General features: G+C 54.5%; 45 protein-coding genes, 4 tRNA genes, 3 rRNA genes and 1 riboswitch (2 of these 53 running past the window's edge). Of the genes, 38 read left to right on the top strand and 14 right to left on the bottom strand.

Translation table 11 applies throughout. From position 1 onward, the window contains the following. Positions 1-400, bottom strand: partial view of a primosomal protein N' gene (priA, locus tag EBC_RS02180; RefSeq protein WP_013200197.1) — the beginning only. The gene continues 1,799 nt to the left of window position 1, outside the view; the window shows 400 of its 2,199 coding nt (coding positions 1-400); the start codon lies at positions 398-400; its stop codon lies off the left edge, out of view. A gap of 217 nt (positions 401-617) precedes the next feature. On the opposite strand from priA, the gene rpmE reads away from it, so the two are divergent. Continuing rightward, positions 618-833, top strand: coding sequence for a 50S ribosomal protein L31 (rpmE, locus tag EBC_RS02185; protein WP_013200198.1), 216 nt, complete (start codon positions 618-620; stop codon positions 831-833). A gap of 81 nt (positions 834-914) precedes the next feature. On the opposite strand, the gene EBC_RS02190 is transcribed toward rpmE, so the two are convergent. After that, on the bottom strand, positions 915-1,817 hold the full coding sequence (locus EBC_RS02190; protein ID WP_013200199.1) for a LysR family transcriptional regulator: 903 nt from the start codon (positions 1,815-1,817) through the stop codon (positions 915-917). A 99-nt stretch (positions 1,818-1,916) separates the two neighbouring features. Here EBC_RS02190 and EBC_RS02195 point away from each other — a divergent pair, with 99 nt between their 5' ends. Next, the gene (locus EBC_RS02195; protein WP_013200200.1) at positions 1,917-2,918 is read left to right on the top strand and encodes an aldo/keto reductase; all 1,002 of its coding nucleotides are present in this window, start codon (positions 1,917-1,919) and stop codon (positions 2,916-2,918) included. A gap of 104 nt (positions 2,919-3,022) precedes the next feature. Here the strand turns inward: EBC_RS02195 and metJ are convergent, their stop codons facing one another. Continuing rightward, positions 3,023-3,340, bottom strand: coding sequence for a met regulon transcriptional regulator MetJ (metJ, locus tag EBC_RS02200; protein WP_013200201.1), 318 nt, complete (start codon positions 3,338-3,340; stop codon positions 3,023-3,025). Between the two features lie 286 nt (positions 3,341-3,626). Between metJ and metB the strand changes: the two genes are divergently transcribed. The 3 genes from metB (at position 3,627) to metF (ending at position 8,342) form a co-directional block, all read left to right on the top strand. Further along, complete coding sequence (gene metB / locus EBC_RS02205) at positions 3,627-4,787, top strand: cystathionine gamma-synthase (protein WP_013200202.1); 1,161 nt, start codon at positions 3,627-3,629, stop codon at positions 4,785-4,787. A 2-nt stretch (positions 4,788-4,789) separates the two neighbouring features. Continuing rightward, entirely contained in the window at positions 4,790-7,219 is a 2,430-nt protein-coding gene (locus EBC_RS02210) for a bifunctional aspartate kinase/homoserine dehydrogenase II (RefSeq protein WP_013200203.1), read from the top strand. A 223-nt stretch (positions 7,220-7,442) separates the two neighbouring features. After that, positions 7,443-8,342 carry a methylenetetrahydrofolate reductase gene (metF, locus tag EBC_RS02215; RefSeq protein ID WP_013200204.1) on the top strand — a complete coding sequence of 300 codons (900 nt, stop codon included), beginning with the start codon at positions 7,443-7,445 and terminating at the stop codon, positions 8,340-8,342. A gap of 100 nt (positions 8,343-8,442) precedes the next feature. Here the strand turns inward: metF and ppc are convergent, their stop codons facing one another. Together ppc and argE are read right to left on the bottom strand one after the other, a co-directional pair. After that, complete coding sequence (gene ppc / locus EBC_RS02220) at positions 8,443-11,094, bottom strand: phosphoenolpyruvate carboxylase (protein ID WP_013200205.1); 2,652 nt, start codon at positions 11,092-11,094, stop codon at positions 8,443-8,445. 245 nt (positions 11,095-11,339) lie between these two features. Beyond that, a complete protein-coding gene (argE, locus tag EBC_RS02225; RefSeq protein ID WP_013200206.1) occupies positions 11,340-12,491 on the bottom strand; it encodes an acetylornithine deacetylase in 1,152 nt (383 codons plus the stop codon). A 180-nt stretch (positions 12,492-12,671) separates the two neighbouring features. On the opposite strand from argE, the gene argC reads away from it, so the two are divergent. The 4 genes from argC (at position 12,672) to argH (ending at position 17,173) form a co-directional block, all read left to right on the top strand. Beyond that, complete coding sequence (argC, locus tag EBC_RS02230; protein ID WP_013200207.1) at positions 12,672-13,676, top strand: N-acetyl-gamma-glutamyl-phosphate reductase; 1,005 nt, start codon at positions 12,672-12,674, stop codon at positions 13,674-13,676. A gap of 15 nt (positions 13,677-13,691) precedes the next feature. Then, entirely contained in the window at positions 13,692-14,468 is a 777-nt protein-coding gene (gene argB, locus EBC_RS02235; RefSeq protein ID WP_013200208.1) for an acetylglutamate kinase, read from the top strand. Between the two features lie 26 nt (positions 14,469-14,494). Then, the gene (locus EBC_RS02240; RefSeq protein ID WP_013200209.1) at positions 14,495-15,715 is read left to right on the top strand and encodes an argininosuccinate synthase; all 1,221 of its coding nucleotides are present in this window, start codon (positions 14,495-14,497) and stop codon (positions 15,713-15,715) included. A gap of 84 nt (positions 15,716-15,799) precedes the next feature. Beyond that, a complete protein-coding gene (gene argH / locus EBC_RS02245) occupies positions 15,800-17,173 on the top strand; it encodes an argininosuccinate lyase (RefSeq protein ID WP_013200210.1) in 1,374 nt (457 codons plus the stop codon). A 141-nt stretch (positions 17,174-17,314) separates the two neighbouring features. On the opposite strand, the gene EBC_RS02250 is transcribed toward argH, so the two are convergent. Then, positions 17,315-18,046 (bottom strand): redoxin family protein, encoded by a 732-nt coding sequence (locus EBC_RS02250; RefSeq protein ID WP_013200211.1) that lies wholly within the window; start codon positions 18,044-18,046, stop codon positions 17,315-17,317. 135 nt (positions 18,047-18,181) lie between these two features. Here EBC_RS02250 and oxyR point away from each other — a divergent pair, with 135 nt between their 5' ends. Next, a complete protein-coding gene (oxyR, locus tag EBC_RS02255; protein ID WP_013200212.1) occupies positions 18,182-19,099 on the top strand; it encodes a DNA-binding transcriptional regulator OxyR in 918 nt (305 codons plus the stop codon). On the opposite strand, the gene sthA is transcribed toward oxyR, so the two are convergent. Next, positions 19,082-20,482: a Si-specific NAD(P)(+) transhydrogenase gene (sthA, locus tag EBC_RS02260; protein ID WP_013200213.1), complete on the bottom strand. Its 1,401-nt coding sequence runs from the start codon at positions 20,480-20,482 to the stop codon at positions 19,082-19,084. The two genes, oxyR and sthA, sit on opposite strands and share 18 nt — an antisense overlap. Positions 20,483-20,684: 202 nt before the next feature. On the opposite strand from sthA, the gene fabR reads away from it, so the two are divergent. Then, complete coding sequence (fabR, locus tag EBC_RS02265; RefSeq protein ID WP_041692180.1) at positions 20,685-21,326, top strand: HTH-type transcriptional repressor FabR; 642 nt, start codon at positions 20,685-20,687, stop codon at positions 21,324-21,326. Between the two features lie 11 nt (positions 21,327-21,337). Next, on the top strand, positions 21,338-21,694 hold the full coding sequence (locus EBC_RS02270; RefSeq protein ID WP_013200215.1) for a YijD family membrane protein: 357 nt from the start codon (positions 21,338-21,340) through the stop codon (positions 21,692-21,694). Positions 21,695-21,721: 27 nt separating this feature from the next. Here EBC_RS02270 and trmA read toward each other — a convergent pair whose 3' ends face one another. After that, positions 21,722-22,822 (bottom strand): tRNA (uridine(54)-C5)-methyltransferase TrmA, encoded by a 1,101-nt coding sequence (trmA, locus tag EBC_RS02275; RefSeq protein ID WP_013200216.1) that lies wholly within the window; start codon positions 22,820-22,822, stop codon positions 21,722-21,724. 124 nt (positions 22,823-22,946) lie between these two features. Beyond that, positions 22,947-23,126: riboswitch (cobalamin riboswitch) on the top strand. 72 nt (positions 23,127-23,198) lie between these two features. Between trmA and btuB the strand changes: the two genes are divergently transcribed. The 9 genes from btuB (at position 23,199) to EBC_RS02320 (ending at position 31,777) form a co-directional block, all read left to right on the top strand. Further along, positions 23,199-25,073, top strand: a complete 1,875-nt coding sequence (btuB, locus tag EBC_RS02280) for a TonB-dependent vitamin B12 receptor BtuB (protein ID WP_013200217.1) — start codon at positions 23,199-23,201, stop codon at positions 25,071-25,073. Continuing rightward, complete coding sequence (gene murI / locus EBC_RS02285; protein WP_041691852.1) at positions 25,018-25,869, top strand: glutamate racemase; 852 nt, start codon at positions 25,018-25,020, stop codon at positions 25,867-25,869. The genes btuB and murI overlap by 56 nt, the downstream gene beginning before the upstream one ends. A gap of 375 nt (positions 25,870-26,244) precedes the next feature. Continuing rightward, positions 26,245-27,785: ribosomal RNA gene (locus EBC_RS02290) — 16S ribosomal RNA — on the top strand. A 75-nt stretch (positions 27,786-27,860) separates the two neighbouring features. Further along, a tRNA-Ile gene (locus EBC_RS02295) sits at positions 27,861-27,937 on the top strand. A gap of 171 nt (positions 27,938-28,108) precedes the next feature. After that, positions 28,109-28,184, top strand: a tRNA-Ala gene (locus EBC_RS02300). Between the two features lie 201 nt (positions 28,185-28,385). Then, positions 28,386-31,293: ribosomal RNA gene (locus EBC_RS02305) — 23S ribosomal RNA — on the top strand. 107 nt (positions 31,294-31,400) lie between these two features. Then, a 5S ribosomal RNA gene (rrf, locus tag EBC_RS02310) occupies positions 31,401-31,516 on the top strand. The 16S, 23S and 5S rRNA genes sit together here with 4 tRNA genes alongside, the layout of an rRNA operon. A gap of 101 nt (positions 31,517-31,617) precedes the next feature. Then, positions 31,618-31,694 (top strand) — tRNA-Asp (locus EBC_RS02315). Between the two features lie 7 nt (positions 31,695-31,701). Continuing rightward, positions 31,702-31,777, top strand: a tRNA-Trp gene (locus EBC_RS02320). A 143-nt stretch (positions 31,778-31,920) separates the two neighbouring features. Here EBC_RS02320 and hdfR read toward each other — a convergent pair. Beyond that, entirely contained in the window at positions 31,921-32,745 is an 825-nt protein-coding gene (hdfR, locus tag EBC_RS02325) for an HTH-type transcriptional regulator HdfR (protein ID WP_041692181.1), read from the bottom strand. 121 nt (positions 32,746-32,866) lie between these two features. Between hdfR and EBC_RS02330 the strand changes: the two genes are divergently transcribed. Next, complete coding sequence (locus tag EBC_RS02330; protein WP_013200220.1) at positions 32,867-33,205, top strand: DUF413 domain-containing protein; 339 nt, start codon at positions 32,867-32,869, stop codon at positions 33,203-33,205. A gap of 25 nt (positions 33,206-33,230) precedes the next feature. Here EBC_RS02330 and EBC_RS02335 read toward each other — a convergent pair whose 3' ends face one another. Further along, complete coding sequence (locus EBC_RS02335; RefSeq protein WP_013200221.1) at positions 33,231-34,751, bottom strand: YifB family Mg chelatase-like AAA ATPase; 1,521 nt, start codon at positions 34,749-34,751, stop codon at positions 33,231-33,233. A gap of 345 nt (positions 34,752-35,096) precedes the next feature. Between EBC_RS02335 and ilvL the strand changes: the two genes are divergently transcribed. From ilvL to ilvA, 6 genes are all read left to right on the top strand, one after another. Then, positions 35,097-35,195, top strand: a complete 99-nt coding sequence (gene ilvL, locus EBC_RS24950) for an ilv operon leader peptide (RefSeq protein WP_071822090.1) — start codon at positions 35,097-35,099, stop codon at positions 35,193-35,195. A gap of 140 nt (positions 35,196-35,335) precedes the next feature. Continuing rightward, positions 35,336-36,982 carry an acetolactate synthase 2 catalytic subunit gene (gene ilvG / locus EBC_RS02340; protein ID WP_013200222.1) on the top strand — a complete coding sequence of 549 codons (1,647 nt, stop codon included), beginning with the start codon at positions 35,336-35,338 and terminating at the stop codon, positions 36,980-36,982. Continuing rightward, positions 36,979-37,236, top strand: coding sequence for an acetolactate synthase 2 small subunit (gene ilvM, locus EBC_RS02345; RefSeq protein WP_041691853.1), 258 nt, complete (start codon positions 36,979-36,981; stop codon positions 37,234-37,236). Before ilvG ends, ilvM begins: the two co-directional genes overlap by 4 nt. 19 nt (positions 37,237-37,255) lie before the next feature. Then, a complete protein-coding gene (locus tag EBC_RS02350; RefSeq protein ID WP_013200223.1) occupies positions 37,256-38,182 on the top strand; it encodes a branched-chain amino acid transaminase in 927 nt (308 codons plus the stop codon). A 63-nt stretch (positions 38,183-38,245) separates the two neighbouring features. Further along, on the top strand, positions 38,246-40,096 hold the full coding sequence (gene ilvD, locus EBC_RS02355) for a dihydroxy-acid dehydratase (protein WP_013200224.1): 1,851 nt from the start codon (positions 38,246-38,248) through the stop codon (positions 40,094-40,096). Between the two features lie 5 nt (positions 40,097-40,101). Beyond that, on the top strand, positions 40,102-41,646 hold the full coding sequence (gene ilvA, locus EBC_RS02360) for a threonine ammonia-lyase, biosynthetic (protein ID WP_013200225.1): 1,545 nt from the start codon (positions 40,102-40,104) through the stop codon (positions 41,644-41,646). Here the strand turns inward: ilvA and ilvY are convergent, their stop codons facing one another. After that, positions 41,647-42,528 (bottom strand): HTH-type transcriptional activator IlvY, encoded by an 882-nt coding sequence (gene ilvY, locus EBC_RS02365; RefSeq protein WP_013200226.1) that lies wholly within the window; start codon positions 42,526-42,528, stop codon positions 41,647-41,649. A 164-nt stretch (positions 42,529-42,692) separates the two neighbouring features. On the opposite strand from ilvY, the gene ilvC reads away from it, so the two are divergent. After that, a complete protein-coding gene (gene ilvC, locus EBC_RS02370; RefSeq protein ID WP_013200227.1) occupies positions 42,693-44,171 on the top strand; it encodes a ketol-acid reductoisomerase in 1,479 nt (492 codons plus the stop codon). A gap of 85 nt (positions 44,172-44,256) precedes the next feature. Here the strand turns inward: ilvC and ppiC are convergent, their stop codons facing one another. Further along, a complete protein-coding gene (gene ppiC / locus EBC_RS02375; protein ID WP_013200228.1) occupies positions 44,257-44,538 on the bottom strand; it encodes a peptidylprolyl isomerase PpiC in 282 nt (93 codons plus the stop codon). A gap of 89 nt (positions 44,539-44,627) precedes the next feature. Here ppiC and rep point away from each other — a divergent pair, with 89 nt between their 5' ends. Then, on the top strand, positions 44,628-46,649 hold the full coding sequence (gene rep, locus EBC_RS02380) for a DNA helicase Rep (protein WP_013200229.1): 2,022 nt from the start codon (positions 44,628-44,630) through the stop codon (positions 46,647-46,649). Between the two features lie 61 nt (positions 46,650-46,710). On the opposite strand, the gene gppA is transcribed toward rep, so the two are convergent. Both gppA and rhlB read right to left on the bottom strand, forming a co-directional pair. Then, positions 46,711-48,195, bottom strand: a complete 1,485-nt coding sequence (gene gppA, locus EBC_RS02385) for a guanosine-5'-triphosphate,3'-diphosphate diphosphatase (RefSeq protein WP_013200230.1) — start codon at positions 48,193-48,195, stop codon at positions 46,711-46,713. A 7-nt stretch (positions 48,196-48,202) separates the two neighbouring features. Then, positions 48,203-49,495 carry an ATP-dependent RNA helicase RhlB gene (gene rhlB, locus EBC_RS02390; protein ID WP_013200231.1) on the bottom strand — a complete coding sequence of 431 codons (1,293 nt, stop codon included), beginning with the start codon at positions 49,493-49,495 and terminating at the stop codon, positions 48,203-48,205. A 117-nt stretch (positions 49,496-49,612) separates the two neighbouring features. Here rhlB and trxA point away from each other — a divergent pair, with 117 nt between their 5' ends. The 8 genes from trxA to rffA form a co-directional block, all read left to right on the top strand. Next, on the top strand, positions 49,613-49,945 hold the full coding sequence (gene trxA / locus EBC_RS02395) for a thioredoxin TrxA (RefSeq protein ID WP_013200232.1): 333 nt from the start codon (positions 49,613-49,615) through the stop codon (positions 49,943-49,945). Between the two features lie 387 nt (positions 49,946-50,332). Next, positions 50,333-51,592, top strand: a complete 1,260-nt coding sequence (rho, locus tag EBC_RS02400) for a transcription termination factor Rho (RefSeq protein ID WP_013200233.1) — start codon at positions 50,333-50,335, stop codon at positions 51,590-51,592. 319 nt (positions 51,593-51,911) lie between these two features. Next, the gene (gene wecA / locus EBC_RS02405; RefSeq protein WP_013200234.1) at positions 51,912-52,991 is read left to right on the top strand and encodes a UDP-N-acetylglucosamine--undecaprenyl-phosphate N-acetylglucosaminephosphotransferase; all 1,080 of its coding nucleotides are present in this window, start codon (positions 51,912-51,914) and stop codon (positions 52,989-52,991) included. 50 nt (positions 52,992-53,041) lie between these two features. Beyond that, on the top strand, positions 53,042-54,067 hold the full coding sequence (gene wzzE, locus EBC_RS02410; protein ID WP_013200235.1) for an ECA polysaccharide chain length modulation protein: 1,026 nt from the start codon (positions 53,042-53,044) through the stop codon (positions 54,065-54,067). Between the two features lie 48 nt (positions 54,068-54,115). Continuing rightward, positions 54,116-55,246, top strand: a complete 1,131-nt coding sequence (gene wecB / locus EBC_RS02415) for a non-hydrolyzing UDP-N-acetylglucosamine 2-epimerase (protein ID WP_013200236.1) — start codon at positions 54,116-54,118, stop codon at positions 55,244-55,246. Next, positions 55,243-56,505: a UDP-N-acetyl-D-mannosamine dehydrogenase gene (wecC, locus tag EBC_RS02420; protein WP_013200237.1), complete on the top strand. Its 1,263-nt coding sequence runs from the start codon at positions 55,243-55,245 to the stop codon at positions 56,503-56,505. The genes wecB and wecC overlap by 4 nt, the downstream gene beginning before the upstream one ends. Next, the gene (gene rffC / locus EBC_RS02425) at positions 56,502-57,221 is read left to right on the top strand and encodes a dTDP-4-amino-4,6-dideoxy-D-galactose acyltransferase (protein ID WP_013200238.1); all 720 of its coding nucleotides are present in this window, start codon (positions 56,502-56,504) and stop codon (positions 57,219-57,221) included. Before wecC ends, rffC begins: the two co-directional genes overlap by 4 nt. Positions 57,222-57,225: 4 nt before the next feature. Then, positions 57,226-57,671, top strand: the start of a protein-coding gene (gene rffA / locus EBC_RS02430) for a dTDP-4-amino-4,6-dideoxygalactose transaminase (RefSeq protein WP_013200239.1). 685 nt of this gene lie beyond the right edge of the window; 446 of the gene's 1,131 nt are visible here — the first part of the coding sequence; the start codon lies at positions 57,226-57,228; its stop codon lies beyond the right edge, outside the window.

The following is a 57,671-nucleotide window of genomic DNA, read 5'->3' on the forward strand; positions in this document are numbered from 1 at the left end:
GCTTCAGGCTTTCCGGGGCCGTTTCTTTCCCTGACTCGCTGAGGAACCATTGATAGATCGGCGCGTCCTGCGCGGGTTTCCCCTGTCGCAGCAGCACCGGCATGGCGTGAAACAGCACTTCGCCCAGCGGATAGTGATAATAGTCGGCGGCCCACAGCAGAATGCGCCACAGCGCCGGCGGATAGAGTGACGCCTCGTCCAACACTTCATGCACGGCTTTTAGCTGATCCAACGGGAAATCGCTGGTTTCAGACGTGCCGACCACCACGCCAATCGCCTTGCGCTTGCCAAAAGGCACGCTGACGCGCGCGCCGGCTACCGGTAACGGCAGATGAGCGGGTAACGCATAGTCAAAATTGCGGGCAAGCGGGACGGGTAGCGCGACCTGAACAACGGGCATGAAATCATCCGGATGAAATTATGAGCGAGATAGTGTACACTGTGTCTTCCGTAATGTGCGGATTCGATTGCAGCAGACGTTACCTTTCTGTATAGTTTGCCGCCGTTGATACGGCATTATTGGTATCAAAACACCTGTTATTATTAATCCGCGTGTGGTGCCGGTGCAGGAATAATCCTGGCACGGGAGAGCGACACGGCCTTAACTGAGGTTTCCCATGAAAAAAGGTATTCACCCTAATTACGCTGAAGTTACTGCTAAATGTTCTTGCGGTAACGAAATCAAAACCCGCTCAACCGTGGGTCACGACCTGAACCTGGACGTGTGTGGTAACTGCCACCCGTTCTACACCGGTAAGCAGCGTGACGTTGCTAGCGGTGGTCGTGTTGACCGCTTCAACAAGCGTTTCACTATGCCTGGCAGCAGCAAGTAAGTTGCCTGAAAGAAACGGTCTCCGTTTCGCAAGTGATGAAAACCCAGCTACGGCTGGGTTTTTTTATGCCTGTCATTCCGCTCAGGGCTGGCGGTTAAACGCCTGCAGCCACTCAATGAAACAGCGCAGCGGCGTTGAGGTGTATTTCCTGCCGGGATAGTAAAGCCAGAAGCTTTCAGCCGGGGCGGCAAAATCCGCCAGCACTTCCACCAGCTCACCGTTATCCAACCGGTTTTGCACCAGCTCTTTAAACACAAAAGCCAATCCTGCACCCGCGCTCGCCGCGTCTGCCATCACAAAATCATTGTCCAGCGTCAGGCTGCCCACCACCGCAACCGCCAGTGGTTTCCCTGCATCACTGAATTCCCATTTGTAGTTCATCCCACTGGGAAAACGTCGCTGGATACAGGGAAAGTTGATTAATTCCTGAGGGTGCTTAGGGACGCCATGTAGCGCAATATACGCCGGGCTGGCGATCACCGCTCCCCGCAATTTTCTGCCAAAGGGGATCGCCACCATATCCTGCGGGATGGCCTCGCCAAAACGAACGCCCGCATCAAATCCCCCTTCGACAATGTTCACCAGACTGTCACTGGTCGTGACCTCCAGCGCGATATCGGGATACTGCTGGCGAAAGGGCAGCAGCAATGACTGCAGGTACAGGGCTTCGGCGCTGCGCGGCATATTCAACCGCAGCGTGCCGCGCGGATCGACCCGCCAGTGATTCAGTTCATCCACCGCCAACGAAAGATCCAGCATCGCCGGTTCAATACGCAGTAAAAATGCTTTCCCGGCATCAGTCAGTGAAACGCTGCGCGTGGTGCGATTCAGCAAGCGAACGCCGATGCGCTGTTCCAGATTGGTCATGGTGTGACTGAGCGTCGAGGGCGTGACGTTTCGCTCCTTCGCCGCTTTGCCAAAGTTAAGATGGCGGGCGATGGCGGTGAAAATCTCTAATTCCTGCAGCGTGGCGCGTGTTTTCATATTCGTGATTATTTTTCACTAATCTGCTTAAAAGGCATCAATTGTTGAATAAATCTGAGCAAAGTATAACGGTTCTGTCGCCAATTACCGGAGAAGAAAATGAAGCGCAGAACATTAGGCAGTCAGGGTTTTGAGGTCTCGGCCATCGGCCTCGGCTGCATGGGGATGACTTTCGCTTACGGTCACAACGATCGCCAGCAGGCGATCAACACCCTCCACCGTGCGTTCGATCTGGGCGTGGATTTTCTCGATACGGCGGAAGTTTACGGGCCTTTCAATAACGAGGAACTGCTGGCAGAGGCCCTGAAGGGGTATCAGGGACGGATTAAGGTCGCAACGAAATTCGGCTTTAACATCACTGACCAGGGGGAAGGGTGGGAACGGATTAAAGGCGTTAACAGCCAACCGGCGAATATCCGCGCCGTGGCGGAAGCGTCGTTAAAAAGGCTCAACGTTGAGACGCTGGACCTGTTTTATCAGCACCGTCCCGATCCTGCGGTGCCGATTGAAGCGGTGATGGGCACGCTGGCAGATCTGGTGCGCGAAGGTAAAATCCAGCATATCGGCCTGTCCGAAGTCTCCAGCGAGACGTTGAGAAGAGCGCAGGCTGTCTATCCGGTCACCGCTTTACAGAGCGAATACTCGTTGTGGAGCCGGGATGTTGAACAGGGCGTTTTGGCTACCTGTCAGCAGCTGAACATCGGTTTCGTGCCGTACAGTCCGCTTGGACGCGGCTTCCTGACCGGCAAGTTGCCCGATCCTGACACGCTTGATGCCTTCGACTATCGCAGAACGCTGCCGCGTTTCCAGCCCGATGCCCTGGCGCAAAACAACAAGCTGCTCGCCCAGTTGGCGGAGATGGCATCAGGTTATGGCGCGACGTCCGCCCAGATCGCGCTGGCCTGGGTGCTGGCGAAAGGGCAGAACATCGTACCCATCCCTGGCGCGAGTAAAATCGCCAACCTGGAAGATAACTGCAAAGCCACCGAGATTGCGCTGGCGGCTGGCGATGTCAGCCATCTTGACCGCTTATTCAGCGTTGGCAATATCGCGGGAGAACGTTATAACGCCGGTGAGTTTGGGCTGGTTGAGCGTGACTGAATGCCGTAAAGGCGATCCGCACAGGCGGTGAACCCCTAAATCACGGCCAAAAAAAATCCGCGAATGCTATCCATTCACGGATTTTTTTATGCCTTGAGGCGGGCCTAGTATTCCCAGGTATCGGGATCGACGCCCATCTCACGCATGATTGCTTTGGCTTCTTCCGGGATCTCATCGCTGCGTTCTTTACGCAGATCAACATCATCTGGCAAAGGCTGGCCGGTGAAAGCATGCAGAAACGCTTCGCAAAGCAGTTCGCTGTTAGTGGCATGACGCAAGTTATTAACCTGACGGCGTGTCCGCTCATCGGTCAAAATTTTTAATACTTTCAACGGAATGGATACCGTGATTTTTTTAACCTGTTCGCTTTTCTTGCCGTGCTCAGCGTACGGGCTGATATATTCGCCGTTCCATTCAGCCATGGGTTACCTTAGTCATCATTAAATTGAAATTACCCTTTATTTCCCGGCATGCCTGCCTGTGAGCGTTGGGTATATACCGAAATTCGGCTAATTATGCCCGAAGTTAGTGACCATCACACTGCATTGGCTCAACTTTCTGTCGGCTATAGCGTCATAATCTTAACGGTTATTGTCGGTTTGCTCAATCTATACGCAAAGACATTTAGATGTCCAGATGTATTGACGTCCATCTTTGCGCTGTTATGCTAGGGCTCTTCTTTATTATCCAGTCAGGAATATTTGCACCATGACGCGTAAACAGGCAACCATCGCAGTACGCAGCGGTTTGAATGATGACGAGCAATATGGCTGCGTTGTCCCGCCGATCCACCTTTCCAGCACCTATAACTTTACCGATTTCAACGAGCCTCGCGCCCATGACTACTCTCGCCGTGGCAACCCGACGCGCGATGTGGTTCAGCGTGCGCTGGCCGAGCTGGAAGGCGGTGCCGGTGCGGTGATGACCAATACCGGGATGTCAGCCATTAACCTGGTGTGCACGGTATTCCTGAAGCCTGGCGATCTGCTGGTGGCCCCGCACGACTGCTACGGCGGCAGCTATCGCCTGTTCGACAGCCTGAGCAAACGCGGTGCGTACCGCGTGAAGTTTGTCGATCAGGGCGATGAAGCGGCACTGAACGCGGCGCTGGCCGAAAAGCCGAAGCTGGTGCTGATCGAAAGCCCAAGCAATCCGCTGCTGCGCGTGGTGGATATCGCCGCCATCTGCAAAGCGTCTGCGGAAGCCGGTGCCATTACCGTGGTGGACAATACCTTCCTCAGCCCGGCCTTACAGAACCCGCTGGCGCTCGGCGCTGACGTGGTGCTGCACTCGTGCACCAAATACCTGAACGGCCACTCTGATGTGGTAGCGGGCGCGGTGATCGCGAAAGACCCGGCGCTGGTGACCGAGCTGGCGTGGTGGGCAAACAATATTGGTGCCACCGGCAGCGCGTTCGACAGCTATCTGCTGCTGCGCGGCATGCGCACGCTGGCACCGCGTATGGCGGCGGCACAACGCAATGCGTTAGCCATCGTTGATTACCTGAAGCAACAACCGTTGGTCAAAAAGTTGTATCATCCTTCCCTGCCGGAAAACGCGGGCCACCAGTTTGCCGTTCGTCAGCAAAAAGGCTTTGGCGCGATGCTCAGTTTCGAGCTGGATGGCGATGAGCAGACCTTACGCCGTTTCCTGAAAGCGCTGGAATTGTTCACGCTGGCAGAGTCACTGGGTGGCGTGGAAAGCCTGATTTCTCACACCGCAACCATGACCCACGCAGGCATGTCGGCTGAAGCCCGTGCCGCCGCAGGTATTTCTGAGACGCTGTTGCGCGTGTCAGTTGGAATTGAAGACCACGAAGATTTAATCGCCGATCTGGATAATGCATTCCGGATAGCGGCCGAGAGGTAAGTATGAGTCAGTCAGCAGTGGCAGCAGGTACGCGTCAGTTGCATAAATTTGGTGGAAGCAGTCTTGCGGACGCCAAATGTTACCTGCGTGTGGCGGGGATCATGGCGGAATACAGCCATCCCGGCGATATCATGGTGGTCTCCGCTGCGGGGAGCACGACCAACCAGTTGATCAGCTGGCTGAAGTTAAGCCAGAGCGATCGGTTATCGGCTCACCAGGTGCAGCAGGCGCTGCGTCGCTATCAGAGCGAGCTGATTGCCAGCTTGCTGCCACCTGCTCAGGCAGACGGCATGATTGCCGAGTTTATTCACGATCTGGAAAAACTCGCTGCGCTGCTGGACGGCAAAATCACCGATGCAGTTTATGCCGAAGTGGTGGGACACGGCGAAATCTGGTCCGCCAGGCTGATGGCTGCGGTGCTGACACGGCAAGATATCGCGTCCAGTTGGCTGGACGCGCGTGAATTCCTCTGTGCTGAGCGTGCTGCGCAACCGGAAGTGGACGAAGGGAAATCCTGGCCGCTGCTACAGCAGCTGATGATCCAGCATCCCAACCGTCGTCTGGTGGTCACCGGTTTTATCTGCCGCAATGAAGCGGGTGAAACGGTGCTGCTCGGTCGCAACGGCAGTGACTACTCAGCCACGCAAATTGGTGCGCTGGCGGGCGTGTCCCGCGTCACCATCTGGAGCGACGTGGCGGGCGTCTACAGTGCCGATCCGCGCAAGGTAAAGGATGCCTGCCTGTTGCCGCTGCTTCGTCTGGATGAAGCCAGTGAACTTGCGCGCCTCGCCGCGCCGGTTCTGCACACCCGTACTCTGCAACCCGTCTCCGGCAGCGATATCGATCTGCAACTGCGTTGCAGCTATCAGCCTGAGCAGGGTTCAACCCGCATTGAGCGCGTGCTGGCTTCCGGAACGGGCGCAAGGATTGTCACCAGCCATGATGACGTCTGTCTGATTGAGTTCCATGTGCCTTCGCAGCACGACTTTGCCTCTCAGCATAAAGAGATCGATCACCTGTTGAAACGCGCGCAGCTGCGTCCGCTGGCCACCGGTGTGCATCCCGACCGCAATCTTATTCAGCTGTGCTACACCTCTGAAGTGGTCAGCAGCGCGCTGGATCTGCTGCAGGATGCGGGCATCCCTGGCCGCATTCAGCTGCGTGAAGGCATGGCGCTGGTGGCAATGGTCGGTGCGGGCGTCTGCCGTAACCCGCTGCACAGCCACCGCTTCTGGCAGCAGTTGAAAGATCAGCCGGTAGAATTTATCTGGCAGTCTGAAGACGGAATCAGTCTGGTCGCGGTGTTGCGTGTTGGCCCGACCGAAAGCCTGATCAGAGGCCTGCACCACTCGCTGTTCCGTGCGGAAAAGCGTATTGGCCTGGTGCTGTTCGGCAAAGGCAATATCGGTTCACGCTGGCTGGAGTTGTTCGGACGTGAGCAGGAAATCCTCTCTGCCCGCACCGGCTTCGAATTTCTGCTGGCTGGGGTGGTGGACAGCCGCCGCAGCCTGCTGAACTATGACGGACTGGACGCCTCCCGCGCGCTGGCTTTCTTCGAAGATGAAGCGGTCGAGCAGGATGAAGAGTCGCTGTTCCTGTGGATGCGTGCCCACCCGTATGATGATTTGGTGGTGCTGGATGTCACCGCCAGCGAAACGCTGGCCGATCAGTATCTGGATTTCGCCAGCTACGGCTTCCATGTGGTCAGCGCCAATAAAGTGGCGGGCGCGTCAACGACCGATCGTTATCGCCAGATCCGCGATGCGTTCGCCAAGACCGGCAGCCAGTGGTTGTATAACGCCACCGTCGGCGCGGGCTTGCCGGTGAACCATACGGTGCGCGATCTGCGTGAAAGCGGCGACAGCATTCTGTCACTCAGCGGCATCTTCTCCGGCACGCTCTCCTGGCTGTTCTTGCAGTATGACGGCACGGTGCCTTTTACCGAGCTGGTGGATCAAGCCTGGCAGCAGGGACTGACCGAGCCCGATCCGCGAGTGGATCTCTCCGGTCAGGACGTGATGCGTAAGCTGGTGATCCTGGCGCGTGAAGCGGGTTATGACATCGAGCCGGATCAGGTTCGCGTCGAGTCGCTGGTGCCGGACAGCTGTAAGGGCGAGTCGGTCGATCACTTCTTCGAAAATGGTGAGGCGTTGAACGACCAGATGCAGCAGCGTTTTGAAGCCGCTCAGGAAATGGGGCTGTTGCTGCGCTACGTGGCGCGCTTCGATGCCAATGGCAAAGCGCGCGTGGGTGTGGAAGCGGTGCGCAGCGAGCATCCGCTGGCTTCACTGCTGCCGTGCGATAACGTCTTCGCGATTGAAAGCCGTTGGTATCGTGATAACCCGCTGGTTATCCGTGGGCCGGGGGCTGGCCGTGATGTGACCGCCGGTGCCATTCAGTCTGACCTGAACCGTCTGGCACAACTGCTGTAATCCTGTCTTCGGGGCCGGCATCCGCTGGCCCCTGATTTTCCTCAAAATTTTCCTGCCATCATGAAGTCTGTTCAACTTGAGTGAGAATTTGTCACGCATGTTGACCAACTATCTGTTGACTGAATAAGCGATTTCGTTCATTTTGAATGTCTGGACGTCTAAACGTATGGATGTTCAGCGAGGGATTTTTATTCTATTGCAGCGATCGATGAGGTAAGCAGGTATGAGTTTTTTCCACGCCAATCAGCGCGACGCGTTGAACCAGAATCTGGCCGAACTGAACGGGCAAATTAACGTCTCTTTTGAATTTTTCCCGCCGCGTACCAGTGAAATGGAACAAACTCTGTGGAACTCTATCGATCGTCTCAGCAGCCTGAAACCTAAATTTGTGTCGGTGACCTACGGCGCCAACTCCGGCGAACGTGACCGTACCCACAGCATTATCAAAGGCATTAAGGATCGCACCGGGCTGGAAGCGGCACCGCATCTGACCTGTGTGGATGCCACTCGCGACGAGCTGCGCACCATCGCCCAGGACTACTGGAACAACGGTATTCGCCATATCGTGGCGTTGCGGGGTGACCTGCCACCGGGCAGCGGTAAGCCGGAAATGTACGGTGCCGATCTGGTCGGCCTGCTGAAAGACGTTGGGGATTTTGATATCTCTGTTGCCGCCTATCCGGAAGTCCATCCGGAAGCGAAAAGCGCGCAGGCTGACCTGATCAACCTTAAGCGTAAGGTCGATGCCGGTGCCAACCGTGCCATCACCCAGTTCTTCTTCGACGTGGAAAGCTACCTGCGTTTCCGCGATCGCTGCGTGACCGCCGGCATTGATGTGGAAATCGTCCCGGGCATTCTGCCGGTTTCAAACTTTAAGCAGCTGCAGCGTTTTGCCACCATGACCAACGTGCGCGTGCCGGGCTGGATGACCAGCATGTTTGAAGGGCTGGACGACGATCCTGAAACGCGCAAAATGGTTGGCGCCAACGTCGCCATGGATATGGTGAAGATCCTCAGTCGTGAAGGGGTGAAGGATTTCCATTTCTACACCTTGAATCGCGCAGAGCTGAGCTACGCTATCTGCCACACGCTGGGCGTTCGCCCGCGCGGTGCCGTCGTCTGAAACGGATGAAATAAAGGAAAAAAGACGCCTGGAGGCGTCTTTTTTTATGGGCGTTGCCCGCTGCAGAAATTGCGGGAGGCCTGAGCCTCCCGACGACGGCTTAGCCGGTGTTGCGCATGCCGGCAGCCACACCAGCAATGGTGACCATCAGCGCTTGCTCTACGTGCGGATCGACCGGTTCACCTTTCGCTTCCTGCTGACGTGAACGGTGGAGCAGTTCTGCCTGCAGAACGTTAAGCGGATCGGTGTAGACGTTACGCAAGGCAATCGATTCGGCAATCCATGGCTGATCGGCCATCAGGTGCGCATCGTTGGCGATAGTCAGGATGGCTTTGATGTCTGAGTCCAGCTGATCGCGCAGCTGTTTGCCCAGTGGCCACAACGACGGTTCGACCAGGCGCTGATCGTAATATTCGGCCAGCCACAGGTCAGCTTTCGAAAACACCATCTCCAGCATGCCGACACGGGTTGAGAAGAACGGCCAGTCGCGACACATGGTTTCCAGCTCATCCTGATTACCGGCTTCCATCGCTTTTTGCAGCGCGGCACCGGCACCCAGCCAGGCGGGCAGCATCAGGCGGTTCTGCGTCCAGGCAAAGATCCACGGAATCGCACGCAACGACTCAACGCCACTGCTTGCACGGCGTTTGGCCGGACGGGAACCCAGAGGCAACTTGCCCAGCTCCTGCTCCGGCGTTGCCGAGCGGAAGTAAGGTACGAAATCTTTGTTTTCACGCACGTAGCCACGATACATCTCGCAAGAGTCCGCAGACAGCTGGTCCATAATGCGGCACCACGCTTTCTTAGGCTCCGGCGGTGGCAACAGGTTGGCTTCCAGAATGGCACCGGTATACAGCGACAGGCTGCTGATAGTGACTTCTGGCAGACCGTATTTAAAGCGGATCATCTCGCCCTGTTCGGTCACGCGCAGGCCACCCTTCAGGCTGCCCGGCGGCTGGGACAGCAATGCCGCATGGGCAGGTGCGCCGCCACGGCCGATAGAGCCACCGCGTCCATGGAACAACGTCAGGGCGATGCCGGCTTTCTCACAGGTTTTGATTAATGCATCCTGCGCTTCGTATTGCGCCCAGCTTGCGGCCATCACGCCGGCATCTTTCGCCGAGTCAGAGTAGCCAATCATTACCATCTGCTTGCCCTGAATGATGCCGCGATACCAGTCGATGTTGAGCAGCTGGCTCATCACGTCATTGGCATTGTTCAGGTCATCCAGCGTTTCAAACAGCGGTGCTACCGGCATGGTGAACGGGATGCCGGCTTCTTTCAGCAGCAAATGCACCGCCAGCACGTCGGACGGCACTTTGGCCATCGAGATAACGTAAGCGGCAATCGAACCTTTCGGCACTTCAGCGGCGACGCGGCAGGTTTCAAGCACCTCACGCGTATCGGCACTTGGCTCCCAGTTGCGCGGCAGCAGCGGACGTTTTGAATTCAGTTCGCGGATCAGGAACGCCTGTTTGTCGGCTTCTGACCAGCTTTCATAATCACCCAGACCGAGGAAGCGGGTGATTTCGGCAATGGCTTCAGTGTGGCGGGTGCTTTCCTGGCGGATATCAATGCGCACCAAAGGCACGCCGAAGCACTTCACGCGGCGCAGCGTATCCAGCAGCTGGCCATTGGCAATGATGCCCATGCCGCACGCTTGCAGGGATTGATAACAGGTGTACAGCGGGTCCCACAGCTGGTCGTTGGAGATCAACAGGTCAGCCGGGCGCGGCAGACGTTCGCCCTTCAGACGACGTTCCAGGTAGGCCTGGGTGCTCATCAGCTGACCACGCAGGTTTTTCATGATCTCGCGGTAAGGTTCCAGCGCTTCCGGGTTACCACACAGCTCACGCACTTCTGGCGTACATTCAGACATCGACAGCTCTGACACCAGCACGGCGATATCACGCAGGAACAGGTCGGTCGCTTTCCAGCGGCTAAGCTGCAGCACATGGCGGGTGATATCGGCGGTGACGTTCGGGTTGCCGTCACGGTCGCCGCCCATCCACGAAGTGAACTTGATCGGCACGAAATCCACCGGCAGCTTGACGCCGAACGAGGCTTCAACCTGCTCATTCAGTTCGCGCAGGAAGTTAGGCACGCCTTCCCACAGGCTGTTTTCGACCACGGCGAAGCCCCATTTGGCTTCATCAACCGGCGAAGGGCGGTATTTACGGATTTCATCGGTATGCCAGGCCTGAGCAACCAGCTGGCGCAGGCGGCGCATAATCTGCGATCGGTCGTAATCAGAAAGATCGTTATGATCGAGCTGCTTCAGGCAGCTGTTCACTTCAACCAGTTTGTGGATCAAAGTACGACGGGTGATCTCCGTCGGGTGTGCAGTCAGCACCAGTTCCAGTGAAAGCGATTCGATAGCTTCACGGATCGAGGCTTCGGTCAGATGAGGTTGCTGCTTCAGGCGATCAAAGACTTTGGTCAGCATTTCCGGGTGATTGGCCCCTTCACCCTTCGGGGAAATCGTATGGTACTGCTCGGCAACGTTAGTCAGATTCAAAAACTGACTGAAGGCGCGTGCAACAGGCAGCAGCTCATCATTCGACAGGTTTTGCAGCGTTGACAGCAATTCTTTACGGTGGGCGTCATTTCCCGCACGTGATGACTTCGAGAGTTTGCGGATGGTTTCCACCCGCTCAAGGATGTTCTCTCCAAGTGCATCCTTAATCGTATCCCCGAGCAGTTTGCCGAGCATACTGACATTACTTCGCATTGCGGAATATTGTTCGTTCATATGACCCCTGACACCCTTCTTGTTTTTGTCACTTTATTTCACCGTTGCCGGCATAACTTTGCCTTTTATCTAGCCACGTTCGTTACCATTCGTCAAATGACTTAAATCTGGCGGCTTCAGCGGCTAAATGTCGGTAATTTATGAAATTTAATTACAGGCAAGTGAGATAAGTTATTCTTATCATGAAAGACGGAATAAATCAGGGGCAACACGCTGTTTCAGCAGTGAATTGCCCCAAATGTGATTTAGTGGTGGCAAAAATGCTGCACAACCTGAGCGATCAATTCGCGGGTGGGTTTAATAAATGCGGTGTCGATATATTCGTCCGGTTGGTGCGCCTGATCGATCGATCCCGGGCCCAAAACCAGCGTTGGGCACAGCCTCTGAATGAACGGCGCTTCGGTACAGTAGTTCACCACTTCGGTTTCGGTACCCAGTAATTTCTCCACTACCTGCACCAGCTGATGGTTGCGCGGACATTCGTAGCCTGGAATGGGCGGATGCAATTCGCCAATCGTCACCCGGCCGGGCCAGCGTTCACTCACCGGAGCCAGTGCATCATCCAGCAAACCTTCCAGATCCTGCAGTGACAGGCCCGGTAACGGACGAATATCCATATACATCTCACAGCAGGCACAGATGCGGTTTGGCGCATCGCCGCCGTTGATGTAGCCGAAGTTCATGGTCGGATACGGGATGGCAAAGCCATCATGGTGATAGCGCTCTTTCAACGTATTACGCAGGCCCATCAGGTGAGTGATGGACTCATGCATCAGCTCAATCGCATTGACGCCACGCGCCGGATCGCTTGAGTGACCCGACTGGCCCTGAATGCGGATCGACTGAGATAAATGGCCTTTATGAGCCCGCACCGGTTTCAGTGAGGTGGGCTCACCAATAATCGCGCAGTCCGGGCGGATGGTGGTGTTTTCAGAGAAATACTGCGCGCCGGCCATGGTGGTTTCTTCATCGGCGGTGGCGAGGATGTAGAGCGGCTTTTCCAGTTTGGTCACGTCAACATCACGCAGAGTATCTAAAATAAAGGCAAAGAAACCTTTCATGTCGGCGGTGCCCAGGCCGTAAAGCTTGTTGTCATGCTCGGTCAGGGTGAACGGATCGCGCGTCCAGCGCCCATCGTCGAACGGTACGGTATCGGTATGACCGGCGAGCAGCAGGCCGCCCGCGCCGTTTCCGGTTCTGGCCAGCATATTGAATTTGTGGCGCGTGCCGGGCACCGGTTGCACTTCAACGCTGAAGCCAAGGTCACGGAACCAGCCTGCCAGCAAATTGATTAAAGTTTCATTACTCTGATCGATGGCAATATCGGTTGCGCTGATCGACGGTGTGGCAATCAACTCACGGTATAACTCGATAAAAGGGGGTAATTTTGTCTTCACTGTTGCCATTCCTTGAGTTAGGATAGTGTCATATTCATGCATTAATAGTGAATAAAAATACATTAACGGCGTACGGATGGAAACCACAAATTGCTCCATCGTCCAGCGCCGCTCGCGTGGGAAGACAGCGAAAATTCGCTGCAGCCCGGAAATTTGAGACCAGAAAAAGGTGTCAGTCTGATGTTGAATACGCTGATTGTTGGTGCCAGTGGTTATGCTGGCGTAGAGCTTGCGACTTACCTGAATCGTCATCCACAGGTGAACATAACCGCTTTGGCGGTTTCAGCGCAAAGCCCGGACGCAGGAAAATTACTTTCCGATCTTCATCCGCAGCTGAAAGGCATCCTTGATATGCCGCTGCAGCCCCTGAGCAGCGCCTCGCAGTATGCCGATAAAGTGGACGTCGTTTTTCTGGCGACCGCCCACGAAGTCAGCCATGACCTTGCGCCAGAGTTCCTCGCCGCGGGTTGTGTGGTATTCGATCTCTCCGCTGCTTTCCGCGTGAACGATCAAAGCTTCTTCACAGACTACTACGGCTTCCCGCATCAGCATCAGGACTGGCTGGAAAAAGCGGTATATGGTCTTGCCGAGTGGCAGCATGACAAAATTAAAGAAGCGCAGCTGATTGCGGTGCCGGGTTGTTATCCTACCGCTGCCCAGCTGGCCTTAAAGCCGCTGGTCGAAGCGGGCCTGCTGAACGATGCGCAATGGCCGGTGATTAACGCCACCAGCGGCGTGAGCGGAGCAGGGCGCAAAGCGGCGGTCGGCACCAGCTTCTGTGAAGTCAGCCTGCAGCCGTACGGTATTTTCACCCATCGTCATCACCCAGAAATCGAAGCGCACCTCGGTGTGCCGGTGATCTTCACCCCGCATCTGGGCAACTTCCCGCGCGGTATTCTGGCCACCACCACCTGCCGGTTAAAAGCAGGTGTGACCGCTGACGACGTGGCAGAAGCGTTCCATAATGCCTATCACGATAAGCCATTGGTGCGTGTTTACGACAAAGGCGTGCCGTCCATTAAGGGTGTTGTTGGTCTGCCATTCTGCGACATCGGCTTCGCGGTGAAGGGTGAACACCTGATTGTCGTGTCGGCAGAAGACAACCTGTTGAAAGGCGCCTCCTCGCAGGCAGTGCAATGCCTGAATATTCGTTTCGGCTTCCCGGAAACGCAGTCACTTATTTAATCGGTGAAGATGATTATGACGACTCCTTTAATTATTAAACTCGGTGGCGTGCTGCTGGATAGCGAAGAAGCGCTTGAGCGCCTGTTTGGCGCGCTGGTGGCCTACCGGGCTGAGCATCAGCGTCCACTGCTGATTGTGCACGGCGGTGGCTGCCTGGTGGATGAGCTGATGAGCAAGCTCTCGCTGCCGGTGAAAAAGAAAAATGGCCTGCGCGTCACGCCTGCGGATCAGATCGACATTATTACCGGCGCCCTGGCGGGAACCGCAAACAAAACCCTGCTGGCCTGGTCGAAAAAGCACGGCATCGAGGCAGTTGGCCTCTGCCTGGGCGACGGCAGCAGCGTTAACGTGGAAGCCTTCGACGAAGAACTCGGCCACGTGGGTCTGGCCACGCCAGGTTCGCCGATGTTAATTAATACTCTGCTGACCGCCGGTTTCCTGCCAGTGATCAGTTCCATCGGCATCACTCAGGATGGTAAGTTAATGAACGTCAACGCCGACCAGGCTGCGACCGCATTGGCGGCCACCCTGGGTGCCGATTTAATCCTGCTGTCGGATGTCAGTGGCATCCTCGACGGCCAGGGACAGCGTATCGAAGAGATGACCGCCGCCAAAGCTGAGAAGTTGATTGCTGAAGGCGTGATCACCGACGGTATGATTGTCAAAGTCAATGCAGCCCTGGACGCTGCCCGCACGCTGGGCCGTCCGGTAGATATCGCCAGCTGGCGTCATGCTGAGCAGCTGCCGACCCTATTTAACGGCGTGTCAATTGGCACCCGGATCCTCGCTTAATCAGAAACGGATTCAAGGAAAAGACAATGCAAGACAAGAGCATCAAAAAAATCGTTCTGGCTTACTCCGGTGGTCTGGATACCTCCGCCATCATTCCATGGCTGAAAGAGAACTACGGCGGCTGTGAAGTGGTCGCATTTGTGGCTGATATCGGTCAGGAACGTGGCGATCTTGAAGGCGTTGAGCAGAAAGCTCTGCAGTCAGGCGCGTCCGAATGTCACGTTGTCGATCTGCGTGAAGAATTCATCAGCGAATACGTTTACCCCGTGCTGCAGACCGGTGCGTTGTACGAAGGCACCTATCTGCTGGGCACCTCGATGGCGCGTCCAATCATCGCTAAAGCGCAGGTTGAGCTGGCGTTGAAAGTGGGTGCCGATGCGCTGTGCCACGGTGCGACCGGTAAGGGTAACGACCAGGTGCGTTTCGAAACCACCTATACCGCGCTGGCACCACAGCTGAAAGTGGTTGCGCCATGGCGTGAGTGGAACCTGCGTTCCCGTGAAGCCCTGCTGGACTACCTGAAAGAGCGCAACATCCCAACCACCGCCTCTCTGGAAAAGATCTACAGCCGTGATGAAAACGCCTGGCATATCTCTACCGAAGGCGGCGTGCTGGAAAGCCCATGGAATGCACCGAATAAAGATTGCTGGGTGTGGACCGTCGATCCGCTGGAAGCGCCAGATCAGCCGGAGCAGGTGACTGTGACTGTTGAGAAAGGCCGCGTTGTTGCGGTTAACGGCAAAGCGATGAGCCCGTTCCAGTGTCTGGACGCGCTGAACGTGATCGGTGCCAAACACGGCGTTGGCCGTATCGACATCGTGGAAAACCGTCTGGTCGGCATCAAATCCCGCGGCTGCTACGAAACCCCAGGCGGCACCATCATGGTGAACGCACTGCGCGCCGTAGAGCAGCTGGTTCTGGACCGTGACAGCTTCAAATGGCGTGAGCAGCTGGGCCATGAGATGTCGTATGTGGTGTACGACGGTCGCTGGTTCGCGCCACTGCGCAAATCCATCCAGGCGGCGGCTGAGTCACTGGCTGAAGACGTCAACGGCGAAGTGGTGCTGCAGCTGTACAAAGGCACCGTGACGGCAACGCAGAAGAAATCGGCTAACAGCCTCTATTCTGAAGAGTTCGCGACCTTCGGCGAAGATGAAGTGTACGATCACCGTCACGCGGGTGGCTTCATCCGTCTGTTCTCCCTTTCTTCACGCATCCGTGCGCTGAACGAAAAGAACAAGGCCTGAGTTCAGGCCAATCGCGCCAGGGAGATCCTCTCTGGCGCCCCGCTAAAAATTTACTCTCACCAAACGAATTAATGGAGCACTGACATGGCACTTTGGGGTGGACGGTTTACTCAGGCAGCAGATCAACGTTTCAAACAGTTTAATGACTCGCTGCGCTTCGACTATCGTCTGGCAGAGCAGGATATTGTCGGATCCGTTGCCTGGTCCAAAGCGCTGGTGACGGTCAATGTTCTGACCGCAGAAGAGCAGCAGCAGCTGGAAAGCGCGCTGACGGTATTGCTGGAAGAGGTGCGTGCCAATCCGCAGCAAATCCTTGAAAGCGATGCAGAAGATATTCACAGCTATGTTGAGGGACGCCTGATCGAGAAGGTCGGCGCGCTTGGCAAAAAGCTCCATACCGGACGCAGCCGTAATGACCAGGTGGCGACCGATCTGAAATTGTGGTGTAAAGCGCAGGTCAGCGAATTGCTGATCGCTTCCCGCCAGTTGCAGCAGGCGCTGGTGGCCACTGCGGAAGCAAACCAGGATGCGGTGATGCCGGGTTACACCCACCTGCAACGCGCTCAGCCGGTGACCTTTGCGCACTGGTGCCTGGCGTATGTGGAAATGCTGGCGCGTGATGAAAGCCGCCTGCAGGATACGCTGAAGCGCCTGGATGTCAGCCCGTTAGGCTGTGGCGCATTAGCCGGAACCGCGTACGAAATCGATCGTGAGCAGCTGGCCGGCTGGTTGGGCTTTGCGTCCGCCACCCGTAACAGTCTGGACACGGTGTCTGACCGCGATCACGTGCTGGAACTGCTGTCCAATGCCTCGATCGGCATGGTGCATCTGTCGCGTTTCGCAGAAGACCTGATCTTCTTTAACACCGGTGAAGCGGGCTTTGTTGAGCTATCCGACCGCGTGACCTCCGGTTCTTCTCTGATGCCTCAGAAGAAAAACCCGGATGCGCTGGAGCTGATCCGTGGCAAATGTGGCCGTGTACAGGGCGCGTTGACCGGCATGATGATGACATTGAAAGGTCTGCCGCTGGCTTACAACAAAGACATGCAGGAAGATAAAGAAGGCCTGTTTGACGCGCTGGATACCTGGTCAGACTGCCTGCATATGGCGGCGCTGGTGCTGGATGGTATTCAGGTGAAGCGTCCGCGTTGTCAGGAAGCGGCAGAACAGGGTTACGCTAACTCAACCGAACTGGCGGATTATCTGGTCAGCAAAGGCGTGCCGTTCCGTGAAGCTCACCATGTTGTCGGTGAAGTTGTGGTTGCGGCGATTGCTAAAGGCGTGGCGCTGGAAGCTCTGCCGCTGACGGAATTGCAGGCTTACAGCAGCGTGATTGCCGAAGATGTCTATCCGTTCCTGTCACTGCAATCCTGCCTGGACAAACGTAATGCGAAGGGCGGCGTTTCTCCTCATCAGGTGTCGCTGGCGATCACTGATGCGAAAAATCGTCTGATTTAAGGTGCGTCAGAGCGGGAAACGTTTTCTTTCACGCGAAAAAAAGGCGGACCAGAGGTCCGCCAAATAAGATTCGACTTTATTATACGTTCTCGGCACATAAGAGAACGGGTCATGCGGGCATCACCCGTTCTGCTCAGGTTCTCAGGCTACAAAAAACTTTTCCAGATCGTCGCTGCCACCAATGTGGCGTCCACCGATAAAGACCTGTGGCACCGTTGCTCGGCCCGTTACGGCGCGAAGGCTGACGGTTGTCGCGTCCTGGCCCAGCACAATCTCCTCGTACTGAATACCGCGATCCTGCAGCATCTGTTTGGCCTTAGCGCAGAATGAACAGCCTGGCTTGGTGAACAGCGAGACGGACTCCTGCACCTTAAACTCCGGTGCCAGATAGCGCAGCATGGTGTCAGCATCAGACACCTCAAACGGGTCGCCCGGCTTGTTGGGTTCAACGAACATTTTTTCTACCACGCCGTTGCGCACCAGCATGGAGTAACGCCATGAACGTGGGCCAAAGCCAAGGTCGGCTTTCTCAACCAGCATCTCCATGCCACGGGTAAAATCACCGTTGCCATCGGGAATAAACGTAATGTTCGAGGCGTGCTGATCGGCTTTCCAGGCATTCATCACAAAGGTGTCGTTTACCGACACACAGAGAATGCTATCAACGCCGTGCTTTTTAAAGACGTCAGACAGTTCGTTGTAACGTGGTAAATGGCTGGAAGAGCAGGTTGGGGTAAAGGCACCCGGCAGCGAAAACAGAATGACGGTTTTATCTTTGAACAGCTCATCAGTAGTAACATCTACCCAGTTATCGCCCTGACGAGTATGAAAAGTGACCTGCGGGACTGACTTACCTTCCTGACTAGCAAACATAAATACCCTCTGTAATTTCTTAAAAATTGATTTATCTCGCGAACGGGGGACATTATTGCCATCTGCGCTTGATAGGGATAATCGTTGATTGCTATCCTATCTATCGCCACGGACTATCGTGGCCCGGAGGATAAAATGAATATTCGTGATCTTGAATACCTGGTAGCGTTGGCCGAACATCGTCATTTTCGACGTGCAGCAGATTCCTGCCATGTCAGCCAACCCACCCTGAGCGGCCAGATCCGCAAGCTTGAAGATGAGCTTGGCGTGATGTTACTCGAGCGAACCAGTCGTAAGGTACTGTTTACCCAGGCTGGACTGTTGCTGGTCGATCAGGCGCGTACGGTTTTACGTGAAGTGAAAGTGCTAAAGGAGATGGCCAGCCAGCAAGGCGAAGAGATGTCCGGGCCAATGCATATCGGGCTGATACCGACTGTCGGGCCGTATTTGTTGCCGCAGATCGTCCCCAACCTGCATAAAACCTTCCCTAAGCTGGAAATGTACCTGCACGAAGCGCAGACCCAGCAGTTGCTGGCTCAGCTGGATAGCGGGAAGCTGGATTGTGCCATTCTGGCGCTGGTGAAAGAGTCGGAAGCCTTTATTGAGGTGCCGTTGTTTGACGAGCCGATGAAGCTGGCGATTTATCAGGATCACCCGTGGCGCGATCGCGATCGTGTACCGATGTCCGATTTGGCCGGTGAAAAGCTGTTGATGCTGGAAGACGGGCACTGCTTACGCGATCAGGCAATGGGATTCTGCTTCCAGGCAGGCGCAGATGAAGATACGCACTTCCGTGCGACCAGTCTGGAGACGTTGCGCAATATGGTGGCAGCAGGCAGCGGCATCACGCTGTTACCGGCGTTAGCCGTACCGAAAGAACGCGTGCGCGACGGGGTTTGCTATCTGCCGTGCTACAAACCTGTCCCGCAGCGTACTATCGCGCTGGTTTATCGCCCGGGATCGCCACTGCGCGGCCGCTATGAGCAGCTGGCAGAGGCAATCAAGGTCCATATGCAAAACTATATGGGCCCGGCGTTAAAACAGGCGGTTTAAACCGTTTAATGCCGCCACGCGGTAGGCTTCGGCCATGGTGGGATAGTTGAAGGTGGTATTCACGAAGTACTCGATCGTGTTGCCGCCGTTCTTCTGTTCCATGATGGCCTGGCCGATATGAATGATCTCCGCAGCACGCTCACCAAAGCAGTGGATGCCAAGGATCTCTTTGGTTTCGCGGTGGAAGAGAATTTTCAGGCTCCCGACATTCATCCCGACAATCTGCGCACGCGCCAGATGCTTAAACTGCGCACGTCCGACTTCGTATGGCACCTTCATCGCCGTCAGCTGCTGTTCCGTTTTGCCGACAGAGCTGATCTCAGGGATGGTATAAATCCCGGTAGGGATGTCTTCAATCAGGTGGGCATTGGCTTCACCTTTAATCAGCGCCTGTGCCGCAATACGGCCCTGATCGTAAGCCGCAGAGGCCAGACTTGGGTAGCCAATCACATCACCCACCGCGTAAATATGCGGTTGAGCGGTCTGATACATGCTGTTCACTTTCAGCAATCCACGGCCGTCCGCTTCCAGACCCACATTTTCCAGCGACAGCGAATCGGTGTTACCGGTACGTCCGTTGGCGTAAAGCAGGCAGTCAGCTTTCACTTTCTTGCCTGACTTGAGGTGCATAATCACCCCGTCACTGACGCCTTCAATCTTCTCGAACTCTTCGTTATGGCGAATAACCACGCCGCTGTTCCAGAAGTGGTAGGAAAGTGAATCCGAAATTTCCTGATCGAGGAACGCCAGCAGGTGGTCGCGAGTGTTAATCAAATCGACCTTCACGTTCAGGCCACGGAAGATTGAGGCGTACTCACAGCCAATCACCCCAGCGCCATAAATAATGACGTGGCCGGGTTCATGGTGCAGGTTCAGAATGGAGTCGCTGTCGTAAACGCGAGGATGGGTAAAGTCGACGTCTGCAGGATGGTAAGGGCGTGAACCGCAGGCGATGACAAATTTCTCTGCCGTCAGGCGCTCCAGGCTACCGTCGTGGGACGCAATTTCAATGGTGTTGGCATCGATAAAGCGTGCATCACCCTGATACAGTTCGCAGCGGTTACGTTCATAGAACCCCTGGCGCATACGGGTTTGCTGGCTAATCACGTTTTCAGTGTGGTTAAGGATGTCGGCAAACGAGGAGCGCAACAGACGGGTCTGATCGCTGTAAAGCGGGTTCTGGTTGAACTCGATAATACGGCTGACTGCATGACGCAGTGCTTTAGATGGAATGGTTCCCCAATGCGTACAGCCGCCACCGATGTTGTGATAGCGCTCGATAACGGCGATGCGGGCACCCTGTTTCAGCAGGCCCATCGCGGCTCCCTCACCGCCAGGACCTGAACCAATCACAATGGCGTCGTAATCATAAGACTGTTGCATACCAATACGTCCTATTTTTTTATACAATTTTTCAACGAGATTCTAACATCCCGATGACCACTTCCCAATTCTAACCGACTTTTTTGCCATCATTTGTCAAAGCGTGGGGTTAACAGGCGCTCACAAACTAGATGCCACTGTACGCTGAAATTTTTGTTATAGTGCCGATCAGCTAAGTAAAACAGGCACAAACATGACTACCATGGGCGTCAGAGCACAGCAGAAAGAACGGACAAGACGTTCGCTGATTGAAGCGGCATTTAGTCAACTAAGTGCCGAGCGGAGTTTTGCCAGCCTGAGTCTGAGAGAAGTCGCCAGGGAAGCGGGGATCGCACCGACGTCATTCTATCGTCATTTCCGTGATGTAGATGAGTTAGGGCTAACCATGGTAGATGAAAGTGGTCTGATGCTACGCCAGCTGATGCGCCAGGCGCGTCAACGCATCGCCAAAGGGGGCAGCGTCATTCGCACCTCGGTCTCCACGTTTATGGAGTTTATTGGCAACAATCCCAACGCATTCCGCCTGTTGCTGCGGGAACGTTCCGGGACTTCGGCGGCGTTTCGTGCCGCGGTGGCCCGGGAAATTCAGCATTTTATCGCCGAACTGGCGGACTACCTTGAGATTGAAAACCGCATGCCGCGCAGCTTCACTGAAGCGCAGGCGGAAGCCATGGTCATTATCGTGTTTAACGCCGGTGCGGAAGCGCTGGATATCGATATCGATCAGCGCCGTCAGCTGGAAGAACGGCTGGTGTTGCAGCTGCGGATGATTTCGAAAGGGGCTTATTACTGGTATCGTCGTGAACAGGAGAGGCTGGCGGTAACGCTGGAATCCCATGACTAAAGGAAAGTGACATGAGTTTAGCGCCTGGCCGTGACAGAGGTACGCTGTTGCTGGCATTTCTTACCGGTTTGTCGATCAACGGGACGTTTTCGGTGTTATTCAGTTCCCTTGTGCCGTTCTCAATTTTTCCGCTTATCGCGCTTGGCCTGGCGGCCTGGTGCCTGCATCAACGCTATCTTAACCGCTCAATGCCGGATGGCATGCCTTCACTGGCCGCCGCTTTTTTTCTGCTTGGTATCCTGCTTTACAGCGCCATTGTGCGCGCGGAATACCCGGAAATCGGCTCTAACTTTATCCCGACCATCCTGATGGTAGCGCTGGTGTTCTGGATTGGGCTGAAGCTGCGTACGCGCAAAAGCCAGGAGTAAAATGGGCGACTGAGGTCGCCCAACCTTTTAGCGTCGGGTCAGCAGAACGCCGCACTCCATATGGTGGGTATACGGGAACTGATCGAACAGCGCCAGCTTCTCAACCGTGTGCGTTTCTGACAGTGTGGCCAGGTTTTCGCACAGCGTTTGCGGGTTGCAGGAGATATAAAGGATGCGCGGGTAAGCCTGCACCATTTTCACCGTATCGGCATCCAGCCCACTGCGCGGCGGATCGACGAAGATCGTCTCGCACTGATAGCTCTGCAAATCGATGCCTTCCAGACGCCTGAACTGGCGCTTCCCTTTCATTGCTTCGGTAAACTCTTCCGCTGACATGCGGATGATCTGCACGTTATCAATATTGTTCACCGCAATATTGTACTGAGCTGAGGCCACCGACGGTTTCGCGATTTCAGTCGCCAGCACGCGGTTAAAGTTGCGGGCCAGCGCCAGCGAGAAATTGCCGTTACCGCAATACAGCTCCAGCAAATCCCCGGATGAATCTTTGGTGACTTCCAGCGCCCACTCCAGCATCTGAATATTCATCGCCGCATTCGGCTGGGTGAAGCTGTTTTCGACCTGACGATAGATAATGTCTTTTCCGGCAACCGGTAAACACTCATCAACGTAATCGCGATCCAGGCAGATTTTGGTCTTGGTGGCGCGACCAATCAGCTGTAAGTCAAAGCCTTCTGCCCGCAGCGCATCCCGCAGGGCTTCCGCTTCCTGCTGCCACTCTTCGGTCAGAGCACGGTGATACAGCATTGAAACCACGATCTGGTTGCTCAGCGTGGACAGATAATCGACCTGGAAAAGCTTGTGGCGCAGCGTTTTGTTATCGCGAACGGCGGCAATCAGGCGTGGCATCAGCGCATTGATTAACTGGCTGGCCGCCGGGAAGCTGTCAACCCGAATCCGCTCGCGGGTCTGTTGATCAAAGATGATGTGATACAGGTCATCCCCTTCATGCCAGAGACGAAACTCCGCGCGCATACGGTAATGGCTGACCGGTGAACGAAATACGTCAACTTCCGGAGCCGCAAACGGGGTCATCAACGTCTGCAGACGGGTAACCTTTTCCTCAAGTTGGGCATCATAGTGTTCAATGGGCAGCTGTTCGGGCGTCATGCGTTTTCCTGGGTTGAAGGGCTTTTATTGCCGGGCGATTGTAGGCATCTGGCACTCAATGTCCAGTATTGTGCAGTTTCGCTGGGTTTTGGATGTCTGGATATCTGGACTTCTCTCATTGTTGAACATAAGATGCGATTTCCGGCCTTTCAAACAGTTAAAAGGGAATCCAGTATCAAGCTGGAGCTGACGCGCAGCGGTAGGGAATGTCTTGGCGAACGTAATTCAGACACTGTCTCCGGATGGGAAGTCTTCGCCATTTATGATTCCGAGCCCGAAGACCTGCCGGTATTACGTCGCAATTCCTGTGACCATCGCGTGCTATCGGTCGCAGGCCTGCGGCATCCTGCATGAATTTATGGATGCTTTGTCAAAAATGATAATTAATAAAACCCCACTGTTGGCTTTTAGCGCAACGGCGATTTCCCTCTGGGCGCAAAATGGCTTTGCACAGGATGCGGATAATACGCTGGTCACCACGGCGAATCGCTTTGCGCAGCCTGTTTCTTCGGTATTAGCCCCGACTACGGTTGTCACCCGGGAAGAAATTGACCGTTGGCAGTCCAAAAGCGTCGCGGATGTGATGCGTCGTCTGCCCGGTGTTGATATCGCGCAGTACGGGGGCCTGGGACAGCAGAGCTCGCTGTTTATCCGTGGTACCGAATCCCGCCATGTGCTGGTGCTGATTGATGGTGTCCGTCTGAACCAGGCCGGTATCAGCGGCTCTTCCGACCTCAGCCAGATCCCCATTTCACTTGTCCAGCGTATTGAATATGTCCGTGGCGCGCGTTCTGCCGTATACGGCTCAGATGCCATTGGCGGTGTGGTTAACATTATCACCGGCCGCAGCAAACCAGGTACGACGCTTACCGCCGGCGTCGGCTCGAATGGCTATCAGTCTTATGATGGTTCGACTCAGCAGATGCTTGGACCAAACACCCGGGTGACCCTGGCAGGTAACTATACCTATACCAAGGGTTATGACGTGGTTGCCAACTATCCTGACGTCTACGGGGACCCGGCACAGAAAGATCGTGATGGATTTATGAGTAAATCCCTCTACGGCTCGGTAGAACAACAGTTTAGTGACGAGCTGAGCGGTTTTGTGCGTGGCTATGGCTACGACAACCGCACCGCGTACGATAGCAGCCTCAGTTATAACGTTCCCGGCGCACTGGTTGATACCCGTCAGCTTTACAGCCAGACGTGGGATACCGGGCTGCGCTTTAACCGTGACATCTATTCCACTCAGCTGATTGCCAGCTACAGCCATACCAAGGATTACAATTACGATCCGCGTCTGGGACGTTATGCCGATCCCGCCACGCTGGATGATGTTGAGCAGTACAACCTGCAATGGGGTAACACCGTTGCTGTCGGTTACGGCACCGTCAGCGCCGGCGTGGACTGGCAGAAGCAAACGTCAGAGCCGAACACCAGTACTGTTACTGAAGGGCAGGAACAACGTAACACCGGCGTGTATGCCACGGCACAACAAAAGCTGGGCAGCGTCACGCTGGAAGGGGCAGTTCGTGGCGATGACAACAATACCTTCGGCTGGCATAACACCTGGCAAACCAGTGCCGCGTGGGAGTTTGTTGATGGTTACAGCGTCTTCGCCTCTTACGGTACCGCGTTTAAGGCACCAAATCTGAGCCAGTTATACAGTGGAGTCTATGGTAACCGCGATCTGGACCCGGAAAAAAGCAAGCAGTGGGAAGGAGGCTTCGAAGGGCTGACCGGTCCGGTTAACTGGCGCCTGTCGGGTTATCGCAACGACATTGATAACCTGATTGACAGCGATCCAACCACGTTCCGTTATTACAATATCGATAAAGCCACTATTAAAGGTGTAGAGGCTACCGCGTCATTCGATACCGGCCCACTGAGCCATACCGTTTCTTATGACTATGTGGATCCGCGTGACGGCAATACCAACGAAATCCTTGTTCGTCGTGCTAAGCAGCAGGTTAAGTACCAGCTGGATTACACGATTTATGATTTTGACTGGTCACTCAGCTATCAATACCTGGGCGAGCGTTACGATAAGGACTTCAATACCTCTTATACTACCCGCACCGTCAAACTGGGTGGCGTGAGCCTGTGGGATCTCGCCGTTTCGTATCCGGTCACGTCTCAGCTGACCGTTCGTGGTAGAATAGCCAACCTGTTCGATAAAGATTACGAGACAGTTTATGGCTATCAAACTCCAGGAAGGGAGTATTACCTCAGCGGCAGCTACACCTTCTAAAGAGCGTCCTACCGTGCTGGTTTTTGACTCCGGCGTCGGTGGGCTTTCAGTCTATGAAGAGCTCCGGCAGCTGATGCCGGATCTCCACTACCTTTATGCCTTCGATAACGTGGCCTTTCCTTATGGTGAAAAGTCTGAAGAGTTCATCGTTCATCGCGTTGTCGATATCGTAGAGGCTGTCACCCGTCGCTACCCGCTGGCGTTAGTGGTGATAGCCTGTAACTCTGCCAGTACCGTTACCCTCCCAGCACTTCGTGCCCGTTTTGACTTCCCTGTTGTTGGCGTCGTGCCCGCGATTAAACCGGCTGCCCGTTTGACCCGTAATGGCATCGTCGGATTACTGGCGACGCGAGGTACGGTTAAGCGTCCTTATACTCACGAGCTGGTGGCGCGTTTTGCCAGTGAATGTAAAACGGAAATGTTGGGATCGGCAGAGCTGGTTGAGCTGGCTGAAGCCAAGCTGCAGGGTAAGCCCGTTCCGCTGGAAGAGGTTCGCCGCATTTTGCAGCCGTGGCTGCGAATGAAAGAACCGCCGGATACCGTCGTGCTGGGCTGTACCCACTTTCCTCTGTTAAATGAGGAGTTACAGCAGGTATTGCCGGAAGGGACGCGTTTAGTGGATTCAGGCGCGGCGATAGCGCGTCGTACGGCCTGGTTATTAGAAAATGAATCCCCGGCAGCTTTTTCTGCCGACAGCAATATCGCTTTCTGCATGGACATCACCGAGCAGGCAGTACAATTAATGCCCGTTTTGAAGCGTTATGGCTTCGAAAAGCTCGAAAAACTGGCACTTTAGTCGGTTTGTGAGTGAAAAATAATCGGTTGAAAAGTTTTTTGCATTTAGCGCTTGTCAGACTCCAGAAAATCCCTATACTGCGCCTCCACTGACACGGAACAACGACTTACAGGTCGCCGGGTCAGGAAGAGAAAAGTGAGAAAATTCCTTGACTCTTCAGCGGGAAAGCGTAATATCTGCACCCCGCGCCACACGAGATTATGTGGCACTGCTCTTTAACAATTTATCAGACAATCTGTGTGGGCACTCGCAGGATTGATATCAGCGCCGCAGGGCGCAAAAAAATATCAAGCCTTAAGAGTGAACACATAATGAAATTCATTATGACGTTTTACACTTGAGCACCGCTGAACTTGTTTCAGCAAATCGAACTTTTAATTGAAGAGTTTGATCATGGCTCAGATTGAACGCTGGCGGCAGGCCTAACACATGCAAGTCGAACGGTAGCACAGAGAGCTTGCTCTCGGGTGACGAGTGGCGGACGGGTGAGTAATGTCTGGGAAACTGCCTGATGGAGGGGGATAACTACTGGAAACGGTAGCTAATACCGCATAACGTCTTCGGACCAAAGTGGGGGACCTTCGGGCCTCACACCATCGGATGTGCCCAGATGGGATTAGCTAGTAGGTGGGGTAATGGCTCACCTAGGCGACGATCCCTAGCTGGTCTGAGAGGATGACCAGCCACACTGGAACTGAGACACGGTCCAGACTCCTACGGGAGGCAGCAGTGGGGAATATTGCACAATGGGCGCAAGCCTGATGCAGCCATGCCGCGTGTATGAAGAAGGCCTTCGGGTTGTAAAGTACTTTCAGCGGGGAGGAAGGCGATAAGGTTAATAACCTTGTCGATTGACGTTACCCGCAGAAGAAGCACCGGCTAACTCCGTGCCAGCAGCCGCGGTAATACGGAGGGTGCAAGCGTTAATCGGAATTACTGGGCGTAAAGCGCACGCAGGCGGTCTGTCAAGTCAGATGTGAAATCCCCGGGCTTAACCTGGGAACTGCATTTGAAACTGGCAGGCTAGAGTCTTGTAGAGGGGGGTGGAATTCCAGGTGTAGCGGTGAAATGCGTAGAGATCTGGAGGAATACCGGTGGCGAAGGCGGCCCCCTGGACAAAGACTGACGCTCAGGTGCGAAAGCGTGGGGAGCAAACAGGATTAGATACCCTGGTAGTCCACGCCGTAAACGATGTCGACTTGGAGGTTGTGCCCTTGAGGCGTGGCTTCCGGAGCTAACGCGTTAAGTCGACCGCCTGGGGAGTACGGCCGCAAGGTTAAAACTCAAATGAATTGACGGGGGCCCGCACAAGCGGTGGAGCATGTGGTTTAATTCGATGCAACGCGAAGAACCTTACCTGGCCTTGACATCCACGGAATTCGGCAGAGATGCCTTAGTGCCTTCGGGAACCGTGAGACAGGTGCTGCATGGCTGTCGTCAGCTCGTGTTGTGAAATGTTGGGTTAAGTCCCGCAACGAGCGCAACCCTTATCCTTTGTTGCCAGCGAGTAATGTCGGGAACTCAAAGGAGACTGCCGGTGACAAACCGGAGGAAGGTGGGGATGACGTCAAGTCATCATGGCCCTTACGGCCAGGGCTACACACGTGCTACAATGGCGCATACAAAGAGAAGCGAACTCGCGAGAGCAAGCGGACCTCACAAAGTGCGTCGTAGTCCGGATCGGAGTCTGCAACTCGACTCCGTGAAGTCGGAATCGCTAGTAATCGTAGATCAGAATGCTACGGTGAATACGTTCCCGGGCCTTGTACACACCGCCCGTCACACCATGGGAGTGGGTTGCAAAAGAAGTAGGTAGCTTAACCTTCGGGAGGGCGCTTACCACTTTGTGATTCATGACTGGGGTGAAGTCGTAACAAGGTAACCGTAGGGGAACCTGCGGTTGGATCACCTCCTTACCTGAAGATACTCTCCCGCGTAGTGTCCACAACAGATTGTCTGATAGAAAAGTAACGAGCAGAAAAAACCTCTACAGGCTTGTAGCTCAGGTGGTTAGAGCGCACCCCTGATAAGGGTGAGGTCGGTGGTTCAAGTCCACTCAGGCCTACCAAATTTTCACTCATGCTGCGTTATGCGCGCGGTCGTTTACCTTCAGTAAACTTCCCTTTCGCATGCCTTGCCTGAGCAAAAATTACATTTCTCCCAAAGAGTTATGTCCTCAACGTCCTCTTCGAAAGAAAAGAACGTAAGTGGTAGTAGATGGTCTCTGCAGTAACTGTATGGGGCTATAGCTCAGCTGGGAGAGCGCCTGCCTTGCACGCAGGAGGTCAGCGGTTCGATCCCGCTTAGCTCCACCATGCAGTTTTCTGACAATACTTCAGAGCGTACCGGCAACGGTGTGCTGCGAAGTATTATGCTCTTTAACAATCCGGAACAAGCTGAAAATTGAAACGACATGTCGTTTTCATTCTCCGTAATAAGAATGAAATTAACGATATGTTCGAGTCTCTCAAATGCTTACAACAGCACGTGTCTTTCGGGACGCTTGTGGGTTGTGAGGTTAAGTGACTAAGCGTACACGGTGGATGCCTAGGCAGTCAGAGGCGATGAAGGGCGTGCTAATCTGCGATAAGCGTCGGTAAGGTGATATGAACCGTAATAACCGACGATACCCGAATGGGGAAACCCGGTGCACTTTGGTGCATCATTGCAACATGAATACATAGTGTTGCAAGGCGAACCTGGGGAACTGAAACATCTAAGTACCCAGAGGAAAAGAAATCAACCGAGATTCCCCCAGTAGCGGCGAGCGAACGGGGAACAGCCCAGAACCTGAATCAGTTTGTGCATTAGTGGAAGCGTCTGGAAAGTCGCAGGGTACAGGGTGATACTCCCGTACACAAAAATGCACTTATTGTGAGTTCGATGAGTAGGGCGGGACACGTGACATCCTGTCTGAATATGGGGGGACCATCCTCCAAGGCTAAATACTCCTGACTGACCGATAGTGAACCAGTACCGTGAGGGAAAGGCGAAAAGAACCCCGGCGAGGGGAGTGAAACAGAACCTGAAACCGTGTACGTACAAGCAGTGGGAGCACCTTCGTGGTGTGACTGCGTACCTTTTGTATAATGGGTCAGCGACTTATATTCTGTAGCAAGGTTAACCGTATAGGGGAGCCGTAGGGAAACCGAGTCTTAACTGGGCGTTAAGTTGCAGGGTATAGACCCGAAACCCGGTGATCTAGCCATGGGCAGGTTGAAGGTTGGGTAACACTAACTGGAGGACCGAACCGACTAATGTTGAAAAATTAGCGGATGACTTGTGGCTGGGGGTGAAAGGCCAATCAAACCGGGAGATAGCTGGTTCTCCCCGAAAGCTATTTAGGTAGCGCCTCGTGAACTCATCTTCGGGGGTAGAGCACTGTTTCGGCTAGGGGGCCATCCCGGCTTACCAACCCGATGCAAACTGCGAATACCGAAGAATGTTATCACGGGAGACACACGGCGGGTGCTAACGTCCGTCGTGAAGAGGGAAACAACCCAGACCGCCAGCTAAGGTCCCAAAGTCATGGTTAAGTGGGAAACGATGTGGGAAGGCACAGACAGCCAGGATGTTGGCTTAGAAGCAGCCATCATTTAAAGAAAGCGTAATAGCTCACTGGTCGAGTCGGCCTGCGCGGAAGATGTAACGGGGCTAAACCATGCACCGAAGCTGCGGCAGCGACGCTTATGCGTTGTTGGGTAGGGGAGCGTTCTGTAAGCCGTCGAAGGTGGCCTGTGAGGGCTGCTGGAGGTATCAGAAGTGCGAATGCTGACATAAGTAACGATAAAGCGGGTGAAAAGCCCGCTCGCCGGAAGACCAAGGGTTCCTGTCCAACGTTAATCGGGGCAGGGTGAGTCGACCCCTAAGGCGAGGCCGAAAGGCGTAGTCGATGGGAAACAGGTTAATATTCCTGTACTCGGTGTTACTGCGAAGGGGGGACGGAGAAGGCTATGTTAGCCGGGCGACGGTTGTCCCGGTTTAAGCATGTAGGCGGAGAGTTTAGGTAAATCCGGACTCTTTTTAACGCTGAGGTGTGATGACGAGGCACTACGGTGCTGAAGTAACAAATGCCCTGCTTCCAGGAAAAGCCTCTAAGCATCAGGTAACACGGAATCGTACCCCAAACCGACACAGGTGGTCAGGTAGAGAATACCAAGGCGCTTGAGAGAACTCGGGTGAAGGAACTAGGCAAAATGGTGCCGTAACTTCGGGAGAAGGCACGCTGGCGCGTAGGTGAAGGGACTTGCTCCCGGAGCTGAAGCCAGTCGAAGATACCAGCTGGCTGCAACTGTTTATTAAAAACACAGCACTGTGCAAACACGAAAGTGGACGTATACGGTGTGACGCCTGCCCGGTGCCGGAAGGTTAATTGATGGGGTTATCCGCAAGGAGAAGCTCTTGATCGAAGCCCCGGTAAACGGCGGCCGTAACTATAACGGTCCTAAGGTAGCGAAATTCCTTGTCGGGTAAGTTCCGACCTGCACGAATGGCGTAATGATGGCCAGGCTGTCTCCACCCGAGACTCAGTGAAATTGAACTCGCTGTGAAGATGCAGTGTACCCGCGGCAAGACGGAAAGACCCCGTGAACCTTTACTATAGCTTGACACTGAATATTGAACCTTGATGTGTAGGATAGGTGGGAGGCTTTGAAGCGTGGACGCCAGTCTGCGTGGAGCCAACCTTGAAATACCACCCTTTAACGTTTGATGTTCTAACCTGGCGCCGTGATCCGGCGTGGGGACAGTGTCTGGTGGGTAGTTTGACTGGGGCGGTCTCCTCCTAAAGAGTAACGGAGGAGCACGAAGGTTAGCTAATCACGGTCGGACATCGTGAGGTTAGTGCAATGGCATAAGCTAGCTTGACTGCGAGAGTGACGGCTCGAGCAGGTGCGAAAGCAGGTCATAGTGATCCGGTGGTTCTGAATGGAAGGGCCATCGCTCAACGGATAAAAGGTACTCCGGGGATAACAGGCTGATACCGCCCAAGAGTTCATATCGACGGCGGTGTTTGGCACCTCGATGTCGGCTCATCACATCCTGGGGCTGAAGTAGGTCCCAAGGGTACGGCTGTTCGCCGTTTAAAGTGGTACGCGAGCTGGGTTTAGAACGTCGTGAGACAGTTCGGTCCCTATCTGCCGTGGGCGCTGGAAGATTGAGAGGGGTTGCTCCTAGTACGAGAGGACCGGAGTGAACGCACCACTGGTGTTCGGGTTGTCATGCCAATGGCATTGCCCGGTAGCTAAGTGCGGAAAAGATAAGCGCTGAAAGCATCTAAGCGCGAAACTTGCCTCGAGATGAATCTTCCCTGGGCCTTTAAGGCCCCTGAAGGGACGTTGAAGACTACGACGTTGATAGGCCGGGTGTGTAAGCGCAGCGATGCGTTGAGCTAACCGGTACTAATGACCCGTGAGGCTTAACCTTACAACACCAGAAGCGTTCTGGTGGTGTCTGAGAGACACGAACAGATATTTTCAGCTTGAACCGGATAAATTTGCGCGGCCCTATGGCGGCGTGAATAACAGAATTTGCCTGGCGGCTTTAGCGCGGTGGTCCCACCTGACCCCATGCCGAACTCAGAAGTGAAACGCCGTAGCGCCGATGGTAGTGTGGGGTCTCCCCATGCGAGAGTAGGGAACTGCCAGGCATCAATTTAGACCATTTTATGGTCATGACCTTTCCAGTGACACGGAAAGGGCGAAACACCTGATATCAGAAGCAACATTCTGAAGTCAGTACAGAATCGGTGGAGCGGTAGTTCAGTTGGTTAGAATACCTGCCTGTCACGCAGGGGGTCGCGGGTTCGAGCCCCGTCCGTTCCGCCACCCTTTTAGGGGCGTAGTTCAATTGGTAGAGCACCGGTCTCCAAAACCGGGTGTTGGGAGTTCGAGTCTCTCCGCCCCTGCCATTAAAAATGATCCTTTGCTTCGGCAAAGGATTTTTTTTTGCCTGTAATACAGCGATTTCTGCTGCAAACTCCTCCAATTCCCTCTCTTCAGATGAAAAAAATGGCCAGTAAACTGACCATTCTGCTCGCTTTTCATGCCCGAGTTACTGCGTATTAACCGGAAATTTAATCAACTGACGAATATGCGTTTGTTGATCGCTGTTCTGTAGCCACACGGCATAAAGCGGTCTGACGGCCACTGGCGTGTCCGGGATCACCACCAGATCCGGGTATTCACTTTGCCAGATGTCCGGCAAGAATGAGCAGGCTCCCGTGGTGTGCAGCAGCTGCCGGGTTAAATGGGCCGAGGTGGTCGTTAACACAGGGACGTCATCTGCACCGGCAAGGTAGCTCTCATGTTGGTGAAAATCAGCGCCCCATTCCAGCTTGATATAGTCATATTTCTCACGTTTGTCCGTTTTTCGTGAACGATACAGGGTTAATGAGATATGCCCAATTTGCTGGCTGGTGAGCTCATCCATTTTCGGTGCCTCAGTGGTGATCAGCAGATCCAACTGACGCTCATGCAATTGCTTCACCAGCAGATGACGCTGAGCGACGCGCGCTTCGAGGTGCAGGCTTTCACGATTCTCATACAGTGTCTGCAGCCAGGGCGTGAGGTAAGCCTCCCATAACGACGCACTGGCCCCTATCGACAGCTCATGATGCTGCTGGGTGTGCGAGACTTCCTTCTTGGCCATCATCCATGTGCTCATCAAACTTTCGGCGTAAGGCAACAGGCGCTCACCAGCCGAAGTCAGCCGTATGTTATTGCGGTGACGGGTAAAAAGATTCACCCCCAGCTGATTTTCAAGCTGCCTGATGCGAAAACTCACGGCCGATTGTGTGAGATAGAGCGCTTCAGCGGCACGTCCAAAGTGGCGAGTTCTGCTCACTTCAAGAAAGGTCTTCAGTAATTCCGTATCCACATCCATCTCCTAAAAAACATTTGTCGTTATGATTTAAATGTTTTGTTTTACACTCTGTCAAGCGTATCTAATACTCCGCGCCATAAATAGCACGGCCATAGAAGAGTTAGGAGCGTGTAGAATGGCGGAAAGCTTCGCAACAACTAATCGTTTTTTTGACAACAAACACTATCCGCGTGGATTCTCCCGTCATGGTGATTTCACCATCAAAGAAGCCCAACTTCTTGAGCGTTATGGTTACGCTTTTAACGAGTTGGATCTGGTAAAACGTGAGCCTGCAACGGAAGAAGAGCGTCTGTTTGTTGAGGTGTGCCGCGGCATCCGTGAGCCACAGACTGAAGCAGAGCGCGTCTGGTCCAAGTACATGAGCCGGATTAAGCGTCCTAAACGTTTCCACACCCTGTCTGGCGGTAAGCCACAGATGGAAGGTGTGGAAGATTACACGGATAGCGACGATTAAGATAAAAGGGGCTTCGGCCCCTTTTTCATTCCAGACTTTTCTGTAGATGGCTAAGTAACCTGTCGATCCCCCGATAACTTAGCGCCTCGTGCAGGTGCTCTCGCTGAATACTCTCCTTCTTTCCTAAATCTGCAATCGTGCGGGCAACCTTCAGAATACGCTGCCAGGCGCGAACTGACAGACCTAACTGATTCAACACCTCTTCGAGCCACTGCGCATCCTGCTGCGTTATCCGGCAATCGCGCTTAATTTCTTTGGGCTGAATCAGGGCATTAACCTTTCCGGCACGATTAAGCTGGCGTTGTCGGGCCGCAATCACCCTCAGCCGAATAGTGGTGCTGCTTTCACTGTTGGCGTTTTGCCTGCTCAGTGTGCCAGGTGGAAGCAGAGGGACTTCAAGCGACAGATCGAAGCGATCGAGGAACGGCCCGGACAGTTTGTTGAGGTAGCGAAGCGTCTGCTGCGGCGTGCTGCGATTATGGGTACCCTGATAATGACCTGTCGGGCTGGGGTTCATTGCGGCTATTAACTGAAAGCGCGCCGGGTAGGTCACTTTCGCCCGCGCGCGTGAAATACAAATCTCACCAGACTCCAGCGGTTCTCTCAGCGCATCCAGCGTTTTACGATCAAACTCTGGCAGCTCATCCAGGAACAGAATGCCATTGTGTGCCAGCGAAATCTCGCCGGGTTTTGGCATTGAACCGCCACCGACCAGTGCATAGCGTGATGACGTGTGATGAGGGGCCCGGAATGGGCGCTGTCGCCATTGCTGATGCAGGACACCTGTGCTGACCAGGCTGGCGATTGCGGCGCTCTCCAGGGCCTCCTCATCGCTTAATGATGGCATCAACCCGGTTAGCCTGGTGGCAAGCATGGTCTTCCCTGTGCCGGGTGGCCCAATCAGTAACAGGTTATGCCCACCGGCGGCACAAATTTCCAGTGCCCGCTTAGCCTGTTGCTGACCCACGATGTCACTGAGGTCTCCTCCTTGCCAACCTACCTCAGGTAACTCACATCGTGCCTCTTCAAGCGTTGTGTGGCCGGCCAGAAAATGGCAAACGTTTAATAGATGACTGCTCAGCAAGCTTTTCGCCTCGTGGATCATGCCGACCTCTTCAAGGTTATCGCTCGACAAGATCAGCTGGCGCTGTGCCTGAGTGGCTGCCAGCGCTGCGGGAATAGCGCCCTGTACGCCACGGAGAGCACCTGTTAAAGCTAACTCTCCCAGGAATTCAAATTGCCCCAATTTCTCCGCAGGAATCTGTTCTGAGGCCGCCAGAATCGCTATTGCGATAGGAAGATCGTATCTTCCTCCTTCTTTGGGAAGATCGGCTGGCGCAAGATTGACGGTGATGCGTTTAGCGGGAAAGGTAAAGCCACAGTTGATGATGGCACTGCGTACCCGATCGCGGGCTTCTTTTACCGTCGTTTCAGGCAGACCCACCAGTGAAAGCGCGGGCAGGCCATTACTGAGATGAACTTCAACCAACACCAATGGCGCCTCGATACCAATAGCGGCTCGGGTATAGGCGAGAGATAGCGACATAGACACTCCTTGTTTATCGCAGTCTTACTTTTCAGCGGAACACTTTCGAGTGCCCGCGGCTGCTTTACCGGGCGGGCTCGCAAAGAACATCGTCCTGAGGACAGATTTTATGAGTGGCGTTCGACAGGGCTCGCAATATGAACGGTGTTTTTTTCACCTGTAGTCATTGCGCAGGGTGCGTAATGAATAATTTTCAGGATCTGGCTTACTCCCTGAATAACCATCGCTTTTTTGAATATTGCAGCGCGCAGCATAAAATAAAATGATCAAAAAAGTTGAGTTTGACTCGCTAACTGTGATAACTCTGTAGGCATTACTTCGAACAAGCGAAATTATCGAATACAAATGAAAGCCCTTCTACGAGTCGTCAGCCTAGTCATTATTAACGTCGTCGTGATTATTATCACGCCGTGCGGGGCTACGCTCGGAGAAAGAAAGGCTTAAAAATCAAGCCTGATTTCGAAAGAACCCCCGCACCGAAAGGTCCGGGGGTTTTTTTTTGGCAGGTTATCAATGACAGAGGAACAGATTATGAACAGTAGAATAAAATGCTGTTGTTCCCAGCCAGAGGCGGGGAAATAACTATGAATGGTGCTCAGTGGGTGGTTCAGGCGTTGCGTGCGCACGGTGTCGAGACAGTTTTCGGCTATCCGGGTGGGGCGATTATGCCCGTCTATGATGCGCTCTATGACGGTGGCGTCGAACACCTACTCTGTCGCCATGAGCAGGGCGCAGCAATGGCCGCTATCGGCTACGCCCGTTCTACTGGCAAAGTCGGCGTGTGTATCGCCACTTCCGGCCCGGGTGCAACGAACCTGATCACCGGCCTGGCTGATGCGATGATGGATTCTGTGCCTGTGGTGGCGATCACCGGTCAGGTTTCCTCTGCCTTTATCGGTACTGATGCGTTTCAGGAAATTGACGTGCTGGGAATGTCCCTGTCCTGCACCAAACACAGCTTCCTGGTGGAATCACTGGAAGAACTGCCAGAAGTGATGGCTGAAGCTTTCGCTATCGCGCAGTCTGGTCGTCCTGGCCCGGTACTGATCGACATTCCTAAAGATATTCAGCTGGCGAGTGGCGAGTTAACGGCTCACCTGTTGCCGGTCGAAGCCGAAACCGAGCATCCTTATCAGGAATTGCAGCTGGCTAGAGCCATGCTGGCGCAGGCGAAGAAGCCAATCCTCTATGTCGGCGGCGGTGTTGGCATGGCCGGCGCCGTTGAGGCACTGCGCGCTTTCGTTAAAGAGACCGGTATTCCAACTGTTGCTACGCTTAAAGGATTGGGTACGCCCGATGCCGAAGACCCATGCTACCTGGGCATGTTAGGTATGCATGGTACCAAAGCCGCTAATTACGCAGTGCAGCAGTGTGATTTGTTGATTGCCGTCGGTGCGCGCTTTGATGACCGTGTGACGGGCAAGTTAAACACCTTCGCTCCACATGCCAGCGTGATCCATATGGACATTGACCCGGCTGAATTGAATAAACTGCGTCAGGCCCATGTGGCAATGCGCGGCGACCTGAATAAAATGCTGCCAGACTTATATCATCCGGCAGACATCAGCGCCTGGCGCGATCACGTCATCACGATGAAAGCGGAAAACGGCTGGCGTTACGATCATCCAGGTGAAGCTATCTTTGCCCCATTGTTCCTGAAGCAGTTGTCCGATCGTAAACCCGCCAGCGCTATCGTCACCACTGATGTGGGCCAGCATCAGATGTGGGCCGCACAGCATATGCTTTTCAACCGCCCGGAGAACTTCATCACCTCCAGCGGGCTGGGCACGATGGGCTTTGGCCTGCCAGCCGCCGTCGGTGCGCAGGTTGCCCGCCCGGACGATACCGTTATCTGCGTTTCCGGCGATGGTTCATTCATGATGAACGTGCAGGAACTCGGCACCATTAAACGTAAGCAGCTGCCGGTCAAAATCGTGCTGATGGATAACCAGCGTTTGGGCATGGTTCGCCAGTGGCAGCAACTGTTCTTCTCCGAGCGCTACAGCGAAACCAATTTGTCCGACAATCCAGACTTTCTGACCCTGGCCAGCGCGTTTGATATCCCTGGCCAGCGCATTACCCGGAAAGACCAGGTCGACGCCGCATTAGACGCTTTGCTGCACAGTGAAGGGCCATACATGCTCCACGTCGCCATCGACGAGCATGAAAACGTCTGGCCTTTGGTACCGCCTGGTGCCAGCAACGAAAATATGATGGAGAAAACCTCATGATGCAGCATCAATTGTCTATCGAAGCCCGCTTCAGACCCGAAATACTGGAGCGGATATTGCGGGTTGTCAGACACCGTGGTTTTCAGGTGTGTGCGATGAATATGGCTTCCAGTAATAATACCGACAACATTAATATTGAAATGACCGTTGCCAGCCAGCGCTCAGTCGATTTACTGTCAACACAATTAAGCAAGCTGATGGATGTCGCGTGCGTCCAGATCCAACAACAGACAACACAACAGATCCGCGCCTGAGCGCGAAAGGAAAATAAGAATGACGAAGAAAGCTGACTTTATCTGGTTCAATGGCGAGATGGTTAAGTGGGAAGACGCGAAGGTCAGCGTGATGTCCCACGCACTGCACTACGGTACGTCTGTGTTTGAAGGCGTCCGCTGCTACGACTCGCACAAAGGCCCGGTAGTCTTCCGCCATCGTGAACATATGCAGCGCCTGCACGACTCTGCAAAAATCTATCGTTTCCCGGTCAGCCAGAGCGTTGATGAACTGATGGAAGCGTGCCGCGAAGTTCTGCGCGTCAACAAACTGAAAAGCGCTTATATCCGTCCGCTGGTCTTCGTTGGCGACGTGGGTCTGGGTGTTAACCCGCCAGAAGGCTTCAGCACCGATGTGATCATTGCCGCGTTCCCTTGGGGCGCGTACCTGGGTCCTGAAGCGCTGGAGCAGGGTATTGATGCCATGGTGTCCTCCTGGAACCGTGTGGCACCCAACACCATCCCAACTGCTGCTAAAGCGGGCGGTAACTACCTGTCCTCACTGCTGGTAGGCAGCGAAGCTCGCCGCCACGGCTATCAGGAAGGTATCGCTCTGGATACTCAGGGCTACATCTCTGAAGGTGCGGGTGAGAACCTGTTCGAAGTGAAAGAGGGCATTCTGTTTACCCCGCCATTCACCTCTTCCGCGCTGCCGGGCATTACGCGTGATGCGATCATCAAGCTGGCTAAAGACATGGGTATCGAAGTGCGTGAGCAGGTGCTGTCACGTGAATCTCTGTATCTGGCCGATGAAGTCTTCATGTCAGGTACGGCTGCTGAAATCACACCGGTTCGCAGCGTAGACGGTATCCAGGTAGGTGAAGGCAAGCGCGGCCCGGTTACTGCCCGCATTCAGTCCGCCTTCTTCGGCCTGTTCACTGGCGAAACAGAAGACAAATGGGGCTGGCTGGATTCGGTTAACCCATAATAAAAAAATACCTGAGCGGGCGTCATATGACGCCCGCGCACTATCTGATTTTGGAGTATGAGCATGCCTAAGTTACGTTCCGCTACCACCACACATGGCCGCAATATGGCCGGTGCCCGTGCCCTCTGGCGCGCCACTGGAATGACCGACGACGATTTCGGTAAGCCAATCATTGCGGTAGTTAACTCCTTTACCCAGTTCGTACCGGGCCACGTTCACCTGCGCGACATGGGGAAACTGGTCGCTGAGCAGATTGAAGCGTCCGGCGGCGTGGCAAAAGAGTTCAACACCATTGCGGTGGATGATGGGATCGCGATGGGGCATGGCGGCATGCTGTACTCCCTGCCGTCGCGTGAATTGATTGCAGACTCGGTTGAGTACATGGTGAATGCGCACTGTGCCGATGCGATGGTCTGTATCTCCAACTGCGACAAAATCACCCCGGGGATGCTGATGGCTTCCCTGCGTTTGAATATCCCCGTGATCTTCGTTTCTGGCGGCCCGATGGAAGCCGGTAAAACCAAGCTCTCTGACAAAATCATCAAGCTGGATTTGGTTGATGCGATGATCCAGGGCGCAAACCCGAACGTCAGCGATGCCGACAGCGAGCAGATCGAACGCTCCGCGTGCCCGACCTGTGGCTCCTGTTCCGGTATGTTTACCGCCAACTCGATGAACTGCCTGACCGAAGCGCTGGGCCTTTCCCAACCGGGTAACGGTTCACTGCTGGCGACTCACGCCGACCGTAAAGACCTGTTCCTGAATGCCGGTAAGCGCATTGTTGAACTGACCAAACGCTGGTATCAGCAGGATGATGAAAGCGCGCTGCCGCGTAACATCGCCAATAAAGCGGCTTTCGAGAACGCCATGACGTTGGATATCGCCATGGGCGGTTCCACCAACACCGTTCTGCACCTGCTGGCCGCTGCGCTGGAAGGTGATATCGACTTCAACATGTCAGACATTGACCGTCTGTCACGCAAAGTGCCACACCTGTGTAAAGTGGCGCCGAGCACCCCGAAATACCATATGGAAGACGTGCACCGCGCCGGTGGCGTATTCGGTATCCTCGGCGAATTAAGCCGTGCCGGCCTGATGGATCAAAGCGTCCGTAACGTGCTGGGTCTGACCCTGCAGGAAACGCTGGATCAGTACGACATCATGCTGACCAAAGATGAAGACGTGAAGAAAATGTTCCGTGCTGGCCCGGCCGGTATCCGCACCACGCAGGCGTTCTCTCAGGACTGCCGCTGGGAAACGCTGGATGACGATCGCAAAGAAGGCTGTATTCGTACGCGTGAATTCGCCTTCAGTCAGGACGGTGGTCTGGCCGTGCTGTACGGTAACCTCGCTGAAGATGGTTGCATCGTCAAAACGGCGGGCGTGGAAAAAGAGAGCCACACCTTCCGTGGTCCGGCCAAAGTTTACGAAAGCCAGGATGATGCCGTTGCGGCGATCCTGGGCGGCAAAGTGGTTGCCGGTGACGTGGTTGTAATCCGTTACGAAGGGCCTAAAGGCGGACCGGGCATGCAGGAAATGCTTTACCCGACCACCTATCTGAAATCGATGGGCCTCGGTAAAAGCTGTGCGCTGATCACCGATGGACGCTTCTCCGGCGGTACTTCCGGGCTGTCAATCGGCCATGCTTCACCAGAAGCGGCCAGCGGCGGAACCATTGCGCTGGTGAGAGACGGCGACATCATTGATATCGATATTCCTAATCGCGGCATCAAGGTTGATGTGCCAGATAACGTGCTGCATGCCCGTCGCGAAGAAGAAGAAGCCCGCGGTAGCGAGGCCTACACGCCACATGGTCGTGTGCGTGAAGTTTCCTATGCCCTGCGCGCTTATGCCTTACTGGCAACCAGTGCGGACAAGGGCGCTGTGCGTGACAAGAGCAAGCTGGGAGGCTAACAACGATGGCTGAGTCTCAACCGTTACCCGACGAGCCATGCGGCGCGGAGTATCTGCGGGCGGTTCTCCGTTCGCCGGTCTACGAAGTGGCGCAGGTGACCCCGTTGCAGAAGATGGAGAAGATCTCTTCCCGTCTGGGCAACACCATTTTGGTCAAGCGTGAAGATCGTCAGCCGGTGCACAGCTTCAAGCTGCGCGGAGCTTACGCGATGATCGCAACGTTGAATGAAGAGCAGAAAGCGCGCGGGGTGATTACCGCCTCCGCCGGCAATCATGCTCAGGGCGTGGCGTTATCGGCATCAAAGTTAGGGATTGCTTCCCTGATTGTGATGCCAGTGACTACCGCAGATATCAAAGTGGATGCGGTGCGGGCGTTTGGCGGTGAGGCTTACCTGTTTGGTGCCAACTTTGACGAAGCGAAAGCCAAGGCCATCGAACTGGCGGAGCAGAAGGGCTACACCTTTGTGCCGCCATTCGATCACCCGATGGTGATCGCCGGACAGGGTACGCTGGCGATGGAGCTGCTTCAGCAGGATGCGCATCTTGACCGCGTGTTCGTGCCCGTTGGCGGCGGCGGTCTGGCAGCAGGTGTTGCCGTGCTGATTAAACAGCTGATGCCGCAGATCAAAGTGATCGCGGTGGAAGCAGAAGATTCGGCCTGTCTGAAGGCGGCGCTCGACGCGGGTCATCCTGTCGATCTGGCCCGCGTTGGGGGCTTTGCTGAAGGTGTGGCGGTCAAACGCATCGGCAATGAAACCTTCCGTCTGTGCCAGGAGTATCTCGACGACATCATCACCGTCGACAGCGATGCGATATGTGCGGCGATGAAGGATTTATTTGAGGATGTCCGCGCCGTTGCCGAGCCTTCCGGGGCGCTGGCACTGGCCGGCATGAAAAAGTATATCCAACAGCACCAGATCAAAGGGGAACGTCTGGCACACGTGCTCTCCGGCGCAAACGTCAACTTCCATGGCCTGCGGTATGTCTCGGAGCGTTGTGAGTTGGGTGAACAGCGCGAGGCATTGCTGGCGGTCACCATTCCGGAGCAGAAAGGCAGCTTCCTGAAGTTTTGCCAACTGCTTGGCGGCCGTTCGGTCACCGAGTTTAACTATCGCTATGCGAATGCCGATAACGCCTGCATTTTTGTTGGCGTGCGGCTGACGCGTGGGCTTGAAGAGCGCAGCGAAATCCTGCAACTGTTGCAAGAGGGCGGCTATAAAGTTGTCGACCTGTCCGACGATGAAATGGCCAAGCTGCACGTGCGTTATATGGTCGGCGGACGCCCTTCAAAACCGCTGCGTGAGCGGTTATTCAGCTTTGAGTTCCCTGAAGCGCCGGGCGCATTACTGCGCTTCCTGCAAACGCTGGGCACACACTGGAATATTTCGTTGTTCCATTATCGTAGCCACGGCACTGACTATGGTCGGGTGCTGGCAGGCTTTGAGCTCAGCGACAGCGAGCCCCAGTTTGAAGAGCATCTGGCCGAGCTGGGCTATGATTTCCATGATGAAAGTAACAACCCGGCCTTCAGCTTCTTCCTCGCAGGCTAGTTACATCAGTGCCCAAAACGCATCGATAAGCGGCTCATTGAGCCGCTTTTTTTGTACGCAAACGCCCAGTTCGAACGGTGCGACCATCTCCACATTATCCAGCTCAAGAATACGATTGCGCACGGACTCCGGGCTGTTCTCCAGCACCACATCCGGCAGCAAAGCAATGCCACAGCCCAGCGCAACCATCGACACAATCGCTTCGTGACCGGCCACCGTGGCGTAAATCAACGGGTTAGGAATGCGGCGGCGGCGGAACCATAAATCAATACGCTGCCGGGCAGGACCCTGATCGGGCAAAATAAACGGGATCTCTGACCAGTCCGGCTCAGGTTCTGTGGCCTGAGTCCGGACCGGGCAGGGCAACGCCGGGGCAATCAACACCAGCGGGATCAGCCCAATCGGCGTAAAGCCAATACTGGCCGGCAGCGTTTCCGGCCGTCCTGCAATGGCAATATCAGCCTCTGTGCTCTGCACTTTCTCCACCGCGTCCGCGGCATCCCCGGTTGTCAGCTTAATTTCTACCAGCGGATGTTCAGCACGGAAGCGATCCAGAATCGGTGGCAAGTGGCTGTACGCCGCGGTCACGGAACAAAAAAGGCGCAGCTCACCGCTGAGTGATGGGCCATTCTGCCCAATGGAATGCAGCAGATGTTGATACTGCAACAGCGTATGCTGGGCGAACTGGCGCAGCTGCTCACCTGCATCGGTCAGGGTGACCGTACGGTTATCCCGCAGGAACAAAGCCTGGCCGAGGTCTTCTTCCAGCCGCTGAATTTGTCGGGATAAGGTGGAAGGACTGACGTGCATCGCCCTTGCGCTGCGGCCAAAATGCCGGCTTTCGGCCAGATGAAGGAACAGTTTCAGATCACGTAAGTCCATATAATTCAGGCCTCAATTTCACGTTGCAGTTTTTGCAATGTCACGTTGTTAATATATCAATTTAAGCAATGCATTTCCTGTCATATGATAAGGTTTATACAGGGTAAGCGCGAAAGGCGTTCCCTCCTTATTAAAAGACCCAAACAACCCTATACGGAGTTTCCATGGCTAACTATTTCAACACTTTGAACCTGCGCAACCAGTTGGCGCAATTAGGTAAATGCCGCTTCATGTCCCGTGAAGAATTTGCTGATGAAGCAAGCTACCTGAAAGGCAAAAAAGTCGTCATCGTTGGTTGTGGTGCTCAGGGCCTGAACCAGGGTCTGAACATGCGTGACTCCGGTCTGGATATTGCTTACGCCCTGCGTGCAGAAGCGATTGCTGAGAAGCGTGCTTCATGGCGTAAAGCGACCGAAAACGGCTTCAAAGTGGGAACCTACGAAGAGCTGATCCCGCAGGCCGACCTGGTGGTTAACCTGACGCCAGACAAGCAGCACACCTCTGTTGTTCAGGCTGTTCAGCCGCTGATGAAAGATGGCGCGGCGCTGGGTTACTCACACGGCTTCAACATCGTTGAAGTGGGCGAGCAGGTTCGTAAAGACATTACTGTAGTGATGGTTGCGCCGAAATGTCCGGGCACTGAAGTCCGTGAAGAGTACAAGCGTGGTTTCGGTGTTCCAACGCTGATTGCGGTTCACCCGGAAAACGATCCGAAAGGCGAAGGCATGGCGATTGCTAAAGCCTGGGCCGCTGCAACAGGTGGTCACCGTGCCGGTGTTCTGGAATCTTCCTTCGTTGCTGAAGTGAAATCTGACCTGATGGGCGAGCAGACAATTCTGTGCGGTATGCTGCAGGCGGGTTCACTGCTGTGCTTCGACAAGCTGGTGGCAGAAGGGACTGACCCGGCCTATGCCGAGAAACTGATTCAGTTCGGTTGGGAAACCGTGACCGAAGCGCTGAAGCAGGGCGGCATCACGCTGATGATGGATCGTCTGTCTAACCCAGCGAAAGTGCGTGCTTACGCGCTGTCTGAGCAGCTGAAAACCATCATGGCGCCACTGTTCCAGAAGCACATGGATGACATCATCTCCGGTGAATTCTCTTCCGGCATGATGGCTGACTGGGCGAACGACGATAAGAAACTGCTGGGCTGGCGTGAAGAGACCGGTAAAACGGCCTTCGAAACGGCTTCACAGTTCGAAGGTAAAATTGCAGAGCAGACGTACTTTGATGAAGGCGTGGTGATGATCGCGATGGTCAAAGCAGGCGTTGAGCTGGCATTTGAAACCATGGTTGATGCCGGCATTATCGAAGAGTCAGCTTACTATGAATCTCTGCACGAGCTGCCGTTGATCGCGAACACCATCGCGCGTAAGCGTCTGTATGAAATGAACGTGGTGATCTCTGACACGGCGGAATACGGTAACTATCTGTTCTCTTACGCGGCAGTTCCGCTGCTGAAAGAGTTTATGACTACCCTGCAGGCCGGCGATCTGGGCAAATCACAGGCGACCTCTACCGCCATCGACAACGCTCAGCTGCGTGATGTTAACGAAGCCATTCGTCACCATCCAATCGAAGCCGTTGGTAGTAAACTGCGTGGCTACATGACTGACATGAAGCGTATTGCCGTTGCCGGTTAATGCCTGACTGACGGGCTGGTTTCACTGGCCCGAAAGCAAAAAAAAGAGCGGAATCCGCTCTTTTTTTTCGTCTGTCATCCGGCAATCAGTTGCGGTACAACACCTTGATGATGTGGTAACCGAACTGGGTATGCAGAGGACCATAGGGCACGATAAGTGGGCAGGAGAACACCACTTTATCAAACGCCGGCACCATTGCGCCCTGTTTGAACTCGCCTAAATGGCCGCCTTTTTTGCCCGATGGGCAGGTGGAATGCTTCTTGGCCAGCTTTTCAAAGTCTGCGCCTTTTTCCAGCTCAGCCAGAATATCCTGAGCCAGTTTTTCTTCCTTAACAAGGATATGGAGTGCTGCTGCGGTTTTTGCCATGATCGTACCTTGAGTCGTATGGATGCTGCTGGCTATACTACCACGCTGAATTTCTCTTTCCTTCTGTCTTTTCATCGAGCGACTTTCCTATGCGTCTGAATCCTGGCCAACAACATGCCGTCGAATTTGTTACCGGGCCCTGCCTGGTGCTGGCGGGTGCGGGGTCGGGCAAAACACGCGTGATCACCAATAAAATCGCCCATCTGATCCGTGAATGCGGCTATCAGGCGCGCCATATTGCCGCGGTAACCTTTACCAACAAGGCCTCGCGCGAGATGAAAGAGCGTGTGGCGCAAACGCTCGGGCGCAAAGAAGCGCGTGGGCTGATGATTTCCACCTTCCACACCCTGGGGCTGGAGATCATCAAGCGCGAGTATGCCGCGTTGGGTATGAAGTCGAACTTTTCGCTATTTGACGATCAGGATCAGCTGGCTTTGCTGAAGGATCTGACCGAAGAGTGGCTGGAAAATGACAAGACCTTGCTGCAACAGCTGATCTCCACGATCTCCAACTGGAAGAACGATCTGATGGATCCCTCCCGTGCGGCGGCGGGTGCCGTGTCGGAGCGGGATAAGCTTTTCGCCCACTGTTATGGCCTGTACGACAAGCATCTGAAGTCCTGCAACGTGCTCGACTTTGATGATTTGATTTTGCTGCCGACCCTGCTTTTCCAGCGCAATCAGGAAGTGCTGGAGCGCTGGCAACAGCGCATCCGTTACCTGCTGGTGGATGAATATCAGGATACCAACACCAGCCAGTATGAACTGGTGAAGCTGCTGGTGGGCGCACGCGCGCGTTTTACCGTGGTAGGGGATGACGATCAGTCGATCTACTCCTGGCGCGGCGCGCGGCCGCAAAACCTGGTGCTGCTAAACGAGGATTTCCCGGCGTTGCAGGTCATCAAGCTGGAACAGAATTACCGCTCCACCGAGCGCATCCTGAAAGCCGCCAATATTCTGATTGCCAACAATCCGCATGTGTTTGAGAAACGCCTTTTCTCCGAACTGGGTTATGGCGCAGAGCTGAAAGTCGTCACCGCCAACAACGAAGATCATGAGGCGGAGCGGACGATTGGTGAATTGATTGCCCATCACTTTATCAATAAGACCCAGTACAAGGATTACGCGATCCTCTATCGTGGCAACCATCAGTCGCGCGTATTCGAAAAAATGCTGATGCAGAACCGCATTCCTTACCGCATCTCCGGGGGAACCTCTTTCTTCTCCCGACCGGAGATCAAGGATCTGCTGGCGTATCTGCGCGTGCTGACCAATCCCAATGATGACAGCGCATTTATGCGCATTGTGAATACGCCCCGGCGTGAAATTGGCTCGGCGACGTTGCAGAAGCTGGGTGAGTGGGCGATGCAGCGCAACAAGAGTTTGTTTACCGCCAGCTTCGATATGGGGCTTGAGCAGACGTTGTCAGGACGTGGGCTGGAATCGCTACAGCGCTTCACGTTCTGGCTGCAGGAAGTCGCACAGCTGGCTGAACGTGAGCCGGTCGCCGCTGTTCGCGATCTAATCCGCGGTATCGACTATGAAAGCTGGCTGTTTGAAACCTCTGCCAGCCCAAAAGCGGCCGAAATGCGGATGAAAAACGTCAATACGCTGTTCCAGTGGATGACAGAAATGCTGGAGGGCAGCGATATCGATGAGGCGATGACGCTGACGCAGGTTGTCACCCGGTTTACGCTGCGCGATATGATGGAGCGCGGCGAAAGCGAGGAAGATATGGATCAGGTTCAGTTAATGACGCTGCATGCGTCGAAAGGCCTGGAATTCCCCTACGTCTACCTGGTTGGGATGGAAGAAGGGCTGTTGCCACATCAAAGCAGCATCGATGAGAACAACGTTGAAGAAGAGCGTCGGCTGGCCTACGTGGGCATCACCCGCGCGCGTAAAGAGCTGACCTTCACCTTGTGCCGCGAGCGTCGGCAATATGGCGAGACCATCCGCCCGGAACCGAGTCGTTTTCTGATGGAGCTACCACAGGATGATTTGAAGTGGGAATCCGAGCGTAAGATTGTCAGCGCCGAAGAGCGGATGCAGACCGGACAAAGCCGCGTCGCCAATCTGAAAGCGATGCTCGATAAGGCGAAAGGGAAGTAGAATCACTGAACGGTTAAAAATGAAAAAGGGGCTGAATCAGCCCCTTTTTACTGCCTGTCTGTCAGCCGATGGTCAGCGGCCAGTGAACATAGCTCTGCCAGTGGCATTCTTGCTCCAGCAGCTCCGCACGAAGCGGATGCGCTTCCAACCAGCCTGCGGGCAGCGTCACATGCAACGCATCGTCATCGGCATGAAGCCGAACCGCAGGTAGCGTATCGTCACGTCGACGGCTGGAGAAAATGATCGCCAGACGCAGCAAACGACAGAGTCGTTCAGCCATTCGCGGAGGGATGGCATTTTGCTGGCTTAGTACCGCCAGATCGATACTGTTGACCTGATTTTGCAGCAAGGTTGCCAGCAGTTTTTTCTGTGCGGGAGTAAAGCCGGGAAGGTCGAGATGGCGGATCAGATAGGCAGCGTGTTGCGGAGCCTGTTTGAAATCGACGCTCAGACCGATTTCGTGCATCAGGCAGGCACTGTCCAGCAGCTCCCGACATCGATCGTCCAGTTTCCAGCTGTGGCTGACCTGGCGGGCGAAACTTTCTGCCAGATTGCGCACGCGGTCGGCTTGCTCGGCATCAATAGTGAAACGACGCTGGATATTTTTCAGCGTGCGGCTGCGAATATCACGATCGATCGGCAAATGAAGCATGCCATAAACCAGGCCTTCACGCAGTGCACCGCCCGCCAGCGTCATGCTGTGGATATTCAGCTCGGTGAAAATAGCGATCAGAATCGACAGACCGCTTGGAAATACCAGCGCGCGCTCCAGCGTCAGCCCTTCGATCTCCAGCTCTTCCAGCTTGCCGCACTGAATCGCCCGCTGCTTCAACTGCTGCAGCTTGCTCAGGGTGATGCGTTCATCCATGCCCTGCGCCATCATAATTTCCTGCAACGCCTGTACGGTGCCAGAAGCCCCCACACAGACCTGCCAGCCGTGCTCACGTAGCTCAGCAGCAATCGGGCGGATCATCGCACGAGCGGCAAGTTCTGCCTGTTCAAAATTGGCTTTCGCCAGATGACGATCGCCAAAATAGCGCTCAAGCCAGGTGACACATCCCATCGACAGGCTGAAAAGGGAGGTGGTTTGCGAACCGCTTCCGGTTACCAGCTCCGTACTGCCGCCGCCAATGTCCACCACCAGGCGCTTATCGGATCCGCCGGTGGTATGCGCAACGCCCTGATAGATCAGGCGTGCTTCTTCCTCGCCGCTGATGACATTCACCGGGCAGCCAAGAATGTGTTGGGCGGTTTGCAGGAAGGTGCCGGCATTCGACGCCAGCCGCAGCGTGGCGGTGGCGACGACGCGAATTTGCTCAGCAGGAATGTCCTGCAACTGCTCTGAGAACAGCCGCAGACACTGCCAGCCGCGCTCCATCGCTTCATCGGAAAGATGGTTTTCGCTATCGAGGCCGGCGGCCAGACGCACTTTGCGCTTGATGCGCGCTACGGTCTGGATATTTCCAGCCACCTCGCGCACCACCAACATATGAAAACTGTTCGATCCCAGATCGATAGCAGCATAAAGTGATGACGCGCTCAGCATGGCTGTTTTAACCTGAACGTTTACGGTTATTGTTGCGTGGTGCACTGCTGCGGCGATTGTTGTTGCCGCCACGACGTGGACCATTGCCAGAACGATGACGTGTTAAACGCTTCGGTGGCGGCAGTTCAGTCATCAGCGCATCACTGTTATAGCGGCTCACGGTAATGCTGTGGCCAATATACTCTTCGATAGCAGGCAGATTCAGCGCGTACTCTTCACACGCCAGGCTGATAGAATGTCCATTGGCGCCAGCGCGTCCGGTACGACCAATACGGTGCACGTAGTCTTCACGGTCATCCGGCAGGTCATAGTTGAACACGTGGGTTACCGCAGGGATATGCAGGCCACGCGCGGCAACGTCGGTGGCGACCAGGATATCAACATCACCTTTAGTGAAGTCATCCAAAATACGCAGACGTTTCTTCTGTGCCACATCGCCGGTCAACAGCCCAACACGGTGTCCATCTGCTGCCAGGTGGCCCCAGACATCTTCACAACGGTGCTTGGTGTTCGCGAAGATAATGGCACGATCTGGCCACTCTTCTTCCAGCAAGGTTTGCAGCAGGCGCATCTTCTCTTCATTAGAAGGATAGAAAAGTTCTTCTTTGATGCGGTGGCCGGTTTTCTGCTCGGGTTCCACTTCCACATATTCCGCGTTGTTCATGTTTTCGAACGCCAGTTCGCGAACACGGAAAGAGAGGGTCGCGGAGAACAGCATGTTCAGACGCTGATTTGCCGCAGGCATCCGGCGGAACAGCCAACGAATATCTTTAATAAAGCCGAGATCGAACATGCGATCCGCTTCATCGAGCACAACCACCTGAATGGCGCCGAGGTTAACGTGATTTTGCTTGGTATAGTCAATCAGTCGGCCCGTGGTGCCGATTAAAATATCGACACCGCTTTCCAGCACTTTCAGCTGCTTATCGTAGCCGTCACCGCCATAAGCAAGCCCAAGCTTGAGACCGGTTGCCTGCGTCAGCGGTTCAGCATCGGCATGGATCTGTACGGCTAATTCGCGCGTAGGGGCCAGGATCAGCGCACGTGGCTGATTCACCTGACGGCCTTCTGGCGCAGGGTTAGAAAGAAGATGATGGAACGTTGACGTCAGGAACGCCATCGTTTTTCCGGTACCGGTTTGCGCCTGTCCCGCTACATCACGCCCTGAGAGCGTGAAAGGCAATGCCAGCGCCTGAATCGGCGTGCAGTTATGAAAGCCTTTAGTTTCAAGGGCTTCAATCACCTGAGGGTGCAGGGCGAAGTCGGAAAACTTCTGTTCGGTTAAGTGTGTTTTGCTCATAGTGTGGTAGAATATCAGCTTACTATTGCTTTACGAAAGCGTATCCGGTGAAATAAAGTCAACCTAAGTTGGCAGATTTTACGCCAACCAGCCAGGCATAATCTTTTGGAGTAAGACATGAGCAGCGATAAAATTGTTCACCTGACCGACGACAGCTTCGATTCCGACGTATTAAAAGCAGAAGGTTTGACGCTGGTCGACTTCTGGGCAGAGTGGTGTGGTCCTTGTAAAATGATCGCCCCAATCCTCGATGAAGTCGCCGAAGAGTACGACGGCAAGCTGACAATCGCGAAACTGAATATCGACGATAACCCGGGCACCGCGCCTAAATACGGTATTCGTGGTATTCCTACTTTGCTGCTGTTCAAAAACGGCGAAGTCGCGGCGACGAAAGTTGGCGCCCTTTCTAAAGGCCAGCTCAAAGAGTTCCTTAACGCGAACCTGGGCTAACAGCCTGTCCGGCGCCTGGTCTGAGGGGGTTTATTTGCCCTCAGTCAGGTGCCCGGCATATTTTTAGTCAGCTGCTAGACGTTTCACATCAGTCGTGCTAAGTTGTTTTTACTGCACTACGAACTTACCTGTAGTTTGAATCTTAGATTTATTCCTTGTTGAACGCCTAATCATCTTCTCCTTACGGGCATTCAGCAATCTGACGGTTAGCATCATCAGAATTTCCGGCGTCTTGTCCTTACCGTCTCCTCGTCTCAGATTTGCGTTTTCCTGCACGTGATCATCGAGCGGATCCTGACAAGAGTGCCATTAACAGGCATGGATTTTTCGCCATACCACTTACGACAATCATTCCGAGATTTACCCCGAGTTTAAGAACCCACCATTATGAATCTTACCGAATTAAAAAATACGCCGGTTTCTGACCTGATTACACTCGGCGAAAACATGGGGCTTGAAAACCAGGCCCGTATGCGCAAACAGGACATTATCTTCTCCATCCTGAAGCAGCATGCAAAAAGCGGCGAAGACATCTTCGGCGACGGCGTACTGGAAATTTTGCAGGATGGCTTCGGATTCCTCCGTTCTGGAGACAGTTCCTACCTCGCCGGTCCTGATGATATCTACGTTTCCCCTAGCCAAATCCGCCGCTTCAACCTCCGCACTGGTGACACCATTTCCGGCAAGATCCGCCCGCCGAAAGAAGGTGAGCGTTATTTCGCCCTGCTGAAAGTTAATGAAGTTAACTACGACAAACCTGAAAACGCCCGCAACAAAATCCTGTTCGAAAACTTAACCCCGCTGCACGCAAACTCTCGTCTGCGCATGGAACGTGGTAACGGTTCGACCGAGGATTTGACCGCTCGCGTACTGGACCTGGCCTCGCCAATTGGTCGTGGTCAGCGTGGTCTGATCGTTGCACCACCAAAAGCCGGTAAAACCATGCTGCTGCAGAACATCGCCACCAGCATCGCTTACAACCACCCAGACTGCGTACTGATGGTACTGCTGATTGACGAGCGTCCGGAAGAAGTGACCGAGATGCAGCGTCTGGTGAAAGGCGAAGTGATTGCATCTACCTTCGATGAGCCAGCATCACGCCACGTGCAGGTTGCCGAAATGGTTATCGAGAAGGCCAAGCGCCTGGTTGAGCACAAGAAAGACGTGATCATCCTGCTGGACTCCATTACCCGTCTGGCGCGTGCCTACAACACCGTTGTTCCTGCTTCAGGTAAAGTCCTGACCGGTGGTGTTGATGCTAACGCCCTGCACCGTCCAAAGCGTTTCTTCGGTGCTGCACGTAACGTAGAAGAGGGCGGAAGCCTGACAATCATCGCCACCGCACTGGTTGATACCGGTTCGAAGATGGACGAAGTGATCTACGAAGAATTTAAAGGTACAGGCAACATGGAACTGCATCTGGCGCGTAAAATCGCTGAGAAGCGTGTGTTCCCTGCTATCGATTACAACCGTTCAGGTACGCGTAAAGAAGAGCTGCTTACCAGCTCGGAAGAACTGCAGAAGATGTGGATCCTGCGCAAAATCATCCATCCAATGGGTGAAATTGACGCGATGGAGTTCCTCATCAACAAGTTGGCAATGACCAAAACCAACGATGAGTTCTTCGACATGATGAAACGCTCTTAAGGCGACTCATCGGGCTGTAACGTTCAGGTTCAGCCAGGCTGAACCTGCTCTTTCTGGCCTTTTCGTGTGGATCGGGCTGTTCGCGACAGCAAAAAAATAAGAAAACTCGGGGAACGCCACGCTCAGACGTGGCGTTTTTCGTTTATGGGCTATACGATATTCAGCAACTGGAGAATTAAACCAAAAGGTGCGGTTAGCAAAAAGGGACTTTAAGCCGTTTTATGCTCATCACGCACAACAGAAATCAGAATTAAACGGATGTTAATGGCACATAAAATGCTTATAACACTGCGAGATTCTTTGCAGAGAGCTGGTTAATGTGAATTTACTCAATATGAGTACTGAGCTTGCTTTAATATTTGTCTTTTCGATGGTTTTCCTCTTTTTTGCCCGTAAAGCAGCTAAAAAGGTTGGTCTGGTAGACAAGCCTAACTACCGTAAGCGCCACCAGGGTGTGGTTCCTTTGGTGGGCGGCATCTCTGTTTTTGCCGGGACCTGCTTTGGCTTTGCCATCACTAACTTCTATATTCCCCACGCTTTGCTCTATCTTTGCTGCGCTGGCATGTTGGTCCTTATCGGTGCCCTCGACGACCGGTGGGATATCAGCGTCAAAATTCGTGCTATCGTCCAGGCCATTGTTGCCGTGCTGATGATGAGTATGGGCAAGCTTTACTTGCTCAGCCTGGGATACATCTTTGGTCCCTGGGAACTGATTGTCGGCCCCTTTGGTTATGTCCTTACCCTGTTTGCCGTCTGGGCAGCAATCAACGCCTTTAATATGGTGGATGGCATAGACGGACTGTTGGGTGGGCTGTCCTGCGTCACTTTCCTCGCGATGGGCATCATCCTGTTACTGGATGGTCAGCAGAGCCTGGCGATGTGGTGCTTCATTATGATTGTCGCCATCGTGCCCTATATCTTGTTGAACCTGGGCGTGTTTGGTCGCCGCTATAAAGTGTTTATGGGCGATGCGGGAAGTACGCTGATTGGTTTTACCATCATCTGGATCCTGCTCGAGGCAACACAGGGTCAGTATCACCCGATCACCCCGGTCACTGCACTCTGGCTGATTGCTATCCCGTTGATGGACATGGTTGCTATTATGTACCGCCGCCTGAGTAAAGGGATGAGCCCGTTCTCCGCCGATCGGCAGCATATTCACCACCTGATTATGCGTGCCGGGTTCACCTCCAGGCAGGCGTGTTTCCTGATTACGCTGGCGGCAGCGTTGCTGGCTGCGGTGGGCGTGTTGGGCGAGTCGCTGAGTTTTATCCCTGACTGGGCGATGCTGGTGCTGTTCCTGATGGCCTTTATGCTTTACGGCTACTGCATCAAGCGGGCATGGCGGGTGGCCAGAATGATCAAACGCTTCAAAAGACGCTTACGGCAGACACAGTAAAGCGCTTATTACCTCTGAAAAGCTGACCCTGATAACAAGGAATATGAAGTATGACGCATCCTGACGTTACCCATAACGAGCTGGATATTCGCGGGCTTTGCTGCACGTTATGGCAGGGTAAAAAATGGATTGCGGGCGTGGCGCTGGTGTTTGTCCTGCTTGCCTGGATCGGGTCGCTGTTGGTGACGTCACAATGGAGTAGCACCGCGGTTACCGATCGTCCGACGGTCAATATGCTGAGCAGCTACTATTCGCAACAGCAATTCCTGAATAATCTGGATCTGCGCGCCAGTCAGTCTGCGGATACCCCTCCTTCGGTGATGGCTGAGGCCTACCAGGAGTTTGTGATGCAACTGTCTGCCTATGACACCCGTCGCGAATTCTGGCTGCAAACGGACTATTACAAGCAGCGGCAGCACGGCAACACCCGTGATGACGCAGTGTTGTTAGACGAGCTGATTGCCAACATTCAGTATCAGCCGGCGGATGCCGCTAAAAACCTCAATGATTCCGTGCGTCTGGTTGCTGAGACGTCGAAAGATGCCAATACGCTGTTACGCCAGTATGTGGCTTTCGCCAGCCAGCGTGCGGCCACGCACCTAAATGAAGAGCTGACCGGTGCCTGGGCAGCCAGAACCATCCAGATGAAAGCACAGGTTAAAAGGCAAGAAGCCGTCGCGAAAGCGATCTACGATCGTCAGGTGAACAGTGTTCAGCAGGCGTTGAAAATTGCCCAACAGCAGGGTTTTGAACAGGCCAAAACGGATACCCCTTCCGAACAGCTGCCCGATTCTGAACTGTTCCTGTTAGGTCGCCCGCTGCTGCAGGCCAGGCTGGAAAATCTGCAGGCGACCGGACCGGGTTACGATCTGGACTATGATCAAAACAAAGCCATGTTGTCGACGCTGAATGTCGGCCCAACATTGGTGACTACTTTCCAGACTTACCGCTATCTGCGTACACCGGAGGAGCCGGTGAAACGCGACAGCCCTCGTCGCCTGTTTTTGATGATTATGTGGGGCGCTGTGGGTGCCTTAATTGGGGCAGGGATTGCACTGGCACGTCGACCGCGCTAACCGCGGCTGGCCTGTTGTTATCAGACAGATGAACGAAAGAGAGTCACTGTGAAAGTATTAACAGTTTTTGGCACGCGCCCTGAAGCGATAAAAATGGCGCCGCTGGTCCATGCGCTGGCGCAGGATAGCGAGATTGACGCTCGCCTGTGCGTCACCGCACAGCATCGTGAGATGCTGGATCAGGTGCTGCAACTGTTCGCCATCATTCCGGATTATGATCTGAATATCATGAGTCCGGGGCAGGGGCTGACTGAAATCACCAGCCGGATTCTGGAAGGATTAAAGGCTGTTTTCGATGAATTCAAACCGGATGTGGTGCTGGTCCATGGCGATACCACCACGACCTTTGCTGCCAGCCTGGCGGCATTCTATCACCGCATCCCCGTTGGCCACGTTGAGGCCGGTCTGCGCACCGGCGACCTCTATTCTCCGTGGCCGGAAGAAGCTAACCGCACGCTGACCGGTCACCTTGCCACCTGGCATTTCACCCCGACGGAAAATGCCCGTCAGAACCTGCTGAAAGAAAACCTGCGCAGTGACCGGATGTTTGTCACCGGCAACTCGGTAATTGATGCGCTGTTCTGGGTAAGAGATCGGGTATTGGGTGATACAGGACTACGGGAAGGCCTGGCTTCGCGCTATCCGTTCCTTGATTCAGACAAAAAAATGATTCTGGTCACTGGCCACCGACGCGAGAGTTTTGGTGGCGGTTTTGAACGCATTTGTAGCGCGCTGGCTGAAATTGCCCGCCTGCATCCTGATGTTCAGATTGTTTATCCTGTTCACCTGAATCCCAACGTCAGCGAGCCGGTAAACCGCATCCTGAGCGGCATCGACAATATCTTCCTGATTGAACCTCAGGAGTACCTGCCTTTTGTCTGGCTGATGGTGCGTTCCTGGCTAATCCTGACGGATTCCGGCGGTATTCAGGAAGAAGCGCCGTCATTGGGTAAACCGGTGCTGGTGATGCGCGAAACCACCGAGCGGCCAGAAGCGGTTGCGGCGGGAACGGTCAAGCTGGTGGGCACAGACGTACAGAAGATAGTCGGTGAGGCCACGCGCCTGCTGACGGATGAAGACGCTTATCAATCCATGAGCCGTGCCCATAACCCTTATGGTGACGGCCTGGCCTGCGAACGTATTGTGCAGGCACTAAAAAATAATCGGGTTACGTTATGATTTTCAATACCATTTCCATTATCGGCCTGGGCTACATTGGCCTGCCAACCGCAGCGGCATTTGCCTCACGCCAGAAGAAGGTCATTGGCATCGACATCAATGCGCATGCCGTTGAGACGATCAATCGCGGTGAGATCCATATCGTTGAGCCAGACCTCGACCGGGTTGTGAAGACCGCCGTTGAACAAGGTTACCTGCGCGCGGCCACCCAACCCGAAGAGGCCGATGCCTTTCTGATTGCCGTCCCAACACCGTTTAAAGACGATCATCAGCCCGATCTCAGCTGGGTGAAAGCGGCCGCTGAATCCATCGCGCCGGTGTTGAAGAAAGGGGATTTAGTGATCCTCGAATCGACCTCACCGGTGGGTGCCACCGAGCAAATGGCGGCCTGGCTGGCGACAGCACGTGAAGACCTGAGCTTCCCGCAACAGGTTGGTGAAGCGGCCGATGTGCATATTGCCTATTGTCCTGAGCGTGTTCTGCCGGGCAAGGTGATGGTCGAACTGTTCAAAAACGATCGGGTGATTGGCGGGATGACGCCTGCCTGCTCGCAACTTGCCTGTGACCTGTACAATATCTTTCTTGAAGGTGAGTGCGTGGTCACCAACTCCCGCACTGCCGAGATGTGTAAGCTGACCGAAAACAGCTTCCGGGATGTCAATATCGCCTTTGCCAACGAGCTGTCGTTGATTTGTGCCGATCAGGGGATCAACGTCTGGGAACTGATAAGCCTGGCGAACCGTCATCCGCGGGTGAATATCCTGCAGCCCGGCCCTGGCGTTGGCGGCCACTGCATCGCCGTCGATCCCTGGTTTATCGTGGCGCAAAACCCGGTACAGGCGCGATTGATCCGCACCGCGCGTGAAGTGAATGACAGCAAACCGCTGTGGGTCCTTGAGCAGGTAAAAAAGGCATTAGCCGAGAGTCTGACCACCAGCGACAAGCGCGCCAGTGAGCTGACGATTGCCTGCTTTGGCCTGGCGTTTAAACCGGATATTGACGATCTGCGTGAAAGCCCGGCGATGCACGTGGCTGAAATGATCGCGGACTGGCATTCCGGCACCACGTTAGTGGTGGAACCGAACATTCACCAGCTTCCGGAGAAACTGGCCGGTAAAGCTGAACTGGTTGGGGTGCATCATGCCCTGAAGCAGGCTGACGTGTTGGTGATGCTGGTCGATCACGCGCAGTTCAAAGCGATGGATGCGACACAAATCCACGCTCATCAGAGAGTGGATACCAAAGGAGTCTGGCAATGAGTGCCAGCAGCCAGCCTGCGCTTATGCCATCGGTAGCCCTCAACCCGCTGAGTTGGGAAAATACCTTCTTTGGCGTGAACAGTGGCTTGCTCTCATTTGAGGCGAATGGGTCGCCATTAACTGACGCGCTGTTTGCCGGCTACGATCTCGTTCAGGCGAAGGTGCTGTCGCAGCAGACCGCCGAGCTGGACGCGCTCAGCGCGCTGGGTTTTAAGCTGGTGGAAGGGGAAGCCGACTTTGTGCTGGGCATTGCCTCTGCAAGCCGCCCTGAAGGGATCCGGATTGCCAGAAAAGAGCATATTCCTGCCTTACGCGAAGCGGCAAGCGGCGCGTTTGCGCAAAGTCGCTTCCGTGCGCCCTGGTATCAGCCCGGTGACAGCGGCCGTTTCTATGCTCAGTGGATTGAAAACGCGGTGCTTGGCACCTTTGATCATCAATGCCTGCTTGCTATCAATGAGCAGGGCGATCTGCAGGGGTTTATCTCCCTACGTGAACTGTCGGATGGCAGTGCGCGCATCGGGCTGCTGGCGACGTTACCGGAAGCTCAGGGATTAGGAGTGGGACAGCGCATGATCGAAGCGGCGTCCGACTGGTGTCGCGCGCGACGCCTGACTCGTCTGCATGTGGCAACTCAACTGGGCAACTTACCCGCGCTCAGACTCTATCATCGCTGTGGGGGTGTTATAGAACGCACCGCTTACTGGCTCTACAGGTAACATTATGATCCCATTTAACGCACCACCGATCGTGGGAACCGAACTCGACTACATGAAATCGGCGATGGGAAGCGGCAAGCTGTGCGGCGACGGTGGATTTACCCGACGCTGCCAGCAGTGGATGGAAAATAAGTTCGGCAGCAAAAAAGTGCTGCTGACCCCATCCTGCACGGCCTCTCTGGAAATGGCCGCGATCCTGATCGATATCCAGCCTGGCGATGAAGTGATCATGCCAAGCTATACCTTCGTCTCAACGGCTAACGCCTTTGTGCTGCGCGGCGCGACTATCGTGTTCGTCGATATCCGCCCGGATACGCTGAACATGGATGAGACGCTGATTGAAGCGGCGATTACCGACAAAACCAAAGCCATTGTTCCGGTTCATTACGCCGGCGTCTCCTGTGATATGGACGTGATTATGGCGCTGGCAGCCAAACACCATCTGTTTGT

Origin of the sequence: Erwinia billingiae Eb661, from assembly GCF_000196615.1 — a bacterium.
In the GTDB taxonomy this organism is placed as follows: domain Bacteria; phylum Pseudomonadota; class Gammaproteobacteria; order Enterobacterales; family Enterobacteriaceae; genus Erwinia; species Erwinia billingiae.

What these genes read in the sequence shown, in the direction of transcription:
- ilvA (WP_013200225.1), top strand. Translation starts at nt 40,102, where the DNA reads ATGGCTGAGTCTCAACCGTTACCCGACGAGCCATGCGGCGCGGAGTAT.
- rhlB (WP_013200231.1), bottom strand. Translation starts at nt 49,495, where the DNA reads ATGAGCAAAACACACTTAACCGAACAGAAGTTTTCCGACTTCGCCCTG.
- metF (WP_013200204.1), top strand. Translation starts at nt 7,443, where the DNA reads ATGAGTTTTTTCCACGCCAATCAGCGCGACGCGTTGAACCAGAATCTG.
- ilvY (WP_013200226.1), bottom strand. Translation starts at nt 42,528, where the DNA reads ATGGACTTACGTGATCTGAAACTGTTCCTTCATCTGGCCGAAAGCCGG.
- metJ (WP_013200201.1), bottom strand. Translation starts at nt 3,340, where the DNA reads ATGGCTGAATGGAACGGCGAATATATCAGCCCGTACGCTGAGCACGGC.
- trxA (WP_013200232.1), top strand. Translation starts at nt 49,613, where the DNA reads ATGAGCAGCGATAAAATTGTTCACCTGACCGACGACAGCTTCGATTCC.
- wzzE (WP_013200235.1), top strand. Translation starts at nt 53,042, where the DNA reads ATGACGCATCCTGACGTTACCCATAACGAGCTGGATATTCGCGGGCTT.
- ilvD (WP_013200224.1), top strand. Translation starts at nt 38,246, where the DNA reads ATGCCTAAGTTACGTTCCGCTACCACCACACATGGCCGCAATATGGCC.
- murI (WP_041691852.1), top strand. Translation starts at nt 25,018, where the DNA reads ATGGCTATCAAACTCCAGGAAGGGAGTATTACCTCAGCGGCAGCTACA.
- EBC_RS02330 (WP_013200220.1), top strand. Translation starts at nt 32,867, where the DNA reads ATGGCGGAAAGCTTCGCAACAACTAATCGTTTTTTTGACAACAAACAC.
- rffC (WP_013200238.1), top strand. Translation starts at nt 56,502, where the DNA reads ATGAGTGCCAGCAGCCAGCCTGCGCTTATGCCATCGGTAGCCCTCAAC.
- rep (WP_013200229.1), top strand. Translation starts at nt 44,628, where the DNA reads ATGCGTCTGAATCCTGGCCAACAACATGCCGTCGAATTTGTTACCGGG.
- EBC_RS02210 (WP_013200203.1), top strand. Translation starts at nt 4,790, where the DNA reads ATGAGTCAGTCAGCAGTGGCAGCAGGTACGCGTCAGTTGCATAAATTT.
- ilvL (WP_071822090.1), top strand. Translation starts at nt 35,097, where the DNA reads ATGAAAGCCCTTCTACGAGTCGTCAGCCTAGTCATTATTAACGTCGTC.
- rpmE (WP_013200198.1), top strand. Translation starts at nt 618, where the DNA reads ATGAAAAAAGGTATTCACCCTAATTACGCTGAAGTTACTGCTAAATGT.
- ilvM (WP_041691853.1), top strand. Translation starts at nt 36,979, where the DNA reads ATGATGCAGCATCAATTGTCTATCGAAGCCCGCTTCAGACCCGAAATA.
- metB (WP_013200202.1), top strand. Translation starts at nt 3,627, where the DNA reads ATGACGCGTAAACAGGCAACCATCGCAGTACGCAGCGGTTTGAATGAT.
- rho (WP_013200233.1), top strand. Translation starts at nt 50,333, where the DNA reads ATGAATCTTACCGAATTAAAAAATACGCCGGTTTCTGACCTGATTACA.
- argC (WP_013200207.1), top strand. Translation starts at nt 12,672, where the DNA reads ATGTTGAATACGCTGATTGTTGGTGCCAGTGGTTATGCTGGCGTAGAG.
- fabR (WP_041692180.1), top strand. Translation starts at nt 20,685, where the DNA reads ATGGGCGTCAGAGCACAGCAGAAAGAACGGACAAGACGTTCGCTGATT.
- oxyR (WP_013200212.1), top strand. Translation starts at nt 18,182, where the DNA reads ATGAATATTCGTGATCTTGAATACCTGGTAGCGTTGGCCGAACATCGT.
- argB (WP_013200208.1), top strand. Translation starts at nt 13,692, where the DNA reads ATGACGACTCCTTTAATTATTAAACTCGGTGGCGTGCTGCTGGATAGC.
- btuB (WP_013200217.1), top strand. Translation starts at nt 23,199, where the DNA reads ATGATAATTAATAAAACCCCACTGTTGGCTTTTAGCGCAACGGCGATT.
- argH (WP_013200210.1), top strand. Translation starts at nt 15,800, where the DNA reads ATGGCACTTTGGGGTGGACGGTTTACTCAGGCAGCAGATCAACGTTTC.
- ppc (WP_013200205.1), bottom strand. Translation starts at nt 11,094, where the DNA reads ATGAACGAACAATATTCCGCAATGCGAAGTAATGTCAGTATGCTCGGC.
- trmA (WP_013200216.1), bottom strand. Translation starts at nt 22,822, where the DNA reads ATGACGCCCGAACAGCTGCCCATTGAACACTATGATGCCCAACTTGAG.
- EBC_RS02240 (WP_013200209.1), top strand. Translation starts at nt 14,495, where the DNA reads ATGCAAGACAAGAGCATCAAAAAAATCGTTCTGGCTTACTCCGGTGGT.
- ppiC (WP_013200228.1), bottom strand. Translation starts at nt 44,538, where the DNA reads ATGGCAAAAACCGCAGCAGCACTCCATATCCTTGTTAAGGAAGAAAAA.
- ilvG (WP_013200222.1), top strand. Translation starts at nt 35,336, where the DNA reads ATGAATGGTGCTCAGTGGGTGGTTCAGGCGTTGCGTGCGCACGGTGTC.
- EBC_RS02335 (WP_013200221.1), bottom strand. Translation starts at nt 34,751, where the DNA reads ATGTCGCTATCTCTCGCCTATACCCGAGCCGCTATTGGTATCGAGGCG.
- gppA (WP_013200230.1), bottom strand. Translation starts at nt 48,195, where the DNA reads ATGCTGAGCGCGTCATCACTTTATGCTGCTATCGATCTGGGATCGAAC.
- sthA (WP_013200213.1), bottom strand. Translation starts at nt 20,482, where the DNA reads ATGCAACAGTCTTATGATTACGACGCCATTGTGATTGGTTCAGGTCCT.
- EBC_RS02270 (WP_013200215.1), top strand. Translation starts at nt 21,338, where the DNA reads ATGAGTTTAGCGCCTGGCCGTGACAGAGGTACGCTGTTGCTGGCATTT.
- EBC_RS02195 (WP_013200200.1), top strand. Translation starts at nt 1,917, where the DNA reads ATGAAGCGCAGAACATTAGGCAGTCAGGGTTTTGAGGTCTCGGCCATC.
- EBC_RS02190 (WP_013200199.1), bottom strand. Translation starts at nt 1,817, where the DNA reads ATGAAAACACGCGCCACGCTGCAGGAATTAGAGATTTTCACCGCCATC.
- EBC_RS02250 (WP_013200211.1), bottom strand. Translation starts at nt 18,046, where the DNA reads ATGTTTGCTAGTCAGGAAGGTAAGTCAGTCCCGCAGGTCACTTTTCAT.
- wecC (WP_013200237.1), top strand. Translation starts at nt 55,243, where the DNA reads ATGATTTTCAATACCATTTCCATTATCGGCCTGGGCTACATTGGCCTG.
- ilvC (WP_013200227.1), top strand. Translation starts at nt 42,693, where the DNA reads ATGGCTAACTATTTCAACACTTTGAACCTGCGCAACCAGTTGGCGCAA.
- EBC_RS02350 (WP_013200223.1), top strand. Translation starts at nt 37,256, where the DNA reads ATGACGAAGAAAGCTGACTTTATCTGGTTCAATGGCGAGATGGTTAAG.